The sequence below is a fragment of the Pseudomonadota bacterium genome (assembly GCA_026390555.1).
GTDB lineage: Bacteria > Bdellovibrionota_C > UBA2361 > UBA2361 > OMII01 > OMII01.
In genome coordinates this window covers 57,672-114,533 of record JAPLFS010000035.1, presented here as the reverse complement: position 1 = coordinate 114,533, position 56,862 = coordinate 57,672, and the positions used below count along the sequence as shown (strand labels likewise).

Below are 56,862 nucleotides of genomic sequence, written 5' to 3'. Positions count from 1 at the left end.
AATATTCCCGGCCCCTCCTTGCTGGGCGGAATAATTGATATAGTTTGCGTAAAGAGCACCCCAACATAGTGATCAGCGCAGAGAAAGATCGTTTCAGGACGCCCGATCTGTTCACGCAACTTCATGCCATAGGTAAAGGGCACGGTTCGATCAAAGATGCCGAGGATTAGCAGCGTATCCCTACTATCAAGATAGCGCGCCGTATTCTTTGGGTCGGTGCGGAGCTGCTTGCGTAGCGCCTCAAAGAACTGGTCCTCGCTAAATCCCTTACTTTTACTAACCTCTTGGACGTATTTAGCTATACGAGCCTGGTTAGAATCACGAAATAGGTCGACCAGATCCGTGCCTCCCATAACTAGCACATTATATTTAAGTCGATCATCAACCCCAGCCGTCAGCGCTACATTAATCGCGCCGCGACTGATACCGAACGTGCCAAATTTCTGCTTGCCGTACTCATTTTCAAAAAAATCAAGCGCCAATCGGTCACGAATGATACCGGAGCGCAGGAGATCTTCGAGTTGGTCAAATTTTTGTGGATCCTTGAATTCATTATTACGATGCACTATCGCCGCATCGAATCCTGATTCAGCAAAGTATTTCGCGATATGATTCTCAATAACGTTCTTTCCTCCAAGCACCGGAAAGACAAGTACGAGGGAGTCGCTCTTCTCCTGCGTCTGAAAATAGTCGACAACGATCGGACCCGCATACGATTCAATCGTGATATGCTTAATGGTGTACTGTTTAGTGCTCCCCTTTATCTCCTCTCTAAAAGACTCGTAAGAATGTTCAGGAGCGTAGTACTGCTCCATCGCTACCGGTCGTACTGGAGGCCCCTCGTATAAGGAGTTTCCCGAGATACGAAAGCAGGCCGAAAAGCAGAGGGATAAAGAGAGTACAAACGCTTGCAACAGATAGGGGCTGCGCCTACGCGCACCCTGACCCAGCCTAGCCATAGCTCCGAAAGCAGATAAGTTCATATGAGACGTGTAAACAGGCAGCCGGTCTATAGGCAGGGGCATCTTTGAAACAACCACCTCTATTAAGATGACTTAGAGGGCCTAGAGACTCTCGAATATTCCGTAGGCATCCATACACATATCCTCTTGATTCCGCTCTATATTCTCTAGCTAGGCTGTGCTGCTCTAGTGCTGTGCTGCTCCTAGTGTTAGTATCCCGCAGCGCAAAGATATTAAAGGTTTACTCGTGATGTATCGCCCCAGTCAGACCCTGCTCAACAGGTCTCTTCTCACCCTAGCAACCATCGTTTTAATCAGACTCATAACCCTCGGACTCCCAGACCTACTGGATTCTACCGAGGGGCGCTACGCCTCAATCGCCAAATTAATGTTGGACCGTGATGACTGGGTCACCCCATGGATTAATTTTCATGGTGAAGAGAAGCCGTACCTAGGCAAGCCCCCCCTGCACTTCTGGTTAATGGATATAAGTTACTTAACGTTCGGCTTAAATAACTTTAGCGCCAGACTTCCCAGTTTTATAAGTGCCGTCGGCATCGGAGTTTTACTTGCTACCCTTTCAGCCACCCTCTTTGGAGGCGCTGCCGCATACCTGGCAACCCTTATCTTTGCCTCCTCCACTATTATATTCTTCCTCTCCGGTGCAGCCGTACTCGATATAACCCTAACATTCGGCATCACGATGGCGCTGGTGAGTTTCCTGCTAGCCGATCGATCTCGCTACTGGGGCTACCTCTTTTTTATCGGCCTTGGACTTGGCGTGCTGGTTAAGGGGCCAATAGCGGTGATCCTGGCTGGATGCACGATTTCACCCTGGCTGCTGATTCGCCGTTGGGGCACCGGTCATTGGCCCCCCCAGTTACGTTCGCTGCCGTGGATTATCGGCCCCCTGCTTTTCTTAGCGACAACTCTTCCGTGGTATCTCTGGGCTGAACATAGAAACCCTGGGTTTTTAAAGTATTTTTTCTGGAACGAGAACTTTGGACGCTTCTTCTCTAAGGAGTACGGCGACGAATACGGCGTAGGACATCAGCAACCGGTCGGTGTCGCCTGGCTTATGATGCTTCCAGCCCTCTTCCCATGGTCGTTTATCCTGATTGCGTTGCTAGTCGCGCTCCGCAAGCAGCTCTTTACACGCGCCACGCTTACTGCCCTAAAGCATGACCCCATACTACTATATGCTCTAATCTGGGCTATAAGTTGCCCGGCGCTACTTACCGCGGCTCGTCAATATACGGCAACCTATGTAGTTCCATCGATACCGGGCTTTGCGCTGCTAGCAGTTGTATTGTGGCGACGTCAGGCTGAAGGATCTGAATTAACGGGTGCTGCAACTACAAAGATCCTTAAGTGGGCTTATCTACTCTTAGCAGTAACTCTTATGATCTTACCGATAGTTCTGATCTTAAAGTACGATTCCGATAGGAGCTCTGCTGTGGCCGGTTTTATAGCTGGAGCGTTGCTGCTTGCCTTAGGTATCAAAACCTCCGTGCTAGAAAAACCGATTGCAGCCTTAACCCGTATAACTATCTACAGCGCTATCCTCTACGGTTTTGCAACCTTGTGCTTAGATAACAATCTCTCGAACAATCGATCCTCTCTCAGTGTCCTAACATTAGCAAGCTCACTTGCAAAACCGGACAGTACCTTGAGCGTTGGATTCCCCTTTTATTTCCCCTTCTCAGCTACGTTCTACGGCCCACTGATGACCTCGCCCAATATTACTATCGTTCAGCTAGACGATGAGCAGGTACTTGTTCCCCCAACAGATCTGATCGCTGTACGAAAGAGAAATGAAGCCACGCTACTGGAGCTAGACCCAGCAAAGCAGAAGCTTGCTGAAGTTGGCCAGTGGCGAATATATCGGGGCTCTGGAAGTAATATTAAGAACTAGGTAACTAGTCAGAATAAACTAAGGACGATTGCACACGATTGAGTTGCTGCTATTCGCCGGCATCGCTGTGCTTGCTGTCGCCCTGGGCAGCGGGCTCTTCCCTGGGGGACTCCTCTCTGGGCGCACTTTCGGCGGGCTGCGCATCGTCGCTCCATAGAGAGAAGCGGGTCGAGTAGCGTGGATCATCAAAGATTACCTGCACACCACAGCGATTTCTCATGTTTACAAAGATCGGTGCCTTAAGATTTGCCGTTGTCATGCGGGGATCCGGGCGGACCGTAACGATTATCAGGATAGCGTACTCGTCGTCCTCACGGAAATCACCGTCCTTGTCATTGATCGGTGGCTTGACGTCGAACTGCTGTCCGAACTCAAAACCATCAACTACGACAAAAGCTAGGTTAGGATCATCTACGGCATGCAACCATGAAAAGGGGTGCTTATGCTCAAGCATGACGTAACGGGTGGCCTCGGGAAACCCGATCACTCCGGACGGAATCTCGATAATGCTGGCTGCGGGGACCTGCATCTCTCCAAAGCGCGAGCTCATGAAGATAATCATCTCTTTGTTTTTTTCCAACTCCTCGCTGTTCATCACTCTTTGCCCCCCTCATGCTGAGGACGACCTCTAAAGTTCTCTGTATTGTCCCCGGGTGTCTTTGTGTGTTTTTTGTGACTTTCCACAAAGGCATCCTTACTCTGATCTTTACCTCTGCTATCAGTCACCACCCTTTTGGTAGACTTCAGAGATCCTCCCTCATACGACTCTGCACCAGATCTCCCCTTCCAACCACCAGTCAACTGATCAAGGGCATTACCACTCATAACCCCCTCGGCAGCCGTGCGATTTTCTTCTAGGATCTGCATGTAGATCTCTTCGCGATAAATTCTCAGATCAGTAGGAGCATCAATTCCAACTCGTATCTGATTACCCTTAATCTCAACTATCGTGATCTTTACAGAATCACCGATATAGAGACTCTCTCCCGGTTTCCGTGTCAAAATTAACATATCGTATTCGCCTTCCTTGGCCTAACTACTCGGTTCTAACTACTTATGATGACTCTTGCTTATATTTAGCACTAACTGATTGATAGCTTAGCCGCAACATAAAAAATCTAAGGATCCTAAGTAATTAGCCCATCTTAAGCAACCAGTGTTTGATTATTGGCAGATTTAATACTCCCTGCTAGCCCTCGAGAAGGCGCTTAAGCAGCGCTTCCGTTGCACTCACATCGTCTTTGTGAACAGTCTCAATAACTGTGTGTAGATGTCTGGTTGGAACGGAGAGCGTGATCGTTTTCACCCCGCTACGGGATCGTTGAATGGCTCCCGCATCGGTGCCTCCACGGGGCAGAATCTCAAGTTGATATTTAATTCTATTTTTCTTTGAGAGCGCCACGCACCTGTCGACCAACTCACGGTGACAGATAACTGAACCATCGAGCACCTTAATCCCTACCCCCTTTCCAAGTGAGGTAACTCGCAGCTCCCCAGGAACCCCTGGTGTATCAGAGGCAACCGTTGTGTCGAGCGCTATACCGATATGGGGCTCAATTCCGTAGGTGCTGGTAAACGCCCCGCGTAGCCCGACCTCCTCCTGCACCGTAAACACACCATATATATCGTGCTTAGGGCTTTTCTTTAGGGCCTGCAACGCCCTAATACCGATATACACCTGCACCCGATTGTCGAGGCATTTGCCACTGGCATACTCGCCAAATTCAACAAAGGGCGCGTCCAGCGTAACCATATCGCCGATCTCAACCCGTTTCTTTACCGTCTTGGCGGGCAGTCCGAGGTCAACATAAAAATCCGAGATCTCTTTGTAAACGCGGCGCTCCTCAGGGGTTAAGATATGTAGCGCCTTGCCAGTTGCCGTTAGAACGCCCCGCAACGGCCCGTTCTTGGTATGCACGATAACGCGCCGCGCAAAGAGGTTCCTGGTATCGAAGCCCCCAACCTCCTGCAATCTAACGAAACCGAGATCATCTACGTAGCTGGCATAAAAGCCGATCTCATCCATATGTGCGGCGAACATAACGCGCCGCCTCCGAAAGTTCGCGTAAAAGCTGCATAATCGTTCCTTTGGGTTTGATAACTATATTAAAGATGCTTAGATGATAGGGTGTGGGTTCTTGACCCCCCTGTTATAAATAGCACAGGGAGGCCTCGACCTCATGCCCTATAACCCTGTTTCCTATAGCCCTGTTTAAACACAACGCACATCTGATTATGAAAAGAATAGTACTATTTCTACTCACAAACATCCTGATAGTTTTTACCTTAAATATCCTCATCTCTGTGCTCGGTATCGGTCACTATATGACCGCTCAGGGCATCAGTTATCCGGACCTCGCGGCGTTCTGCTTGGTATGGGGTATGACCGGCTCCTTTATATCGCTGGCGCTCTCAAAGGTGAGTGCCAAGTGGATGATGAAGATTCAGGTAGTCGAGAAGAGCTCCCCTGAGCTCGGATGGCTCGTCTCCATGATAGAGCAGCTCTCGCGCAAGGCTGGACTCCCCGTTACACCAGAGATCGGCATCTACGAGAGCCCAGAGGTCAACGCATTTGCAACCGGCCCATCTAAGCGGCGCTCACTCGTCGCCTTCTCAACTGGGCTGCTACAATCCATGGATCGTAACGAGATCGAGGGGGTTGCTGGCCACGAGATAGCGCACATCGCTAACGGCGATATGGTTACAATGACCCTGCTCCAGGGTGTGGTAAACGCCTTCGTTATGTTCTTTGCGCGCATTGCAGCGTGGGCCATCTCTCAGAATGTGCGTGAAGAGAGCCGCCACTCCGTTCAGTTTATGACAACTATGGTGCTTGAGATCCTGCTCGGAATACTTGGTATGTTGGTTATCTGCGCCTTCTCTCGTCATAGAGAGTTCCGTGCCGATAAGGGTGGTGCAGAGTATGCTGGCAAATACGATATGATCGCCGCCCTGAAACGGCTCTCCATGAACAAACAGAGATTTGATAAGGAGCCCGCCCTTGCAACCCTTAAGATAGCGGGTGGTGTTGGTCGATTCTTCGCCACGCATCCCCCACTTGAGGATCGTATTAAGGCGCTGCAGGCTGCTCAATAAGGAAGGCAAAAGCAGCAGTATCGCAACAGCAGTGGCGCATCGATAAATCCGGTGCGCCACTGCGTTAATGAGAAGGGTACCGTTACGAACCCTTCTTACTATCTAGTACTGAGTTCCAGGCAGCAACTTTATCCTTCACCTTTGTCTCGGCGAAGAGCGTTGTTGTATCGCCCTTAATCGTAATCTTTTCGATCTTGTCGCCCTGCTTAAGGGTATCGACAACCTTCTGCCCACTTATCACCTTGCCGAATACAGAGTGCTTGCCATCAAGCCACGGAGTTGGCACATGGGTGATAAAGAACTGACTACCGTTGGTTCCTGGACCAGAGTTAGCCATCGAGAGGACCCCGGGAGTATCGTGCTTGAGGGAGGAGTCAAACTCGTCCTCAAATTTGTACCCTGGTCCACCTGAACCGGTCGCCGTTGGATCACCCCCCTGAACCATAAAGTTCGGGATAATGCGATGAAACGTAACGCCGTTATAAAAACCTTTCTGCGCTAAGTTTACAAAGTTTGCGACGGTCACCGGAGTTTTGTCCGGTGTCAGTTCAATCTCGATCTTACCCCTGCTGGTCTCGATCTCAGCGCTCAGCTTCTCTGCTGATGCTGATGCCACTGACGCCAGGCCAATAAAGACCCCTGCGATTGAAAGTAAGGAAAAAAGCATGTTTCTCTCCATAAGCTACCCCATAGTATTTTGATGTTCCTCGCCTACCTCCCCGCTCTGTAACGAGCGTGGTTGGGCCTGCCAGGAAACCTATTCTGTGCCGGTCTAGATACCTGAACCGGCCCAAAAGCGCCATGCTTTTGCTGAGTACCCTCACTTTATCATTTGTCCTTCGTAGTCTTTTCTGTTATCTCCAAGATACGCATACGGGGGCCTACTGTTCTGATAGCAATGCGCCGTAAATCTATACTGATTGGGTCTAACTATTCGATAACCTCCCCACGATAATTAACCGTAAACTTAATGAGATTAGTTGACGCTATGAAAAATCTATTCCGCACACGACTTTCAACCCTTGCTATCACACTGGGTTGCCTTCTAGTTTCCCCGGCTCTTCCAGCCAATGCAGATATCTCCGAAAAGGACTTCTCAAGCTCAATTGAAAAATACCTTCAATCCGATGTTGGCCTTGAGAAGATCGGCACCGCTCTTGAGAAGTACTTTCAGAAGAAGCAGCTTGACGCTGCAAAGAAGCAGCAAGAGCAGGAGCAGGCAGCGTTAGAGGACCAGTACAAGAACCCTGTAAAGGTAGATATCGGAACAAGCCCGGTAAAGGGACCTGCTAACGCAAGGGTAACGATCATTGAATTCTCGGATTTCGAATGTCCGTACTGTAAGCGTGGATATGAGACCATGGAAGCTGTAATGAAGGCTTATCCAAAGGATGTTAAGATTGCGTTTAAGCACTATCCACTTCCATTCCACAAAGAGGCTACACCTGCAGCAAAAGCGACCTGGGCAGCTCAGCAGCAGGGTAAGTTTTGGGAGTTCCACGATGCGCTCTTTAACAATCAGGAGAGCCTTGGTTCAGAGTTCTACCTTGCTACAGCCAAGCAGTTAAACCTCGATCTGAAAAAGTTTGAGGCCGATATGAACTCAGAAGCAGCAACTAAGTACGTAGCTGCTGATACAGAGATCGGAGCAAAGAACGGAATTCAGGGAACACCTGGATTCTTCGTTAACGGAGTTGCAGTAAAGGGTGCATACCCTCCAGAGCACTTTAAGACCATTATTGATCGTTTGTTAAACGGTGCTGCTAAGTAGTTACCAGCACTACGCTCTGTAGAACGTAAAAAAAGGGGGGCCTAACACGCCCCCCTTTTTTATTGAGCATTTGTTCTATCGATTACTCCGCTCTATTTTGTACCTATTATTTAAATGTGCTAATATTCATGGACTGCTTAGATTTATATCGGTAAATCAGCCGGTTACAATCGCTGCGCCATCGCTGCATCATGGCAAACCATAGCAAACGCCTAGCCATTGCTGTTTTTTAAGAGCTTTCACATGTCTTCAGAGAGTAGTTCTACACGAAAATGCTTTGGAATAGTTGTAAGCGGTGGCCCCGCGCCGGGCATTAACTCCGTCATCAGCTCGAGCGTAATCGAAGCAAACAATAGGGGCTACGTCGTTAAGGGCCTCGTTAACGGATTCCGCGACATTACAATGGGGGAGCCGAATGCGGTGATCAATCTCTCATCGGATATGGTCAGTAATATCTACAACAAAGGTGGATCGATCTTAGGCACCTCACGTTTTAATCCTCTTAAGGACCGCGAACATCTCGATAAGTTCCTATCAGGGCTTAAGCAGAACAACATAGATAAGTTGATCGTAATCGGAGGAGAGGGCTCCGCCTATCTAAGCCTAAAGCTCTCACAGGCGGTCCCAGAGCTTTCAATCGTGCATGTACCAAAGACGATTGATAACGATCTTATCCTTCCTAACAAATATCCAAGTTTTGGCTTTGAAACCGCGCTGCACGCTGGAACTAAGATCGTAGAAACCCTACGTGAAGATGCAAAGACCTGTCGACGTTGGTTTCTTGCGACCACGATGGGGCGAAAAGCTGGCTTCCTGGCCCTCAGTATCGGTCTGGCCTCTGGCGCCACCTCCACCCTTATCCCTGAGGAGTTTACAGGATTCTCACCGACACCAGCCGATATCGCTGCGATCGTATTCTCAACGATCAGGAAACGTCTTTCAATGGGCAAGAACTACGGCGTTATCGTGCTGGCTGAGGGCATCCTGGATTGCCTTAACCCTGGCCAAAGCGAGCTGCTACAGAAAGCGGTGCGTGACGACATGGGGCGTATCAGATATTCGCAGGTAGAGCTTGGGGATGTGATTCTTCCGCACCTAAGGGATCTGCTCAAGGCAGCCAATCTGGATGTGCATATAATCACAAAGAACATCGGATATGAGCTGCGCTGCTGCGATCCGCTCTCATTTGATATCGAGTATACTAAGTTTCTCGGATACGGCGCCGTTCAACATATCCTGGGGGGCAACAGCGGAATCATGGTAACCAGAGACTTCGACAAGCTCGGATTTCTCCCACTTGAGGGTATGGCCGGCGCAGATGGTATCATTAAATCGCGTGGCGTTGACCTCTCATCAGACCTATATCGGGTCGCGCGCAGCTTTATGATTCGATAAGCTCTCTCGCTCTAGATGACACTCGCTGAATGGTGCACTTCGTGGCATATATGCTCATAGACCTTATTTGCTAGGAGAATAGGTGCTTCTTCGCGGTACAGCTATAGTTTCAGTACTTACTCTGCTCAGTCGCCTACTGGGATTCGTGCGCGATCTACTGATTGCACGACTGCTCGGCGCTTCGCTCTATGCCGATGCATTCTTTGTGGCCTTTCGCATACCTAATTTACTGCGCAGCTTTGTGGCAGAGGGCGCGCTCACCTCAGCCTTTGTTCCGGTATTCTCCTCAAGCCTTGCCAAAGATAAGCAGGAGGCCTTTAGTGCCTTTAGGCGCGTGCTTGGCTTCCTCCTTATGCTCACAATCCTACTGAGCATCTTTGGCATACTTTACGCCCCTGATGTTGTGCTCCTACTGGCCCCAGGCTTCTCTGAAGATCCTGGCAAGTATCAGCTCTGCATCACATTGACCAAGATAATGCTGCCCTACATCGCCTGCGTTAGTGTAATTGCGATGATTAATGCGGCCCTGAATTCTTTGCATATCTTTGGGGCCTCCGCCTGGGCACAGGTTACGATGAACGGTGTGCTAATTATCGGCGCATTGTGTGCCATGGTCTTTGAGCCTGAACGGGCCACTATCATCCTCGCCTACTCGGTGCTGGTTGGTGGAGTCGTTCAGATCATAGTGCAAATTCCAAGCTGCCTGCGCGCCGGTCTTTCGCTACGTCCCTCATTTAATATCATACGGCGAGATGTGGGCGAGGTGGTGCGCTTGATGATTCCAGCGACGATTGGTGCCTCGGTTTATCAGATCACTATCTTTATCGCTACGTTGTTGGCCTCGTTACTGCCATCGGGTAGCGTCTCGTGGCTCTTTTATGCCGATCGTATCGCGCAGTTTCCGATAGGGATCTTTTCGGTGGCGCTAGCATCCGTACTTCTACCAGCCCTTTCAACAGCCTCGGCCAACGCCGATTCAGATCGTTTTCGACGAAGCCTCGCTGATTCCCTTAGGTATACAAGCTTTATCATTATTCCGATGGCGAGCGGCATCTGGGTACTCGCTCTTCCTATAACAGAGCTCCTCTTTGAAAGGGGCGCTTTTTCGCACGAATCGAGCCTTATGACGAGTTACGCCCTTAAGGCCCTCGCTTTGGGGCTTTGGGCCACGAGTTGTTACTCCATGATAGTGCGCGCTTTTATTGCGCGCAAAGATACAATCACTCCGACCTTAATCGGACTTGCTTCGCTCATGGTAAGCGTTGTCGCCTCACTTTTACTAATGGGGCCAATTGCGAATCAGGGGGGTGCTATCGTTACTACCTTATCCCTCCTGCAGATGAAGCTCTATACCGTACTGCCGTGGCATACAGGGCTAGGACATCGTGGACTTGCGCTAGCATCTTCGATCGCAGCCTGCGCTTCACTACTGCTAGTGCTCAGTATGTTTACGTTACGAATCGGTAGGTTTCCTTGGAGAGTGTTTCTACTCTCGACCGTGCGCGCGCTGGTAGCATCAGTTATTATGATCATATTCCTTGAAATGCTCACTGCTCAGTGCGGCTCGGCCTTAATCGCCTGCGCTGTTGCAATTCCTGCTGGATGTATAACTTATGGCCTAGCGTGCCTAATATTACGATCACCTGAGCTCTCTGAGAGCTTGGCGCTTATACGGAGATTATCTTCGAGAGCGTAGCCGCTATTACTTCGTCCCATAGATGCGATCAAGCATACAAACTTTATCGAGAGCGGTGTTAGTTGCTTGACCCGCGAGATAGCCGCTGCAGCGGAGTTTCCCGTAGCCAGCATCGGATCAACCACCACCACATCGCGCTGTGAGATCTCTGGCGGCATTTTAAAGTAGTATTCAACGGGGGTTAGGGTTGCAGGATCGCGGTAGATTCCGATATGACCCACCCGTGCTGATGGAATAAGCTCAAGCATTGCATCCAGGATGCCGTTGCCTGCGCGTAGGATCGACACGAGCGTAATCTTTTTTCCATCTATAATCGGAGATTGCATCTCAGTAACGGGGGTCTTAATAGAGGTAGGGGGGCTAACTGGTTCTTTTAACCGAGTAAATTATCTTCTTTCTCCAGGCATATCTTGTGTTATAATTGATGTTATAACAAAAGGGCGTATGACTAAATTAAAGATTCGATCAGTTGGAAATTCCTTTGGAGTAATTCTTCCTGCAGAATTACTTGAGAAACTACGCTGCGGCGAGGGTGATGAACTTTTTGTAACAGACTCACCTAATGGCGTTGAGCTCTCTCCGTACAATCCGGAGCTTGAAAAGCAGCTTGATATCGCAGAAGAGATAATGCGAGAGAATCGAGACGTGCTGCGGAGACTCGCTAAATAGATGACGCCGAAAGAGCCAACGTGGGTGCGGCTTGATGCTGTCCTCGCTATTCACCGAAGGCAACTCTCAGAGCACGGCGGACTAGACGGTATTCGCGATCAAGGAATGCTTGAGTCGGCGCTAGGGAGGCCCACAAATAAATACAGTTACGAGTCACCGAAGCCATCTCTGGCACAACTCGCTGCTGCATATGCCTTCGGCATTGCAAAGAATCATCCCTTCATCGACGGAAATAAGCGCACCGCGTTTGTAGTGTGCGAGCTTTTTCTCCGCCTTAATAAACAAGGCCTCGAAGCGTCGGCAGAGGGAAAATATATCATATTCCTTAGCTTGGCAGATGGAACTCTTTCGGAAGAAGCGCTTGCTCAGTGGATAGCAGAACATTTAATTAGTCGAATTTGATCAGCTGGAGATATGATCCTATTCCTTAAAATGCTCGTTGCTCAGTGCGGCTCGGCCTTAATCGCCTGCGCTGTTGCAATTCCTGCTGGATGTATCACTTATGGCCTAGCGTGCCTGATATTACGATCACCTGAGCTCTCTGAGAGCTTGGCGCTTATACGGAGATTATCTTCGAGAGCGTAGCCCCTATTACTTCGTCCCATAGATGCGATCACCAGCATCCCCAAGACCTGGAACGATATAGCCGTGCTCGTTTAGTTTTTCATCTATAGCCGCTGTAAATATCGGCACATCTGGATGCTCATTCTGGAGCAGCTCCAACCCCTCAGGTGAGGCGATCAAACATACAAACTTTATCGAGAGCGGTGTTAGTTGCTTGACCCGCGAGATAGCCGCCGCAGCGGAGTTTCCCGTAGCCAGCATCGGATCCACCACCACCACATCACGCTGTGAGATCTCTGGCGGCATCTTAAAGTAGTATTCAACGGGGGTTAGGGTCGCAGGATCGCGGTAGATTCCAATATGACCCACCCGTGCTGATGGAATAAGCTCAAGCATTGCATCCAGGATGCCGTTGCCTGCGCGTAGGATTGAGACAAGTGTAATCTTTTTTCCATCTATAATAGGAGATTGCATCTCAGTAACGGGGGTCTTAATTGTAATATTTAAAAGAGGAAGATCGCGCGTTACCTCATACGCTAGAAGCATACTGACCTCGCGCAAAAGACGCCTAAAGTCTGCACAGCAGGTATCCTCCATACGCATCAGGGTCAGTTTATGTTGAACCAATGGGTGGCTAATAACTGTTACATTTTTTTGGATCATGGGTAATTCGCTCTCTTAAAATACAGTACCATCACTCTCTATCATTAGGGGTGCTGCTGCGTTAGGCCGCCTCTCCGCCGCGAACTTACGACCTACGCTCCATGTGCCCCCCTGTAGCACCTTTGCTAACGGCAGCCCCTCTGTACTCTCCCCTAGCTCTATTCTAAGGCGCGCTGCAACCTGATCAAGGAGCACCACCGTTAAGGCACGCCACTCAATAATAAGTTCAGAGCTAGGGCTATGTCTCTGCTCAGAAACATCAGGATTCTTTAGCTTAAGCACTCCACCGTCGATAAAGAGTCCCCCGTTACGATACTCTGCCAGTCCAGTCAGTTGATCAAGGTGCGTTACGCACACCCCCGCCTCCTGCAACGGCTCTAGAAGCGAATAGGTAAGCCACTGCGAGAGTTTATGCAGGGGTATTAGGTGATCGCTCTCTCCAGCACCCTGCACCTTACTATGTCGCCACACATCACCTAAATTATGACCAGAGAGGCTTATGCGACCGGGCCAGATTGAAGCAAAGGTATTAAGTATAAAAGTTAGCAGAGCTTCACCGTGAACGGTGCCATCGCTAGATACCTGCGCCGTGATGGCCTCAAGCATTCCCCCCACTCTCCCAGGAGCTCCACAGAATGCCGATGGTTGAGCGAGCACAACCTCCCCTAGCTTATTAAGCAGCGCGCAGCGCCCCGCTAACCCCAATAATGGATTGCTCTCCGATACCTGAAAAAGATCCGCCAGCCGTTCTGGTGTTAGCGCTATCAGAGCCTCGCCACTAACAGTACATGGGGTAGCGCCAAAGAGCCCTGCTACGAAGCCATCTAAGGACGCAACTGCTAGCCCCTCCGAACGTGCGAAATTTACGCCACTGGATGGCTCACGGTATGACCAACTATCCCCCGCTCCGGCATCAAGGAGCACACTCACTACCGCCAGTTCAAGCTTAGCGCGCGCCCGTTCAATCGTAGATAACGGAGCGAGTCTGAGATCGAGCAACACCTCACGATCGATACCTCCAACTGAGAAGTGCCTCCAACGGCTATGGTACGGCACATCGCCCTCTGGATAGTTTCTCTCTAATTCACTACGCACAGCAGTTACAATACCACCAAGCCGCTCCTCTCTGAGTTTGAAGTGCTCGAGTTTATCGGCTCTGGCTAGGTCGTAGATCTGCCCGCAGCGCTCGCGAATAGCTAGCGCACTTCTAAGATAGGCAACAACGTCTGGAATAGAGCTAGTTTCGATCATCCTATTCCTCTAGCTTTCGCCCCCGTGTTTTACTGAGCTCCTCTTGGCTTGGAGGGGCCTGTTCAGAGAAGTATCCAGCTGCTCGCTTAGCATCCATCTCAACTCGCGCGTCCTCTGGAATTCGATCATCTGGGATAGAGATGCGTTTAATGACCTCTATCCCTGAGCGAATAATGGCATTGTACTTTAGATCGCTCATCGATACGAGCCTATCGATCCGCTTGACCCCCATCCAGTGCAAAACATCGGGCATTAACTCCTGAAAGCGCATATCCTGAACCCCTGCAATGCACTCGGTACGTTGAAAGTACATCTCCGCTCGATCTCCCCCCTCCTGGCGTTTCCTAGCATTATAAACCAGAAACTTTGTGACCTCTCCCAGCGCTCGTCCCTCTTTGCGGTTATAAACGATTAAACCACAACCTCCTCGCTGCGCGGTTTTTATGCACTCTTCAATCCCGTGCACCAGGTACGGTCGGCAGGTGCAGATATCGGAACCAAATACATCAGATCCGTTACACTCATCGTGAATACGAACCGTAAGTTCCTTAGAGAGATCGGGGATAGTTGCCAGATCTCCGAAGATGTATACGGTTTGGCCCCCGATCGGTGGAAGTAAAACGTGCAGATCGGAGCGAGTTATAAGCTCTGGGAACATGCCACCTGTGTGCTCAAAGAGTCCGCGACGCAGATCGCTCTCGCTGATATCGAAGCGCGCTGCGATAGCAGGTAGGTACCAAACAGGCTCAATTGCGGCTTTTGTTACTCGACAATTACCACCCACACTCACTATCTCACCATCAATTGAGATCTCGCCTGCCAATACCGCATTAACAACCTCTGGCATAGCGATATGCGCGTGGGTGACCGCTATCGTTGGCTGAATATTATATCCCTGCTTAATATAGCTCTCAAAATAATCGCCTATATTAGCTCCCCACGGATCCATTGAGACGATACGAGCGGGATCGTACCAACTATCGAAGGGTCCAATCTTTACCGTTGGTGCTGTATTTGTAAGATCCGGAATATGAAGCGGATCAAGGGCACCCGATGCAACCGCAACGGCTCGATAAATGGAGTAGGCCCCAGAGTGCGTTCCGATACAGTTCCTATGTGTTGCATCGGTCAATGTGCCGACAACAGGCCCACGCTGAATAGAATTAGCCGCGCCCCATCTGATAGGCAAGCTATGCGTAGCATGCTTGGATGGATGCGAGGTTAAAACGATCGGCTTGACTGCTCTCTTTTTTGAATCCATTACCTTTCTCAGTTATGCCGTTATGACATCCAGTTTTTATCGGCCTGTAGTGCCCACTTCGCTGTTATCTTTTTTCTGTTAGACCACAGATCTACTCCACCCCAGCCGGTGATATCACCTGCCCCGAATTTTGATTCCTTTGTGCCCCCAAAGGAAAACGGCTCGCGGGGCACCGGTACACCAACATTAATTCCAATCATGCCGGAGCTAGCCCGATCGGCCACATATCTGGCTACCGCGCCGTTACTGGTAAAGATCGAAAGAGCGTTACCGTATGGGCTACGGTGCTCAAGCTCCAGGGCCTGATCAATGGTATCAACCCGCACTATTGTAAGTACTGGACCAAAGAGCTCAACACAGGCGCTCTCCATAGTAGACTTAGCGTTATCAAGGATCGTTGGCCCAAGCCAATTGCCCCCCTCATAGCCGAGTGGCGCAGAGAACGACCTGCCATCCACCCTAAGGGTTGCGCCCTCCTGCACGGCCCGCTCTATGGCAGCGCGCAATCTTTTATTAGCCGTCTGGTCGATCAGCGCCCCCATATCACGACCGAGTTGCATTGCAGCGACTCGCTCTATAACCTGTTCGATAATCTGATTAACCTTCCCTACGACAACCAGAACGCTGGCAGCCATACAGCGCTGTCCGGCGCAGCCGGTAAAGGATGCCACCACACCCTCTAGCGTAATGGCTGGGTCGGCATCAGGAGCAACTATAAGGTGGTTCTTTGCGCCGCCAAGACAGAGCGCTCGCTTGCCGTGCGCCGTTGCTAATCCATACACGGTGCGTGCAATATCAGAGGAGCCAACGAACCCAAGTGCGGCAACATCGGGGTGTTTCGCTAAAGCCTCTACTATCTCCGCTCCTCCATGTAGTACTGAGAAGATGCCCTTAGGAAATCCTGCCTCAATGATAAGCTCTCCTAATAAGCATGGAGTGAAGGGCACCTTATCCGAGGGCTTGAGGATAAAGGCGTTTCCGAGCGCTAGTGCGATCGTAATCATCCACATCGGGACCATTACGGGGAAATTAAAGGGAGTAATACCAACGGTTACTCCAATTGGCTCTCGACGATACTCGCACGTTACTCCACGGCTCACCTCAATTGCGCTACCTACGTCGCTATTCTGCAAGCTGAGTGCAAAATCGAGTACCTCTATCGCTTTAAGAACCTCTGCACGCCCCTCACTAACGAGCTTACCCGCTTCGCGCGCAGCACTGTGCGCTAGCTGCTCTAGATCTCGTTGGAGCAACTCCCTAAAGCGCAGCAAGGTAACACTCCTCTCCTTAATGGGCACACTGCGCCACTGCTGAGATGCGCTTGAGGCCCCCTGCACAGCGCTCTTAACATCCTTGCTGCTTGCGACATGAAGAGTGCCGAGTAGCTGCCCGTTATAGGGGCTGAAAAGTTGGCGAGGCGTAGCGCTGCCCTGCGACCACTCACCCACTATTAGGTTGCGAGCAACGAGGGGCTTTGTGGGCCATTCAACTAGTTTTGTGGTTGGAATCTCTGACATGTCTTCTCTATAGGTTAGATGCTCATAGTAGGTATTCAGTATGCTCGCTGGCGCAGACACTAGTCTCTATAATACGCTGTTTGTTTAGCTCGTAGTTAAGCTTCTACAAATTTCAATTCTATGCTTTATTTCATCCATAGTTTCCAGATGTTAGCATTTAAGCAACAACCTATACCGTGAGATCTACACTATGCAGCCCTCAAACAGACTAAGTCTGGACTATAACGCGCTAGCTGCAGGCTTTAAGCAGCACCGTGCTCCAATCATCGATCTGCACTCACACATTCATGGCGCAGCGGCAACGCGCATCTATTCTGAGGTTGCATTGCGCTATGGTATCGGAACAACCTACTCGATGACGATGTTAGAATCGATTCCAACCGTACGAGAGATCCTCGGTGATCGTATTAACTTTATCGCCGTGCCGGATTTTTCAAATAAAGATCGCCTTTCTGCAATGGGTGGTGACTATCCAGCTCGGATCAGGTCCTATAAAGATCATGGTGCCAAAATTGCGAAGTTCTGGAGCGCCCCGCGCATATATGAAGCATCGAGTGAGCCGTTTGCCTCTAATCCATTACGCTTAAACTCTCCACTCCGAATGGAGGGCATGCAGGCTGCGCAGGACCTAGGCATGGTGTGCATGGCACACGTAGGAGATCCAGATACATGGTTCAGTACGAAGTATCGGGATAGCTTGCGTTACGGTACCAAGCTGGAGCAATACGAACTTTTTGAGGAGGTGTTGGAGCGCTTTCAATCTCCCTGGATTGCGGCGCACATGGGGGGCTATCCTGAGGACCTTGAATTTCTTTCAAGACTTCTTGCGCGGCATAATAATCTATACCTCGATTGCAGCGCCACTAAATGGATAGTGCGGGAGCTTAGTAAACACGAACCAGAAACAATACGCGCATTTTTTATGCGCTGGAGGGGCAGGATCCTCTTTGGCTCCGATATAGTGACCTCGGATGCCCACGTTACAGCGGAACAGAGTGCGGGGGAGATGGACGCCAAAGCTTCTAGCTCTGTGGAGGCGTACGACCTCTATGCATCGCGCTACTGGGTGTTGCGCACCCTGCTAGAGACAAACTATTGCGGTGAATCTCCGATAGCCGATCCGGACCTACACCTAGTAGACCCAGTGCGCTATACCCCACTAGATGCGCCGACACTGCGGGGCTTTAATCTACCTGAGGAGGATCTAGAGATCCTCTACTGGGGTGCCGCACAACGGTTGCTGAAATAATTAAAGAGCGCTGTAACTAGTCAGCATAGATTAACGGCGATCGCACATGTAGATACTCTGTACTAACTCTTCAGGGGACGGCAGATCGAATTAATTGTAAACTTCGCCGTAATCTCAATAGCTTGAATCGCGACATTAAACTACGTGACCAGTTACCGTTCTTTTTAAGCGCCCTGCCTCGCAAGTGCCAGCATAACCTCTAAAAGCCCTCCGTTCGCCCCCTTGGCGTGTGGAGATACCACCTATATAGGTTTTTGAAATGTCCCCCTCTTCTCTTCGTCTCGCTGTGGCGCTAGCTAGAATCCCACACCTCGGGCGCTCACTTTTTCTTTTCCCCCTGATCCTGAGTTTGGGGATCGTAATCTCTCAACTTCTTTTGACCGGACTCCTCGTCAGAATGACGACGATTAGTTCATCCGTCCAGGCAAAAAATGTGGAGATTCAAACAGATCACAGCCCGGTACGGTGGCTTCTCTATGGATCCAATGCTCGACGACCAGAGCTGCGGGTATGTAGGTGGAGCGACAATAAGGATAGCTCTGACGAGGCACCCCCGGCTGGATGTAACCCAGACAGGCTCGATGTTGCTATACAGGTTTCAGATCCCAAAAACTTTGACGCAAGCACCTACCAGAGGATCTTTAATGGTCACATCGATCGGCTACATATTTGCAAAACGTGTCGCCCTGATGTCACTATTAAACCCGCAGGCGCAGGACTCACAAAATCTACCGCACACAGCGTATTTGGACTGGCTATTCTCTCGCTGCCCTATACAACCATGAGATCGGTTCTCGCAGGGTTGAGCTGCTGCGAGTAGTAGAGGATATCCGCTCTATCCTTGGAGAGATCTCGATGTCGATACCAGAGATATCAAACACTATCGGAATCAGCGCTCTAAAAAGCACCCTTCCAATTACGCTCAACGTTGCATTACTCGTTATGACAGCATTATGGCTTGCACTTCGAGCACATCGCAAAGTTCTAGATTACTTTTCTCGCAACGATGTGCTCCTCCCTCTCGCAGCAGCCTGTGGCAAGGAGCGCTTCTATTCTGCAATATGGATACTCACTATCTTTAGGGTGGGGGCATTTCTTGCGGCATCGATCCCCATCATGTATTACGGCTTATCTGATATCCTCACCACCTACGTTGATTCCCCTACTAATATAACCCCACTAGATTTTATTATTTGGCTCTTCGCCCTCTCCTCAACCCTCGCTGTTTCGACGATAATCGCCTCCATCTCTGAGTTGCAACACAGGCACGCACTACTTAGTGTGTGTTACCGTTTTGTTCCGATCGTTATAGCTCTGACAGGTGCAGTGGCCTGGAGCTTCTCATTCATACTCCCCTATCAATCCGCCGGAATACTACGCCTTATATTGTCAGCTATACCGGTTGTAGGTATGGCTCCGATTCTGGCCGCACCGGTCACAAATCTCCCCTATTTTCCGATGTTGCTGCACGGAGTGCTCGCCCTCCTTACCATGATACTGCTCCTTCGTCGCAATGCGCGTTGGTTTGCCGCTCACCTTGAGGAGGTTTAGCTATGTCACTCGTCTCACTTTCTGCCACCAATCTCTCTGTTCGGTATTCTGAGCTCCCAGCTCTAGAGATAAAAGAGCTTTCATTAAAAGGCAGCGTCATAGCGCTCCTGGGCCACAACGGGGCTGGAAAATCCACCCTAATTAAAACCCTGCTCGGGCTTCTTGAGCCCGCTACCGGAAAGATCTCAATCACAAACGGGCGCGGAGAGCTTCTACGCGCAGATCAACATATGGCGTTCTGCCCAGAAAACGGCGCTGTATTCGCAGATATAAAGGTCGAGCGTTACCTAGAGCTATGGTGTCGAATTAAGCACAATAACGGTAGCTATTATCGAAAAGAGGGCTCTCGTTACGTCGAAAGGCTGGGGTTACCTGAACTCCTTCTTAAGAAGGGGCGGGAGCTCTCAAAGGGGCAACGCAGACGGGTACAGACAGCTCTTGGATTCATGAGCGACCCAGAGATCTTTCTCTTCGATGAACCCTTTGATGGACTCGATGTGCAACGTACAAACGACCTTATGGAGATAGTAGAGGAGGAGAAAACTCAGCGTGCTTTTCTAATCTCCTCTCATCGCATGGATGTTATAGAACGTATCTCAGACGTAGTTATCGTACTTCAACACGGCAGGATTGCTTGCGCTGGCTCAGTCCTGCATGTCTGTCAAACATTAGCCGATCAGAACATACCTGACTCTCAGATCTCTCTAACCGACGCCATGCGCGCACATCTGCGCAAGATCCGCTTAGAAGAGGGCCTGAAAGAGAGCGTTCGATCGTAACTGCTCGATTAGGCGCTCTTAAAAGCTTTAACTTCCCCTAACGAATGAGGTATAATTTAGTTCTGGATTGCACGCTATGACGCTCTCAATAATAACCAACGCCTCCTCTTTTGATGACGCGATTCTACCGCCAGGGGAGCCCCGTCACCTCGGCACCCCCGATCTAAACGATCCTGCCGTATTTTATGACTATCCAGGCAAGGCTCGGGGCTGTCTACACGCTGCCCAGGAGCTGCAGGGGCTGATTGCCCCGCAAGATTTCATGCCGATTATTAGGTCGGAACGAACAGCTGAGATTGCAGCTCTATTAAAGGCTCACTCCGCAGAATATCTAGTGGCGCTAGAGAGCGCTTCGCAACAGGCTCAAGACAAGTCGTTACCGAATTCCCCAGCCTTCGTGCATCTCGGACTTGAGGCCGCTATAAGTGCGGGTACATTCTCGGCGGCGTTAAAAGCAGTCGGGGCAAGCTACAGCGCTATCGACGCCGCTATGTTACGCCCTGAAGACACCGCCTTTGCCCTAGTCTGGCCCCCCGGCCACCATGCAGAGCGGGGACAGGCGATGGGATTTTGCTACCTATCGAATGCCGCTCTTGCAGCTCTGTACGCAAGAGATCACTCGGTACAATTAAACTCTAATAGAAACAACCGGGTCGCTGTAATTGACATCGATCACCACCGTGGTAACGGAACAGCCTCAGTTTTAGCAGGTGAGCCCGATACCCTCTTTATCGATCTGCTCTACCGCTCGCCATATGATCATAACCGTAAGCGCTATACCGATGGGGTATATAACGAAGCTCTCGATCGTTTCTCTAAAGGAACAAAGGAGTATCCATATACCCACGAGGACGTTGAGCAACACCTTACTGCGCATCAGATAACGAGCGCGCCTAATATCGTTTCGCTTGAATTTGAGGGGGTTCAAAACCCAGAAACGATCCTTGAACGGTTCCTAACCGATGCACTACCAAAGCTACGGGAGTTTCAACCTGATGTTATACTATGGTCCGTTGGTCTCGACTCCGCTCTCGGAGATCCACTGGGTGGACTAGGTAATCTGCCGAGCTCATTCTATACAATGATTAGAGGAGTTCGGATTGCTTTTCCAGCAGCCCGACACGTCGGTGTGCTTGAGGGGGGATACGATAAAGACCGCTGGTCAAGCTGTCTAAAACCAACCCTACTCGGATTTCACGACGAGGCCAACGGTCCGGCAAATAGAAGCTCACTATTTAAGCGCTACCGAGCCCGCTTTATAGAGAATCCAACCTAGCTTGTTTTGGTAGATACGCTATTTCCAGATTATTACTTATTAATGCAGTGATTAAAGTAGCGTTTGTCTGCTATCGTAATCTTCATGGAACGTCGCAACTACCGCTACTACGATCTGATAATGGCCACATTTGTCACAGTGCTAGTCTGTTCCAGCGTGATAGGGGCTTCGAAAGTGACAACCATCTGGGGATTTACTTTCACTGGCGGCATTCTATTTTTCCCGATTAGCTATGTATTTGGAGACATTCTTACAGAGGTCTACGGGTATGCGAGGGCACGCAGAGTAGTTTGGGCGGGATTTGGCGGACTTGCCTTTGCCTCTCTCATGGCTTGGTTTATTGTCGCGCTTCCACCCGCAATTGGATACCAGAACCAGTCAGCCATTGAAGCTATATTTGGTGCTACTCCGCGAATTGCTGGAGCCTCATTGGTTGCATTCTGTTGTGGCGAATTCTGCAACTCATATGTGCTCGCGCGTATGAAAGTTTTTACCAAGGGAAGGTTCCTATGGCTTCGTACTATTGGTTCAACAATTATTGGAGAAATGATTGATTCGATGATCTTCTATCCAATCGCATTCTATGGAATTTGGGATAACTCGTTAATCCTCAAAGTTATGTTGACTAATTATACACTTAAGGTTCTCTGGGAGGTTGTTAATACACCAATTACTTATCAGATCGTTAAATTTCTCAAGAGGGTCGAGAAAGAGGACTATTACGATAGTGATACTAACTTTACACCCTTCTCGCTGGAAAGTTAATCGCTACTATCAGAGAACATAACTACTATCGATAGATACAGTCAGCGAGGTGGCATCCTATCTTGAAAAGTTTTGTTCTCTTACCGTAAATCGATATCTTTCCTGACTGATTCAAATGCCTCAATCCCGAACAGGATATCTTCGTGAGAGTGCGCAGCCGATAACTGGGTACGAATTCGCGCTTTGCCAAGAGGCACAACCGGAAATGAGAAGCCGATAACATAGACCCCTTTTTGGAGCATTGCATCGGCAAATCGAGTTGCTTGTCCAGCGTCTCCTATCATAAGTGGTGCGATTGGATGAGTACCTGGCAAAATACTAAACCCGCGTTTAGTCATCTCCTTTCGAAACAACGCTGTATTACTTTCGAGTTTGTCACGCAAAGCCGTCGATTCAGCCAACAATTCTAGTACGCGGATCGATGCTCCGGCAATCGATGGAGCTAGTGTATTTGAGAAAAGGTATGGCCGAGATCTCTGCCTTAGGAGTGAGATAATCTCTTTACGGCCACTGGTATATCCGCCGCTTGCTCCTCCTAATGCTTTTCCAAGGGTTCCGCTAATTATATCGATGCGCCCCATAACTCCATGGTGTTCATGCGTTCCACGCCCAGTTTTACCCATGAATCCTACCGCATGCGAATCGTCAACCATAACCAATGCACCGAACTTTTCCGCGAGGTCACAGATTGCCGGAAGATTAGCGATGTATCCATCCATCGAGAAAACTCCATCGGTAGCAATTAGTATAGTTCGAGAACCGGCAGCCCTAGCTTCTTCAAGCTTTGCCGACAGATCTTCCATATCATTATTGCGGTAACGATATCGATTTGCCTTGCACAAGCGGATACCGTCTATAATGCTGGCGTGATTAAGTTCATCAGAAATAACTGCGTCTTCAGCAGCAAGAATTGTTTCAAACAAACCGCTATTTGCGTCAAAACAAGAGCCGTAAAGAATAGTCTCTTCAGTCCCTAAAAATGCACTGAGCTTAGCCTCTAATTGCAGATGTAGTTCCTGCGTTCCACAAATGAAACGTACCGACGCTAATCCATATCCCCAGCGATCAAGCGCTTGATGGGCTGCTTTAATTACTTCGGGGTGTTCGGCAAGACCTAGATAATTATTTGCGCACATATTCAAAACTTCAGAGCCGTTGTGAAGTCTAATATGTGCCCGTTGTGGAGTGGCGATTGTTCTTTCTCTCTTGAATGTGCCCGCGGTCTCAATATCTTCAAGCTGCCGTAGATAATGTGCTCGAGTTTTTTCATTCATGACAAATCCTTAGAACAGCTTATTAATGGCTCCAATCCAGAATTACCTTACCTGATTTACCCGACTCCATAACTTCAAAGCCTTTTTCAAATTCAGTATAGTGATAGCGATGAGTAATAACTGGCTTAATTTCAAGTCCGCTCTCTAACATGACTGACATTTTATACCAGGTCTCATACATCTCGCGGCCATAAATTCCTTTAATGGTGAGCATATTGAAGACCACTAAATTCCAGTCGATTGCTATTTCTTCAGAGGGAATGCCGAGCAGTGCAATTTTTCCTCCATGACACATATTAGCAAGCATATTCTTAAATGCGGAGGGACTGCCTGACATTTCAAGTCCAACGTCAAACCCTTCCTTCATACGAAGTTGTTTTTGCACCTCTGCGATGGTCCCAGCGTTGACATTGAGCGCAACTGTCGCCCCCATTTTTCGGGCTAGATCCAGTCTATACTCGTTGATATCTGTAATCACAATAAAACGTGCGCCAGCATGTTTTGCAATTGCGACGGCCATAAGTCCAATCGGTCCTGCTCCAGTAATTAGTACATCTTCTCCTAACAGATCAAAACTGAGCGCTGTATGAACTGCATTTCCAAATGGATCAAATATAGAGGCCACATCTAGATCAATATCAGCTCTATGCTGCCATACGTTGCTAAATGGAATCGCTACATATTCAGCAAAGGCTCCCGGTCTATTTACACCGACGCCCGATGTGTCACTACAAAGATGGCGGCGGCCTGCTAGGCAGTTTCGGCAGCGACCACAGACCACATGACCTTCACCACTAACTATCTGCCCTTTTCGAAAATCATTTACGTTAGAGCCAACTTCAACAATCTCGCCAACAAATTCATGCCCAACAACCATTGGTACCGGAATAGTTCGCTGAGCCCAGGCATCCCACTTGTAGATATGAAGATCCGTTCCGCAAATACCTGTGCGATCTACCTTAATCAGTACGTCATTAATTCCATACTGAGGTTCCGGTACATCTTCTAACCAGAGACCGCGCTCTTGTTTTCGTTTGACTAATGCCTTCATTAATTTCACTCCCAAGAGAAGATAGTAAAATAGTTTATAAACGACTTTAAATCACAGCACACTACCCTAATTAAGGATAGGAAGCGGATAGTTAATTGCGAAGCTTTAATCCTCTTGCAGCAATTGTCCCCACAATTGTCATGGCTAAGTATAAATCCGGTGTTATGATTTCCTTGGGTCAAGGCAAAGAGTATCTTTGTATCAACGACAGAGCACTACGCATATGGTATGGAAAATAATAAGTTCGTTATCTTGGATTAGCTACGGCCTATCAATTTATTTTTATTACTCTGATAGCGAAAAAATATGGGCGCCTTCTGTAGTTTTTTTTTGCCCAGCTCTAAATTGGTAGAAACAAGCTCTGGGGCTAGAATACTACCTCTACTTCTTGCTCTATCTCCTGCGCTGTTAGCAATTCCAACGGCATACTTTATTTCGTTTTAAATCTACAGTAACTAACTACTCAGTCCGTTTTGTTCTGAGCTCCTCACTCGAGAGCTACGGGTCGGCTGCCAATCTCTGTACTTACGAGCAGCGGCGCGAGTTCCCCGGATGGTAGGGAATTTGGAACTTCGGCATCGCACAAGAGCCCGTGGCTCGACTCTTACTCTGCTTCGCTGTGGATGCTTACACGCTTCATAGCACGCCAAAAACGCTCAATTTAACTCTGCCGCTCCATATTCGTATGCCATACCGCAATCTCTCTAGTTCATATCTGTGGCATCATCCAGCCCCAAGGTAGCGCTAACAAATCATCTCCAAGAAGACGACCGTTATCTCCCCCATGCAATACCACTGAACGCTTAAGCACCTTTTTTTTCTTAAGCGCGTCTTTGAAGGCCGCTAGACCTTTAGCATCTGATGGCCTGACAGATTCAGCAGTTTTAAGCTCTAACGCTACGAGCTCCCCATCATGCTCTAAAATAAAATCTACTTCGTTGTTGTTTTTGTCTCGCCAAAAATAAAGACGTCTCTTATCTGGATTTGTTGCCCTCCAAACCTGGAGTGTTTGGAAAATCGCTTGCTCAAGCCAGAAGCCGACATCATCACGTCTTTTCAAAGATGCTCTGTCGGTAATTCCAGCCAGTGCGGCCGCTAACCCACAATCTGCCCATAGTAACTTAGGTGATTTAACCATCGTTGTAGTTAAATTTGATGCGTAAGGAAGAAGCCTTGAAAGCAGACAACCAGTCTCAAGAAGATTAAGGTAGCGATGGGCAGTTGGATGACTTAGAGCCGCGTCTCTGGCTAAATCTGCCTGATTGATAATTTTTCCTGTCCTTTGAGCGGCTATTCGCATAAGACGTTGAAAGTCTGAAAGGCTAGAAACTGCACTTAACTGACGCAAATCTCTTTCAAGATAAGTTTGTGTATAGGCAGAAAACCAAATCGCTCTTTCTTCATCAGAGTCGATTTCAATTGCAGATGGGAAGCCGCCTCTTAGCAACCATTTCGGAAAGTCCCCCTTCCCTTCCGGCCAATCTTTTCTATTATCAAAATCATCTTCAAAAAGTTTATCAAGCGGTGTTAGAGGCTCTTTTTTTTCTAGCCATTCAACTGGGCAAAATGGAGGAAGATCAAAGTAAACTGCTCTACCAGCTAACGACTCTGAAACACCTTTCATAAGAAGAAGATTAGCTGATCCAGTTAAGAGAAAGTCCCCTGACTTGCGTGATTTATCAACTGCCTTTTTGATGGCTGTTAGTAGTGCCGGAGCCCTTTGCACTTCATCAATCGTTACTGGCCTCTGTGTTAAAAGCGTTTCAGGTGACTTTTCTGCTTGTTCTAGAATCCCTAAATCATCTAGCGTAAAATATGGAATATTGGGATCGAGTGATTGTACAAGAGTTGTTTTCCCGGTTTGTCTGGCACCAGTAATTACAACTACTGGCATGACACGTCTTGCGAGTTTGAGTTTGGTAGTTAAAAGACGTGGCTTAAAGGATTTCATATAGTGAAATAAATCATTTCATGATATGAAATGCAAGTAAATTCTGATAATTAGAGCACTTTTTCGTACTCATTTCTGTCTACCGAGCCCGCTTTATTGAGAATCCAACCTAGTTCTAAGGCCTTTTATGGCAGGGCATAAGCGCCGGTACCCAACCGACCGTGAAAGGAATTGCCTACCCGAGTATTATACCTAAGCCGTTCTAGAGAACGGCGTTCCCAGCGCTTCGCCTACTGCAAAGCTCAACAGACGCCACAATTTGCTACTACCTGCCTTCTAACATTTCAAACCCTTAGCAAAGCTTTAAAATAGCCCTGCCCTTCGCACCTTTCCTACTGCCAGTATCTCATAATAGGGATATACTTAGAGGGGTTCCCCCTCTGTAGGCGTTATTAGGCACTTCTAGGGGGTGGCAACTTTAAGCGTGCGCCTATGACACCAACTAAGCATAACGTCACCTTTGTCACATTTTATCTTGATCCGCATAACACACAGCGACCGCTTGGCGGCGATCCGTTAGCAATTGACGGCTTCGATCATATCGAGATCTTTACGGAGTCTGCAAAGCAGAGCGCCTTCTTTCTATCGCACGCGTTCGGATTCCTGCCGGTCGCATATCGTGGGCCGGAAACAGGGTGGCGTGACTCCGTTAGCATCGTCCTTAAACAGGGAGAGACCTTACTGCAACTCACCTGCCCCCTGCAATCTACGAGCCCGATCGCCTCACACGTATACACGCACGGATTTTCTGCTAAGGATATCGCCTTTAAAGTTCCACACTGTGAAGCTATATATTATGAAGCCGTCAAGCGCGGCGCAGTATCTGAATCTCCACCCTCTGAATGGCGAGACGATCATGGCAGAATAATTCACGCTTCGATCCGTACCTATGGAGACACGATCCACTCCTTTGTCGAAAGAAAGACATACAACGGCCCGTATTGGCCCGGCTTCGCTCCGTATAGCCAGATATTCCCCCGTGATATCGCAATTGAAGAGAGCGGCATTAAGATACTCGACCATGTGGTGGGTAATGTAGAGTTGGGCAAGATGGATCATTGGATCAAGTTCTATGAGAATACCCTCGGGTTCTCTCAACTCCAACACTTCTCTGATAAAGATATTTCAACCGAATATTCCGCCCTGATGTCCAAGGTTCTTAACGGTGGAGGGGGCAAGATTAAGCTCCCCATTAATGAACCGGCGCAGGGAAAGCGCAAATCCCAGATAGATGAGTACCTTGAATTTAATAGCGGGCCTGGGGTGCAGCATATCGCTTTTGCAACCGATGATATCCTCTCTGTAGTAACGAAACTACGAGCTCGTGGAGTGCGTTTCCTCTTCGTGCCCAAAAACTACTATGAGGAGATTCCACAGCGTATTGGGACAATCAAGGAGGACCTTGCAAAGATCAAAGAGTTAGGGGTCCTTGTTGACCGTGATGAGGATGGATATCTCCTCCAGATCTTCACCAAAACTTTACAAGATCGACCAACAATGTTCTTTGAAATTATTCAACGCGAGGGCTCAAACGGTTTTGGTGCGGGAAACTTTAAAGCGCTCTTCGAAGCGATCGAACGGGATCAGGCCGAACGAGGGAATCTATGATCCTAGCCTCAATCCGCAGTAAGGTTCCCGGCCTAGAGCTGGATGGGCAGCTCGTAATCATTCATCCAAATCGCTTAACAGTAGCGATTCTGCCAGATGTCCAGTTCTCTTCCTTAAGACAAGCGCTTGAATCGTGGGGCTCCTCTAGCGCGAAGCTGCAAAATATAGATGCCCAACTGCGCGCCGGATATTGGTCACATACCGTATCAACTGAGCAGGTTGTATTTTGCGCACCGCTGCCCCGTAGCTGGACCCTCCTCGATGGTAGCGCCTATGTGCAACATATAAAGCTGGTGCGAAAGGCTCGCAATGCTGAGCTGCCAGAGGATCTCCTTACGATCCCCCTTATGTATCAAGGTGCCAGCGAGGGCCTACTGTCACCTTTTGACGACATACCGTTACTTGATCCAGCTTATGGAGTTGATTTTGAATCAGAGGTTGCAATCATTACCGATGCAGTTCCGCAAGGAACTACTGCCCCAGAGGCTTTGCAACACATTAAGCTTATCATGCTAATGAACGATATAAGCCTTCGTGAGCTTATCCCTAGGGAGTTGTCGACAGGATTCGGCTTCTTTCACGGCAAACCCCCCTCCTCTTTTTCGCCCTTCGTCGTTACACCGGAGGAGCTCAAAGATACTTGGCGCGATGGCAGGGTTCATCTGCCCCTTGAAACCTATCTAAATAACGAGCTCTTCGGCTCTCCTAATGCCGGTGAGATGCACTTCTCCTTTCTGCAATTGATTGAACACGCAACTAAGACTCGAGCTCTCGGCGCAGGCACTATTATCGGAAGCGGTACGGTCTCAAACACAGATGCCTCGTTAGGCTCAAGTTGCATAGTTGAGCGGCGCATGCTTGAGAAGATTAACTCTGGAACGATAACGACCCCCTACCTAAAAGATGGGGACCGTATCAAGATCTCAATGAGTCTCAGGGAGACCAATATCTTTGGCTCAATCGATCAAGTGGTACGGCAGATAAAGAGATGATAGCGATCGATAGAACACTCACACTAGATATAATGCTTGAGCGACTCTTCGACTATGCTGGTATGTTTCCACCCGCCTCGCGCTCCTTCGCAGAAGCCCTACGGGAAAGCGCAGATCTCTCCTCGACGCTAGAACGACCGTGGCTAGTGGCATGCGATCTAGTGTTAGATACTCAACATGCTCGTAACTTACTCGATATAAAGCTGAGTGACTGTGATTTTAAAAGCTATGGCTTTAAAAGCACGCTTACTATCTGCCTACTCGCAACCGAGGAGCACGCGGAGGTAATTAATGTGGCTCAGAGGCTCTCGGTACCCCCCCCCTCTGGAGATATAAATTGTCGAATCTCCTCGATTGAAGCGAAGGTAACCCCAGCCTCTTTAACAGGCACGCTCGCAGCATTCAAAGATTACACCAGCACTAATCAGATACTTCTTGCTCTTGAACCCGACCTTTCGACCGATTCGTGGCGCTCAACGTTAAAAGAAACCATACGCGAGATCTCTAAGCTAGGGAGTAATGTCGCTCTTAAATGTCGTTGTAGCGGGCCGGCCGGCATCGAAGCGCCAACCCTCGCTCAGGCGATTATCGAATCAGCCGATGCTAAGATCTCCCTCAAGGTAACCGGAGGACTTCATCATCCGATAGTAGATCAGGCGCGAAACCCCTATCCTATCGGGTTCCTGAACCTTGCGGCCGCAGTCATGTTTAGACGGACCCTTGGGGCAAAAGCCCCACTTGAAATACTGATTGAACTTTTACAAAATAGCTCAATGGAGGCTTTCTCCTTTGCATCTGGATTGCTCTTTAAAGATCTACAGATCTCCAAAGAGCAGTTGCTACAGGCACGCTCTCAGGCGCACCTCTCTATCGGTAGTTGTAGCCTCTCTGAACCGGACAACGATCTGATCCATTATCTCTACTAGCTCCAGAAAAAGTATGGGAACTCCCTATCGCTCCATAATTGCAGAGATCTTTCATCCAACCCATGACTTTGCACTCGCTGATATAGCGAGCTCTGCTCAAGGGTAGCTTTAACACCTTTATTCAGCTCGTTAAGCTGCTTTGCAGCCACACTCCTTTCAGCATCACAGGATGCTGCATGCAACAGCCCTAGCAACTCTCGGCGCTCGCTTATACGAAAAAGAAGCCCCTGCTCCTCTTCAGAGCTAAAGAGCCCTTGCCCTAGAAATTTTTCAGTATGTGAGACGATCTCCTTAAAGTGTTGCTTTAGTTCAATCGCTTGCGAGATCTCCTCTACTTTTTCTGGAAATAGATGTCGTGTGCGACTCGCCACAACAAAGCTCGGCAGTGAATGTCCAAGGTATCGCAGCGCAAATTCATCCACGAACCGATCGTACCTGGCTCCTCCAAGTCCATGAATAAAGAGCTCCGAGCAGTATCCCCGCAAAAGCAGGGTAACTATACCACCGCGTGGAGCGAGGGTCTCTCCATTCGCCAACTCGAACGGCTCGCCCCCTTTGAGTACGATAGGATATCGCCCAGCTCTATCAACTCTCCAGAGTGGGAGCTCTATCGTAGAGCCGTCAATCTTCATATTTGGAAAGGGATTAGCCCCATTTTTTATCTTATGGCTCAATCTATATGCATCAAGGGTCTGATTATATGTTGCAGCACACCTTGCCCCATCCTTAACTATCGCAAGAAGCCAGCGCTGCACCGCCGGTAGTGCGCTAATAACAGAGAGTGGTATCTCTAATGGCAGATATCCGGTGATAGATCGCCGCACGATTGAATTAGCAACGCTAATCGGCTCGCCAGCAAGCGCTAGGTAAAGTTTCTCTACCTGCCCAACACTGAGCGCTGCCTTATCTAACTTAGCCTCTCTTAAATCACCTTTAATGCGACCAAACAGCTCTATAAGTTGCGGCTTCGCTGCAACCTGCTGCTCTATAAACAACGCCCCCTCGCCTCTAACCAGGCTACCCTGCTGAATAGCTAGCTCTCCATTTCTAATTAGAGGCCACGTTACCTTTCCGGCATCTCCTGCGTCTGTATCTATAATTACATTAACGGGAGTAGCAGAGAGATTATCTGCGGCCTGTACAAGCAACTGCTCTTTAATCAATAAGCCTGAATGGTAGATAATGGGCTGATGCCCCGTCATTATAACGGCGCTATCAGGCCTATCGTCATTGGGTATAGGGGCGATCTGGATGCCGCTCTTTAAGGCACGTATTACAAGCTCCGCTGTATAGCGCTGCGCTTTCACAAACACCTCGCTACGGATCTCCTGCCTCGCTAGCTGGTTAAATCCCTCAAGCATGCTCAGGTTAGCCGACAATATCTCGCTCCACTCACCATACGGAGGTTCAATAGTGTCTTTAATATCCTGATAATCGCCGCTCATAAGTTAAAGATTGACCCGCTTTGATCAAGACGCAGCGCCTCGCGTGATACGAACGGCTCCCCTGCTGCAACACCGATCTGATCTCCCCAATAAAGTGCCTCTCTCCGGATTTCGCTTATCCGTCCTATGTTTTTAGTATTATCATAAAACTGCGATCTGTATGCGTTAAGTGCTGTAATCTTCTGTTCAATAAACGGCGAGATATCATAGATAAACGAGGGAGAAACACGCACCTTAAGATGAGTTGAAAAAAAGTAGAGCTGCTTTTTAGGATACCATGGCTCATGCGGTATCTCGCTCTTAACGAACTTTGAGTAAAAGCGGGCCGCATCAACCAGGGCGCTAGCCTGAACGTGATCTGGATGTGCATCCTCCCAGTAGGGTGCAAAGAGCAGCGTTGGTCGAACCTCTCGGATAACTGCGGCAATCGCATTCCTGTTGTCTACTGTATCGAAGATCTCCCTGTTTTTGATTCCGAGCGTGCGCCGCTCTACTACTCCAAGCACCTGCGAGGCCTCCCTTGTTTCACGCGCTCGAATTTCAGGGGAACCAAACGGAGTAGGCTCACCATCGGTAAGGTCTAGCACTACTATACGCACTCCCTGAGAGATAAGCGCCGCTATGGTTCCACCCATCGCAATCTCTGCATCATCTGGATGCGGCGCAATAACTAAGGCTATATGCTCCATATCTTTCGCTCCCTGCTGATCGTGTCCAGGTAAAATTGCATCCTAACATCAGGATTATCAAGCCCATTTCCAAATCTTCTATCCGGATCGTCGTAAATACGAGAGACAGGCCGCTCTGTAACACGGAGTCCGAAATGTTTTGCCTGCAACCAGAGCTGTAGCGGCATAGCGTAACCCATTTCAGATAATTGCAACTTTGCAAGCTCAGCTACCCTGTACGCTTTAAAGCCACAAAAAGCATCTGTCAGTGAAAATCCGGTTATTTCATTAACAAGTGCCGTGATCTTCGTGTTGATCTCACGCCGATCGGTCGGTGCCGATTCATTTCCCTCGATCTCGTGCAGATATCTACTACCTGAGACCACATCCCAGCCTATCGCCTCTTCAAAAAATTCAGGGATCCAGTCGGGTCGATGCTGCCCATCCGAGTCCATAGTAATTACGTAATCATATCCAGCTCTGATTACTTCAGAGAATCCACGTAGCAAGGTAGCTCCATATCCACGGTTTTCAGGCTGCATAATAATACGGGTATTGGAGCTCTCTAGCTCTCGTAAGAGTTGCGGCGAGCAATCTATCGAACCATCATCAACAAAAAGCACATCGCCCTCGTAGATCTCTCGCAGACGCCCCAAGAGACCCTGCAGGTGCTCCTCTTCATTATAAACAGGAATAAGAACTATCTGACGCATACTAGTCGTTATGACGCGTGCGCAGGAAAGGCGAAACTCTGAGCATAAGGTGCGCACGCTCGAAATATTCAACCCACTCATTTAGCTCTAAAGCTAGCTCATCCGCTGGAGGTAGTACAATGCCCGCATCACACGCAGCGCCAAGCTCATTCTGAGCCTTGCGGCGATATACAGAGAGGGTGCGATCTGATGCACGGCTCACCTCAAACATATCCTCCGAGAGTACAATGGTCGCCGGAACACGTGCAGCACCATGAATTCGCAGCTCATCTCTAAGCTCTACATTACTCTGATTATCAACGAACCTGAGATCGATCTTTGGGGTTACCGCACTTATAGCAGCCAGCATCGGGCACTGCCGAGCGCAATCACCACACCACGTGCCAGCCAAGACCAACACATTTAACGTGCGAGTAAAGTGTGATAATAGCTTATGTTGAGCCGCACTAAGCGCAACCTGCTCCCGGTACCTAGCCCAGCGCTCTCTATGGGCGGGCTCTGCCTGCGCTATAAATCGGTCAAACGAAAGAGCTTGCTCAAACGAGCGCCTCCAAAGTTCCATCCTCTGATCAAAAAGCTGTAATGCTGCCATATGTGCCTCCTATGAATGCTAGTTAGCATTCCCCTTCTCTTACAAGTTGTCAAAGGGGGTGGACAGAGGAGATCTAAATGCTAGATATAATCGAGAATAGTGAGCCTTAGCACCTTAGCAGTTACGGCATAAGAGGCCTGTAAGGCGGTCTGTGCCTGCGCCAGGTTAGCAGCGGACTCGGTCTCATCGGCATCCTGGATACGGGAGAGCACCTCAAGGGCGCTATTTTTAGTAAGACTAAGAAGCGATTCCCCGGTCTCAAGTCGTCGCAATCTTCCTCCAACACTAACACGCTCTGGCAGAATATCGTTGTCTCTCGACACGTTGAGCTGATTGATAGAGCTAAGAATAGCTGCCGTCTGGGTCTGATAGTCGGTCGGAAATGTGTAAGCTACCCCACCACCATCTGGCGTTCCGGAGCTAGGCGTAGTGCTGTATCCAGCAAGAGAACGACCCAACCGCTCTAGAGCCTCAATCGCACCTCCAAAAACCTTATTGGCCGGAGTGTTCATAGCTATCGAAAGGTCATCGGTAACATTCAAGGTGTTAATTGTAGCGGTACCTAACTCAGCATCAAAAACGTAGCGGGTCTGGGCTGGGCCACTGCTTGGCTCGGTATATGCGGCCACATCATAGGGCGGATCGTCGTCATCCGCTCCTCCATAAACAAAACGACTCTGATAGGTAGAATTGGCCAAACTCGCCATATGATCACGGATCTGATAGACCTCTTCCGCCAGATGTGCTCGGGCCGTATTATTGACCGATCCATTCGCTCCCTGCTGGGCGATCTCCTTGGCACGCACAAGCAGATCGCTAGCCTGACTTAATACATCGTCCTGAAAGGTAAGAAAACTCTTGGTGCGTTGAATCGTGGTCGTGTAAGAATCGATCTTATCAAGGGTATGCTTATAGCGGGCGATGGTACCAGCATCCACTGAATCACTAGGTAACGCAGCCTTAACTCCGCTTGCTACTTGATTGGCGAAGGTGTTCACCCGTTTTTTATTCTCAATTGTGCGTGAAACTAGTTGGCGCTGCGCCTGTGTTTCTGAGATTCGTGTCATATAAGGCTCACTATCTGATCTAGTAATTCACCCGCTGTCTTAATCATACGCGCAGAGGCCTGAAAGGCTTTCTGGTACTTAATAAGATTCGCAAACTCCTCATCTAAACTGACTGCAGAGAACTCATCACGCTTATTTGAAGCGCTCAACAGATTTGCATCAGAAACCTGCACCGCAAGTTGCGCGGCAGCCTTGGCATTTCCTACATAGCTGACAGAGGAGTTATAGAGCTCCTCCATGGTGCCGGAAAACGAAAAGTTTCCAAGTGCAAAGGCAGATGATGTGCTGCGTAACGCCGCAACCGCCGCCGCATTCTGCCCGTCCCCCGGCGGAAAGACCTTAGACCCACTAGCCGGATCGTTATCACGAGCCGCTGCGAACTCCGCTGGATTCGTAAAGCCTAGCTTTATTAGGCTCGAAAAATTGCTTATCAATGGGGTGGTGCTCGTCAGGTCACTCAACGATGGGATTCCATCACCATCAACATCCTTAACCCCTGAAAAATCAAAGTCAAAGAGCCCGAATACCCCGGGGGAGTTTCCATTTAGGTCGCCTGCGTTCGATTGGAATCCTGCCGTTACGGTATCTTCATCAACCCCAAGATAGGTCTGATTAGCCTTTGTAAGAAGACCGCGTGTTAACGCTTCAATGCGTGATGCCATTGAAACCAGGTCCCCTTCGGCCTCGAATGGGGAGGTGTTTAAAGGGTCGGTCGTTCCCCTCATTTGTAGGATACCTGCCAACGTACCGGAACCATTCTTAAGTAGTTGTGTGAGATCAAGATGCGAGGGAGCAGTTGCTGAGCCGAAATCATAGGTCACATAACCAAGCACCTCACCCGATAGCGAGCGTGGCAGTGTGCTTGCAGCGAAGCTAGGGGCGCTTGTTGCCGTAAGGTTGCGCGAGGTCTCCTGATTTACAAGGGGAAATCCGTTGTCCAGATAGCAATTGAGCATTCCATTGGCGGTTTCTAGGGTCGTAAAGGAAAGTTTTTCAGATAACTTAGTAAGTACTGTATCGCGCTGGTCGCGTTCGTCGATTGCTATTACACCAGCAGCCTCTCGTTGGGTGATTAAACCGTTAAGTTGTGCAATCTGTGTTGTAAAGGAGTTCACCGTATTAATCTCAAGTGGAACACGGTGATTAAGCTCAGATTGTGCTCCGGCGATCGTTGCATACGTAGAGTGAATATTGGCGATCAGGTCCTCTCCCCGTTGCATCAAGTTGATGCGCAGATCAACGTTGGATGGATTAATGCCAACCTGATTAACAGCAGAGTAGAAATTATTAAGTGCAGAACCTACTGTCGACTGCGGGCCATCAAGCGCAAAGGAGACCTCAACCCTTGAGAGATAATCGTTACGCACATCTGCTTGACCTTTTTTACTCGAAGCAGAACGTAGCTGGCTCTCTAGGAACTCATCGGTATAACGCTTAATATTACCAAGCTGTACTCCACTGCCTATCTGCAGGATATTGCCGATATTAGCGACATCCACCCGGCTTTCAATCTCAACCTGCCTGCGGGTATAGCCGGGGGTATTAACGTTAGCGATATTATTGGAGCTATTCGCAATAAGGGCTTGCTGCGCAGTCAGAGAGCTGATGGAACTGCCTAGTATCTTTGCTCCAAAATTCGTCATAGCGTCGATCAATCCTATAGCGGCAAAAGATGCCGCACACCGGGGCTTAACAGCATAATGAGCAAGGTACGTGCCCAACCTAGCTACGGGGGATTAGCTATTGCGACGGGAAAGATCTGCTGCGGAGACCCGTTTATCAGAGGAGCGACGCGGGGGCGTACTTCTGTACCTGATCTGGGATCTCAAGGGAGAAGGTAGCTAGCTTCTCTCGTAGGTAGTCTATATCGAGCTCCTTTACGTGCCCCAGGAGCTCTTTTAAGTCATCTAGATCCTTAAAACGGTCAGGAGAGTTTCGTACTGAGAAGCATTTTGCGACGATAAGATCCTCAGGTGTAATGACCGGGACGAATGCAAAACCAAGATCAATCAGGTTTGCTTGAGCTCTTTCAACAGCTACCTTCACCCAGGGCAGCTCAGGAAGCAGGACATCGATCATTCCCGTCACTTCGTTCGCTAGTGGAGTGGAGGTAATCATGCAAATTGACCTTCGCGCAGGCTCCTGTTTGCCCCTCGGAATGAAACCGACTATTGGCGTAAGCCCGACCGCCTTTATCGCCCGTTCTGCAACTGCGCGCGAGTTTTTTTCAAGGTCCGCTACAAGAGCGAAGTCCACATCCTTTGTGAACCGTTCTTGCACGCGATATAAACTGGCTGCGTGTCCGCCGACTAGACAGTAGGCGCAAGGCTCTTTGTTGAGCGCTTTCACCATTAGTTTGAGCGCTTTGAGGGGCGTTAGGCTCATTTTTCTTTGGCCTTTTTGTAGAACGAATACAATTCATCCATGCCTGCGAGTCTTGAAGCCGCATGTTTAGAGTAGCGCGGCGCACGTTGCCGAACGAGGTTTATCTCATGTATGGCAAAAAATACCTTTAGGCACTCAAATTCCTGCGCTGTTATTGAGAGGCGAAAGCATCGTCGATTTTTTTCGCGCACCTCCTTCAGCACGCCGGATTGCTGTAGGCGCCGAATAATATCCGATACTCCTGAAGGGGATAGCTCGTACTGAGCCGCTAGATCCCGCAGGTGCCGAGGGCGAGGGCTGGTCAGCAGTCCCCGCAGGATCTTCATAGTCGGTTGGTCCGACAGGTGAGAAATTACCGAGTTCAGCATCCCTCAAAGTGTACGATTTTTCGAACATATATTCAAGGACTATTCGAGTAATGTGTTGATATGGTGTAACTAAGCACTGCGATTATAAAGTTTCTGAGTCGTCTGATTATTTTGCATAGTCTGTCAGTTGTAGCTCCAGATTAGCTTTGTTAGCCTAGCAGAAGAGTGCAAGTGGGCGCGCGAAAAGAATCATATCAGCTAATTAGGGGGAGTGAATTGATCTTCCTTAACTAGCCTAATTTTCTTTGCACGTTCTGCATCTGCTCAATCTCAAGTTCCTGTTGCCGTGGGCAGTACATACCGACACCTTAAAGCTTTGGTGGCCAAACTCACCTGTTTCATGAGTTTGTTTTTAAGAAGGTTAGCGATTTCTGCTTTGCTTTTAGTGGTTTCCACTGCAGCGATCTCGAGTGCTCACGCCGATTCAAAAACTGCTGGTCGAGTAGCGTGCAACTCGTTTTTGGCGTTCGTACACACTTCGGGTGTTAAAAATGCTCTTTCTACATTAACAGGACTGGAGGCAGCGCAGAACGAGTACCAACTTGGTGATAATAAAAGTGATCTAGGCGCTGTATGCAAAAGTAGCCGGGATGTCTTTAAGATGAGCATAAAAGACTTAGTGCCCAGAAAATGCCCAGTAAGGGAGTCTCATGATAGTGTGTCAACAAGATATTTTCAAAAAGTTATTGCGAAATGTACTGTGCCGAATGGAGCGCAACTCTTCCGAAAATGTCTCAAGACTACAAGCTCGCTCATGAGCGCTCCAAACTTTAGCGCGCCAAACTTTCCTCTCACGTGTTCGGTTGCCTCGGATATAATCAAAAGCGGAATATCACTTGATTTGCAACTCGATACAGAGCCGGTTTGTAAAGAATTAAAAACAGCCTGTCCGTTGCTTTTTGAACAGATCAAGTATGCAGGACTGTCTTGGAGTTTATAGAGATGAACTTTGGGATAGCTGGCGAAGCTCTGAAGTCTGATAGCCCCTCTGCCCTCATGATGTCTTTGATTGTAAAGTGACCCCATGCCACTGGTCTTCGCTTTAATAATCTTCGCCTACTTACCAATTATCAATTGAGTAATTGCACTGCATGCCGCTGGGTGTTACTGATATTGTCATGAAAACTACCCTCATCGTTATCCTCTGTATTCTCTCTGGTTGTGCTGCCTCGACGACAGACGTGTCGCCGCCGACTTCTGGGCAGCCGTCTCCGGGTATCAGCCAGTCTGATGTGCGAGCCCTGCTCCTTGCCGGCAACAAACGGTTCGTAGATGGGGCAACTGAGTCTCACTCTTGGCAGCAGGAGAAGGTCGTCAAGACCGGCACCTACGGGCAGATCCCGTCGATCGGCGTACTCGGGTGCGCAGATTCTCGCATCCCGGTCGAGATCGTTTTCGACGTGGGTGTCGGCGACCTATTCGTAAATCGTGTTGCGGGCGGCTTTGAGACCAAGGAATCGAGCGCGACATTCGAGTACGGCGTGGAAGCTCTGGGCGTGCACACGATCCTCGTGCTCGGTCACACTAAGTGTGGGGCGGTTGCCGCGACCCTTAGCGGCAAGGATCTGCCCGGCAACATGAACCTCCTTGTGAAAGCGATTCGGCCTGGCCTCGCGCATTTGGAGAAGGGAGCACCAGGACACTCCTCAGAGGCCCTGCTCGACGCCGCCGTCGAGGCCAATACTCGCTTTCAGATGAAGCAGGTCCTCAACACCAGCGACCTTCTGCGTGCGGCGCACGCACAAGGCAGGCTACAGGTATTCGGTGCGATCTACGACGTCGATACCGGCAAGGTACGCTTACTCGACTGAGGGCAATTGAAAGATACGGGGCTCCCAGCAGCTTAAACAAATTAGAACAAATTGGTACGTGGGGATCCCTACGGCCACGAAAAAGATCGTCCGCCTAATTCCTTATATATTTCTAGGATAATCTGCTGCGGGAGCTACGCTTCGCCCAGAAGTGAGCCATTACGAGGAGGTGCGGGCTGAACTCCCTGTGTAATTGAGCCAAAGGCGTTGTAGACCCTGCTGACCGGCTGACTCGCCGACCACAGTAATGAAAGCTCTCCGTTCACCAATCCCAGTGAATAGCTCAGGATCTGGTTAAACTCCTTGCTCTTGGCCTCAACCTGTTTGATCTTTGCGCGAATCTTTTCGATTAGCGCCATCAAGCGCTTCTTGTCACCGGCGGAACACCCCTGCTCTATAACCTCAGAGGCACGGAAGGAATCATCGCCAATAGTTGTTGCTATAAACTTAGTTCGTTCCTCTTTGAGCTGCGCAATGCGATCTACGATCTCTCCCCGTGCTGCCCCAAGCAACACAACCTTGTCGGAATCAAGCTTAATAACAGCCTGTTGCTCATGTTCAAGGAGTTCTAGATATCGGTCGTACTCAAGTAACTCAGCAGAAAGAAGCTTTTCAATAGATCTTACCGCGTTAATATCAAGTTTCATCAGAATTATTCAGCGTCGTTTAGTGCCCCTGCACTTAGTAGAATTTCAAGGGAGAGCTCCTCACCAACAGCTTGCGCGATAACTTCAGATGGAGGGGCGTAGGTCCCGTTCTTAATCTGCTCCTTAAGAGTTTCGATCTTGGCGCGCCGCTCATCTGCCATCTTTGCCGGACTAAGCTCGGACTTAAGTAGCGCGCTGAGGGGTGAGAACTGCATCGTATCTTCTGCCTTCGTACGTTGCGACGCAGAGTTATTATCGGCCTGTGCCGCTGCTGCCTGACCCTTAGGAGTTGCCACCCTCTCGGTACTAGCACCCTGAATTCGATTAAACGTCGCGTCGCTAGCCTCTGATCCCGGTACCTTCATAATTCATCCTATTGCAGAAAAATGGTCCTTCCTGTGGACACTACCATAATAACCAGCCACCCCAGTTTGCTTCGCAAACTCGCCCCTTAATAGGGGCAAACGCATACGGGCCTGACATGGTTAATAGTTACTACCTACCATCTAAGATGCCAAATACTTCTAAAAGGTTACTTATTTTTACTTAACTTATTAATATCTTTAGATATTACATCCTTAATACCAATTCCAGTACCCTCTGAGACGGACTTCGCTATGGCCTCATTCAACATATCTCTGTACATCCCCTCCTCACTACTACCCGTCAGCAACTCGCCCTTTGGAACCGTACTCCACATCGACTTCAACATCTCTTGCAACAACAGCGCTTCAAACTGCTCCGCTGCTAACTTAGGATTCTGAGTATCAGGCAACGGCTTCTGTGCCCGACCTACATCAGTAACACCAAATGCCTTATTTGATAGCTTAACCGCATCCATATAATTACATCACCACAAGTTCAGCATTAAGGGCCCCAGCAGCCTTTAACGCGGTAAAGATAGCTATTAGATCTCTCGGCGTAGCTCCGATGGCGTTAAGCGCCTTAACTAGATCTCCCAAAGTAACCTCGCCCCCCACTATCCTAAGAGATTCCACCTCCTCTCCTACGTTTATATCAACGTTAGAAACCTGTGCCGTCTGACCTCCCGCCAGTGCGTTAGGTTGAACAACCTGATTCTCAGTTCTAATTGAGATATTCAGGTTACCATGCGCAAGGGCGACTTTATTAATAGTTACCTTCTCGCCCATGATAATAGTTCCGGTGCGCTCATTTACAATAATCCGCGCGCCGAGATCCTGCTCAATCTCAACCTGCTCCAGAGCTGCAATCAGTCCGACCGGATTTACTCTGGCCTCTACATCGATCGGAACCTCTACGGCCGCTGAATCTATAGCAACCGCTGCGGGCTTCCCAATACGACGATTAAGTGCTGCAACAACGCGCGTCATAGTTGTAAAATCTGGCGTGCGTAATACGATCCGAATCTTATTGGATTGAAAAAGATCAAACGGAATCGCTCTCTCTACCAAGGCCCCCTGCGGAATCGTACCTACAGTAGGATGGTTTTTCTGTGCCGAATCTCCCCCCCCTGACACGGCAAAGCCACCGAGATCGATCGGCCCCTGGGCGACAGCGTAGGTATTACCATCACCACCCTTTAACGGCGTAATTAGCAGGATGCCCCCCTGCAAGCTCTTGGCATCACCCATCGAGGAGACCGTTATGTTTACCTTCGAACCTGGTCGCGCAAAAGGTGGTAACTCAGAGGTCACCATAACGGATGCAACGTTCTTGACCTTAATAAGGATTGGATCAGTTCTTATCCCCATCTTCTCCAACATGTTGGACATACTCTTTAGGGTAAAATCAATCTTGCCATCACCGGTTCCGTTTAGACCAACCACTATACCGTAGCCGAGCAACTGGTTACCTCGCACCCCCTCGACATCAGCAATATCCTTAAGCCGCGCGCACTGCCCCAGCTCGGCTATACCCAGAGTGAGCAGCAGAGCTATAATCAAGACTAACTTTCTCATACCGTTATCCATAAATTACTCGCATAAATGCGCCACTTACCCAGAGACCCATTAAAAAGGCCATGCTAGTCGCATAAACCTCGCCATCCAGCCACCATACTGCGCCTCACCTACGGTGCCCTTACCGTAGTAATCAATTCTCATCTGCGCGATCTTCGAAGAGTTAACCTCGTTATCCGAGGTGATATCCCGTTGGCGCACCAATCCGGATATCACCATCACCTGCTCCTCGTTATTAACCGAGATAATCTTCTCTCCCTCAACCCGCAACAGCCCCGATGGCAGAACCTCAACGACAACTGCTGAGATACGTGCTGTTAATTCAGCCTGTCGATTAGTATTACCCTCTCCCTTAAAATCGTTCTTAGTTGAGGCCGAGATTAAACTGGAGAGGTCCGGTGGGTATGTCCAGTTTTGAGTCTTCGCCTCCAGTCCAAAAAAGTTCTGTATCGCTGCTAACACCTCACTCTTTGACTTAACCTCCGTATCAGCATCGTGACGCCCCATCGAACGCTCTGTCACGGCTATAGTGATTAGGTCCATCGACTGCCAGGCTCTAAAATCACGAAACATCTCGTTACCGACCCGACTCTCGCGCCATAGCGAGGCGGTCATCCCCGGATCCCCCGCTTCAAGTGGGCTCTTATAGAGCACTGGCATCTGTTCTGAACTGTGTATTACCCTAACACCATCTGGCAAAGTTGCAGCACCCGCCATCTGAACACCCTGCACCGTTGGAATAGTCTGCTCAGCTTTAATCTGCGGAACGCCGATTTGCGCACGTGGCAAGGGTGAATTTGCTAGTCGGAGCTGTGCGCGACCATCCGCTGTTTTCTCCTCATATACCGCCCCTTGCCACGCCAAGCCCCCACGCGATATTGCGCTGCTTGTATCTGAAGCATACTTCATAGCTGGCACGTATGGCTCCGCCTTTTGGTTAGCTGCACAGCCAAAGCTTCCTAGAAATAATCCTACTACCAGGATCGATCTTTTATCGGTTACGCGCATAATTAATAAGCTCCTACCACTACAAGCCCCGCTTGCTCTATCTTTCCAGTTATAATCTTCTTAGATGATTCGTTTCTAACCTTTATATCCTGGCCGATGATCCCAGACTCAAGTGCGACTCCGGTGGCCGTAACTTCCAGTCGCCCGGTGCGAACAAGTAACGTAATGCGCGCACCCGCCGTAATAGCGGGGGGCACCTGCAATGCGCTAGCGCGAAACATCTCTCCCTGACCGATATCACTACTAATACTATGCCCGATAACATCACCGATATTCTCAACAGAGTCGCGTCTAATGGCGATATCCCCTACCTTGCTTAACTGCACGTCACCGGCCTCAACAACTGCTCCACGCTTAAGTGGCTTCATCGCTACCGGCATAAGGCGCCACTCATCAGCTAATGCACGTAGCTGAAAACGGGCCTCCTCTAGCCCCTCAACGCTGCGATAATCCACGCCGATATGCCCAGGCTGTGTAGTCTTAAGCGCCACTACCTCTATCCCCATACTATCGGTGGGTATGCGCACCGGCTTTTCAATAACCAAGCGCTTTACCTCGATCTGTCTACCGCTCTTCCCAAGGAAGCTCGCTAGTGCTCCCTCTAGTTCCGTCAATCCAACCTCGCGAAAGGCTCTCGTTACTGTAATTTCGCGTGGAAGTGTATAACGCAACGTGTCGACTGAGATCCCAGCATTACGGATACGTTCAATAACCGTTGTTCCCTCAATGCGAGAGCTGTCTCCCGCTTTCGGGCTAGTTGCAACCTCGATCCTCTTTAAGCGCCCTATCTGCTCATCGTCTTCAATACGTACTGAGTCGATCTGAGCGATATCAGCGAGCCGTACCACTGGCTCTGCTACAACCACCTCAGAACGCCCCTGAATACTAATAGAGTAGGCGTGATTGCTGAGCGGCAGATCGGCCTGCACTATTGAGCACCATACCCCCGAGCAAAACAGTACCCCTACTATCCATAGGGCTGAACTTAGTAGTTTCATCTCATTACCTCTTTAAGTTAATCGCCTGTGAAAGCATCTCATCTGCGGTAGTGATACCCTTAGATGAAGCCTCATAAGCACGTTGCGCTGTAATCATATTTACAACCTGCTCAACTACGCTCACGTTACTGGTCTCTAAGAACCCCTGGCTAACACGACCGAATCCGTTTTCGCTGAAGATTCCTGTTACCGGTGCGCCGGAAGCTAGGGTCTCTTCATAGAAACTCTGTCCGACGGCGCGTAGCCCTGAATTATTCGCAAATCTCACCGCCGATAGCTGTCCGATCTGAACAGGGTTAGTATTATTGGGTTGCTTTACACTGACGGTACCGTCCTGCCCAAAGGTAATTCCAAGCGAATCAAGTGGAATCGTGAGTCCTGGCGCCACTGGAAATCCATCGGGAGTTACGATCTGCCCGTTCTGATTCAGTTGCAACGCACCGGCACGGCTATAGACGAGCGTTCCATCGGGACGGGTAACCTGGAAAAAGCCATCACCCTCTATTGCGATATCAAGTTGATTACCGGTCGAGGTTAGATCTCCCTGCGTAAAGATCTTCTGAACGGCTGCGGTTTTTACCCCTAATCCGACCTGAATTCCGGAGGGCTTTGTCGTCGTCTGAGAGCTGGGAGAGCCGGGTTCCTGAACATACTGATAGATCAGGTCCTGAAAGTCGGCCCTGCTCTTCTTAAACCCGGTCGTATTTACGTTCGCCAGGTTGTTGGAGATAACGTCGATATTCGTCTCCTGGGCGTTCATGCCTGTGGCAGCGGAATATAGTGCTCTAATCATAGTTTTTCCTCAGTTTCGTTACGATATCCGTTTACCTACCTGATTAATTGAGATCTGATTTAAACTATCAATCGTTTGCGCTGCCTTCGAATATGCATCGAAGGCCCGATTGGTCGTGATCAGATCGATCATCCCCGTAATTGCAGACACATTTGACATCTCGATCGTTTGCGGCTCAACGTACGGCTCAACTTGAACCGGCTGCGCCCCTCCAGCTATGCGAAATCGCGCAGCTGATACAGCTTCCAATCCTGTGGTATCATCGAAGTGCACTACCTGCAGCCGACCAACCGTATTAGCCCCGATCTGAATACCTCCATCCTGCGTAATACGAGCTCCAGGTGCCTGGATTAGGATTGCGCCACCATCCCCCTGTACCTGCAGTCCATCCTGTGTAATCAGCTCGCCGTTCTGCGATATAGCGAAATTACCAGCCCTCGTGTAGAGCGGCCCCTGAGGTGAATTGATAACGAAAAAATCGTTGGCGTTACGGAGTGCAGCATCAAAGGGATTACCTGTATTTCGAATCGGGCCCTGACTAAAATCAATTGCGGTGCCGACATCAGCGACATTCGGTACGCGCGCGTGATCTGCCGCCCCAAATGGATCATTATCAAGCGTGCTCGCCAAGGTTTGATCAAACGATTGTTGTATAGGTACGACGTACTGCCCCTTAAAACCGACCGTATCGATGTTAGCTAGATTGTGGTTCTGTACCTCCAGCTTTCTCATCTGAAGCACCCCCCCTGAGGCGGCAGCGTAGGTTCCGATATCCATCTCTTATGCTCCTAGCGCACGTTTGTTTGACGACGGGTTGTTCCGAGCGCACCGAGCCGCGGATCCCCTGCTATTACCTGACCTGCCTGCAGCTCCTGCGTTGACTCCTCATCACGCTCGATCTCGATCATCTGAGAGAGCATCTTTACCCCATCTAGTGGCAACTTCGTGCGTTGTGCGACCTGCTCGAACTCTGCACCCTGCTTCAACATCTGCTCAGCTAGCGCGTAGATCTGCTGTAGCTCACTACTACTTGGCTGCGCAGCTTTTTGATACGCCTGCGTAGTGTTCCCCGCGGCAGATGGTGGACGCGAGATAATCTTTGGTGCATTGCTATATGAACTATGCTGCACGGCAGCGCTACTCTGTACAGGAGCGCTGCGCCGAGGAGCTTGCTGAGTTGTAGCGGCTGGAGCTTCAGCTGCGCTACGCGTCGTACGTGCTTGCGGTGCACGTGCTTGCGGTGCTGGGGCTTCAGCATCATCGAGCTCTACTGCGTATGCTCTAGCTTTATAACTGTCGCCCCGTTCCTGTTGTGCAGTGTTGCTTTGCGTAGCGTTGCTTTGCGCAGCGTTGCGTTGCGTTGCATTACGTTGCGCAGCACTGGCCGCGACCTCAAGCCTTTTACTGACCTCCTCCCCCTCAATAACTGAGCGAGTAATGCGCCGCTCCGACTCCTCAAGCTCCGTCAGATACTTCTGTATATTGCTCTCACGACGCAGGAGCTGGTCGTTGAGCTGCCGCCCGGAGGCCTCAGCTTCGTCAATCAGGTTTCTAAGGCTCGCCTCAAGCTCTAGGGTTTGCGGCAGGAGCGCCTGTGCCCTGGAGCCCTTCATCCACCTAAGCGCCATAACCAAAATAGCGGTTATAAGTCCAAGATCGACCATCATCTGCCATAAAGAGAGCTGATTTAGCATGCTTCGTTCCCCTTCAAAAAACCAACAACTGTGTCAAAAAGCCATATATGTAGTGTACGCTGCCGTCATCCCATTGACTCACTGCCAACTCACTGCCAACTCACTACGATTCCTTGCTAGAGCTAACCAGTTGAATTAGCATCAGCATGTGGTCGCCCCACTAAACACCGGGGGCTTCTGCCTTAAGCGATCCATAAGCGATGCTTAAGCAATGGCAAGTCTCTTGCCACCCGCGGTGTTCTAACGAGCGAGTTCATTCAAAACGGTACTTTACTATGTATAAAGAGCGTCTATTAACTCCAGGCCCGACGATCATTCCACATAAGGTCCTACAGGCCATGGAGCAGCCGATGTTGCACCATCGTAGTGAGGTCTTTAAGGCAGAGCTCCTAAAGGCCTGTGCGGGGGTGCGGTGGCTGCTCAGCTGGGACAGTGATCCGATCTTCCTGGCCTGCACCGGCACCGGAGCTATGGAGGCGGCCCTACTTAACACCTGCCAGGCTGGTGATACCATCATCACCGTAAACGGAGGTCTATTTGGTGCTCGTTGGGCTAAAATTGCAGAGCGTCTACAACTACAGGTACACGAGATTGAGGTTGCTTGGGGTGCAGCCCTAACGCTTGAACAGGTACATGCTGCGGTATCTGCCAATCCACTCGCTAAAGCGTTCTGTATTCAACACGCCGAAACCTCAACAACGGTGCTCCATCCTGTCGAGAGCTCCATACGCGAGGTTAAGAAACTCGCGCCTAAAATGCTTACCATTGTAGACGGCATCTCATCCTGTGTAACGACACCACCCCCAGGTGACCCCTCGATCCTAGACATCTATATCGCTGGCTCACAGAAGGCGTTGATGCTACCGCCAGGATTATCGGTAATGGCGCTTTCGCCGCATGCCTGGCAGGTTGTTGAGGCTACCCCAAAGCGCACCCTATATTTTGATCTCTCAATAGAGAGAAAGGCGCTGGCCTCTGGTGAAACCGCCTGGACCCCAGCTTCAACCATTATCGTTGGGCTTAACGCTGCAATTGATCTCTTTAAAACTGAGGGGCTTGATCAGATCTATAAGCGCCACGCTCTGCTCTCACGCATGGCGCGGGCTGGCGTGCTGGCACTCGGGTGCGAACTACTCGCGCCAGATGCTCCCTGCCCTAGTGTAACGGGCTTCTTTCCACACCCATCTATAGATGCCGACACGCTCCGTTCATCGGTCAGAAGCGGCTACGGCATTAGACTAGCTGGGGGCCAGGGCAAATTTAAGGGCAAGATCGTGCGCATCGGGCATATGGGCTTCGTTGATCCATTCGATGTAATGGCGTCTATATCTGCGCTCGGTTTAACGATCTCGGCGCTCGGTGTTCCCGTTGATATTGCGCACGCCACTGCCGCATCTCTTGCGGAGTTGCAGTCGTGAGCCAAGAAACTCCCATGCGTGAAAGAGCCCAGCTACTTTTTCGTGATATCCAATCCCATATCTGCTCAAGCCTAGAAGCGCTAGATGGTAAAGCGACCTTTCAGAGCGATGAATGGACTAGAACAGATATTCATGGGGGAGATGGCGGCGGTGGATTAACGCGCATACTGGCAAATGGCGCTGTATTCGAAAAGGCGGGGGTAAGTTTTAGCTCCGTTCAGGGAACTATGCCCGCAAGCTTTGCATCGAAGCTTGGCGCCGGCGAGGTCGAGCTGCCGTTCTTTGCCACCGGAACCTCTCTTGTTATTCATCCGCACTCACCGATGGTGCCAACAACCCACGCAAATTTTCGTTACATCGAGCTAGGAGAGAAAAGCTGGTTCGGTGGTGGCTCGGATCTTACTCCGTACTATCTCTTTGAAGAGGACGCTCGGCACTTTCACCAGGTATTGAAACGTTCCTGCGATAGGCACGATCCTGCACACTACCCCCGCTTTAAAAAATGGTGTGATGAGTACTTCTACTTACCGCATCGCAAGGAAGCACGCGGCATCGGTGGAATCTTTTATGACTACCTCGGTCGAGATAGTGATGACAGAGCAGATCTTGAAAAACTCTTTGCGTTTAGCAAAGAGATCGGCTTTGCATTTACTGAGCAGTACCTGCCGATCGTCCTGCGCCGCAAGGAGCTACAATATTCAGAGCTGCAGAGGCAGTTTCAGTTGCAACGACGGGGACGCTACGTTGAATTTAATCTACTCTATGATCGCGGCACTCATTTCGGCTTGCAAACGGGTGGTAGGACCGAATCGATCCTGATGTCGCTGCCTGCCTTGGTGCGCTGGGACTACTGCCCAATTATTAATGAGGGGAGCCCTGAAGCCACACTCATGGCTGCACTACAGGAACCACGCGAGTGGGTGTAACACCCTACAAATAGGCAGTTACGGTAAAATTCCTATCTTTTTAGCCCTAAAGTATTAACTCCCTTTAAGAATAATCCGTAACACTAGGTAGCAAAGATAGTGAGCTCTCATAAGAGAGATCTCGCTACGACGCTATGTAATTAACTGTGTAATTAACAGTATCAAGGGGATTTGCCATGCAGGAAAACATTAGGAACGGTTCGTGTCCCATAAAGCTTTTCCTGGTAGATGAGCACCTGGTTTTGCGACAGGCGCTATCAAAAGCGTTCAACGCTAATCAAAAGTACGAGGTCATCGGTCATGCTGCCGATAGCGCTGAGCTACTCTCTCAGATTTCAGCCTGCTCCCCTGATGTGATAGTGCTTGATTTCGCCATTCCAAGCTCAAGCTGCCTTGAGACCATGCTATCGCTTAAGAAGCTTGGGTGTCAGGCGCCGGTACTGATCCTCTCTGCAACTGAGAACGGCAATAATATTCGCGCTGCTCTGCAGGCCGGTGCACGCGGGTTTGTACCTAAGCAATCTGGCCTCTCAGAGATGGAGTTCGCTATCGATGCCATAGTTGATGGGGGCACCTATCTGAGCCCCAGCGTGACGGATAAGTTCATGTCGGGCGATGATGAAGCTAATAATGGGCCAGCCTCACTACTGGCGAAGCTCTCGCACCGTGAACGGGAGATTATGGTGCACCTTGCAAATGGCCAGAAAAATAAGGATATCGGGCAGCAGCTCCATATCAGCACCCGTACCGTCGACACCCACCGTTCAAATATCCTTAGGAAACTTGGGATAAAGAGCAACGCAGAGCTTGCAAAGATTGCGATCTCTGCCGGGTTAATCTCGATCTAACGCAGCTTAATAGCGCTATTACGGCAACTCGTTACGCATACTGCTCGGGGGCACAACCTCTAAGAGGGCGCGGTCGATGCAGTCCCAAGCCAAGAGCGCGCACTTTATGCGGGCCGAGTGACGCTTAATGCCCTCAAGTGCGAGCGCATCCCCTAGCACCTCAAGGCAGTCTCCTGAAGCCTCGCTCCGTATCATCCGGCGAAAAAGCCCAGAGAGCCGCTGCGCCTCCTGCTTAGTTTTTCCAAGCATAAGTTCGGACATAATTGAAGCGGCGGCCTGACTAATAGAGCAGCCATGGCCAGTGAACGCGATCTGAGAGATCTTATTGTCCGCAAACTTTACCATCAACGAGATCTGATCTCCGCATAGCGGATTATACAGATCTACCTTACGGTCCGGATGGATCAGCACCCCCTGGTAGCGGGGCGCTTTATAGTGGTCCAGGATAACCTCCTGGTAAACTTCATCAAGCATATTGGGGAGTATACATTGGTTAGGGGTATCCTCGTCAAACTGGTGTGTAACTGGTCACCGTAGTTTAATGTAGCGATTCAAGCTACTTAGATTACGGCGAAGTTTCATAGGTAATTCGATTGGTCGTCCCCTGATCGGGGACGGCAGATTTTGTGACCAGTTAATATTATCACCCCCGATTTGCTCCGCAAATCGACCCCTGAGGGGCAATTGAGTGTCATTACCGTATACGAATATTTCTAGAATATACTGACTAGTTACTTATCTAGTAACTATTACAGCTGCTTATTTGTCCAGGGCCACTCGAGCACTACTGCCGATAACTCTGCGAACACGCCTCAAGCAAAGCTGTCACCCGAAGCAACACCTCCGGATCGCCCCGCATGCTTATCATATCACTAAGAAAGGCCTTTTGCGGGGTCAGCTCACCACTAATTATCGCCTCAAATGCCGCATCTTGTCCCTCAATCCAGCAGCTAGCCGCAACCCCATCGGTTAGGCGCACTGGAGAAACAGCGAATCCACAGCTCCTGCCAGAGGAGATAAAGGCGACCTCAAAGTAGGGTAGTTGCGCTGTTAAGGGCGAGGCCGCTGCTACTGCTAGAAGCTCTAATAGCCAGGGTGTTTGGGTTTGCATCACAGCATGATGCACCGATCTTAAAGAAAAGTCTCTCTACTACGTTTAAGCCTGCGTGCCCATCGAAAGGCTCTCAATTAGTCGCTCAAGATTGTTGGCTTCTGGATAGGTACCGAGCAGCCGTCTGCCAGTATCTTTCGCCTTGCTAGCTATAAGTAGCGCCGAGATCTTATCACCGCTAAGTGCGTAAGCCTTCGCCAACATGTGCATCTCATGCATCCCCTTCCAGCCGGTGGACTGACAGGCACGCGTTGCTATCTGAACCGCATACTCCGGTTCGAAGAAAATACCCGGCTCTGTGTAGGTACGGGCTAGTAATCTTAGGGTGCGTGGGTGCTCCGGAGAAACCGCAAGTGACCTATGAAGATGTTGCCGCGCAAAGGCTATTTTACCATCATCGAGCAAGATCTGCGCAAAGGCCACAACCGCCTCAAAGGGCCCCTTATCTGCCGATGCTAACGCTGCAAGATCCTCACGTGCTAGATCGGAACCGGTCATTAGAAAGTCCAGGCGAAGTCGCGCCACCTCGAGCCTTGGAAAAGCCTCCCGCTCATAATGCAAATCCCTCAATAGTTCGTGCGCCTCTTGAATCAGGTGTGCAGAGCCCCCGCCTTCAACAACGGCGGTGATAAAGATCGTTGCTAACTCCGGATCTACTGAGACCTTCTGTAAGCAGCTACGTATGGTCCATGCGGCCTCAGAGGAGTGTCCAAGCCATAGTTGCAGTCTTGCTAATCTTACGTAGATCTCGCGCTCATCTGGGGCTGCCACAGAGGCCTGTCGCAAAAACTGCTCAGCTTCATCGAATCGTCGCAGTCGAAAAAGGCAATGGGAGAGATCTAGTAGGGCATTAACCCGCGCTGGGCTAGAGGGGTGCGCGCTGAGCCCCTGCTTATAGAGCTCTACTGCCCGGCTAAAGTCACCCGACCGATAAGATGCCGCGGCCTTAATCCAGGCCCTGACAGGCAAGCAGCGCCAATCTACGATCCAGTCTTTATACTGTGTGAGGTTTGCTTTAAGATCCGAGAGGTACTTCATTGTTGTTACTCGCTCCAAAACTAAAGAGCCCAGTACCAGTTAAGGTATTTATGAGTTCTTACCTGGTATATCCTCTAATCTTCATAACTAAGCATACTGCTTCAGGATAATATACATGAGTAATTCCAATATGTTAGCGGATCAGATGCGGGCCTTTCTGGCCCCTGAGAGCGTTCTAGAGGACCAAGCCTCGCTTGAATTCTATGGTCGCGACTGGATTAAGGACTTCAAACCGGCGCCGTGCCTCGTAGTTCTGCCAAATAATAGTGAAGAGGTTCAACAGATAGTAAAGCTCTGTAACCGGGAGAGGGTCTCAATCGTTCCATCAGGGGGACGGACGGGCTTAAGTGGGGGAGCAACGGCCACTAATGGCGAGGTGATCGTATCGCTTGAACGTATGCGCAAGATCATACAGGTTGATTCAGTTGACCGAACGATCATCTGTGAGGCTGGGGTGGTGCTGGAGCGTATTCAAACGCAAGCGACTCAACATGGGCTCTACTTTCCGGTTGATTTCTCAAGCCGCGGGTCAGCTCAGATCGGAGGAGCGCTAGCAACCAACGCCGGCGGTATCCGTGTAATCCGTTACGGCAATATTCGTGACTGGGTGGTCGGGATAAAGGTTATTACCGGTAACGGCGAGCTGCTGGAGATAAACGGCTCACTTTTCAAAAACAATACTGGCTACGATCTGCGCCATCTCTTCGTAGGCTCTGAGGGCACGCTCGGTATTATAACTGAAGTAACGCTGAAACTAACTAGCCCCCCTAACGATATCACCCGTGTTCTGTGCGGACTACGCAGCACAGAGGGCATCCTGCCCCTACTAGCGTACTGTCGTAATAACCTACGAGATCTCTCCGCCTTTGAGTTTATGGAGCGGCGCGCTCTGCAGGAGGTCTTAACACACCGAGGATTACGCGATCCCCTCGCCCATCAGTTCCCCGCATATGTATTGGTCGAGTGCGAGATAAACGATCCCTCAGCTTCAGAGCGCCTTGTAGCGGCATTCGGAGAGGCTTACGAGCACGATCTGATACAGGACGTTGTAGTGAGCGAATCAAGCGCTCAGGCCCAGGAGCTGATGAACCTAAGGGATCTGATTAGCGAGACCCTATCGGACAATTACACCATCCATAAAAACGACATCTCCGTTCCGGTTAGTACGATTCCGGCCTTTCTGCATGAGCTGCATGCAATAATCAATACAGCCTATCCAGCTCTCCGTGTTGTTGTATTCGGCCACGTTGGAGATGGGAATCTGCATATTAACGTGCTCAAGACCGACGCCATCTCAGATCACGATTTCTGGAGCGGTTGCCACGAGGCAGACCATAAGATCTTTAGCTTGGTGCAGCGCTACCGTGGTAGTATCTCGGCAGAGCACGGTGTTGGCCTCCTTAAGAGGGAGTTTCTCCATTATTCACGCACAGAGGCCGAGATCGCTTTAATGCAGGGCATTAAGGGCGTTTTCGATCCTAATGGCGTTATGAATCCAGGTAAGATTTTTTGATGACAAATGTGCGTGCTGGATTCTTACTTGCGATAATACTTCTGTTTCTTGGCTGGCTTCCAAAATTAGAAGCCGATCGAGTGCCTTGGTATCTGGATAACGATTTTGCGCATTACTATTTAACGGCAAAACTGGCCGCAAATGGAATAAATCCGTATAGCGCTAATTTAAAGCCCCTTTACTCCCAAAATGGATTTTTGCCCTCCCGTGAGATCTCCTCTGCCGGGGCTACCCCTACCGTAGCAGTGCTAATGACGCCCCTGACCTTCTTTGATGCAAAAAATGCCTTTGTTATATGGACAATATTTCAGATCTCCGCACTTTGTATCGGCATCCTCCTGCTGCTTAGAGCTCTAGGGATCACTCACTCCTGGATATATTCATTAATACTTTTAGTGTCTGCGATTGCGCCACTTGGAACCTTTGCACACATCAGATACGGACAGACTCAGGCGCTAATATTTCTTTTAACCATGCTAGGTATGCTCTTGTTAAGCAAGAAAGATGGGATGCAATGGAAACTTGGAGCACTTTTGTGGGGCGTCTCTGTATCGTTAAAATTATTTACCGCGCCCTTAGCTTTTGTGGCGTTGCGTTATAGAGGCAAAGGCGGATTGCTCTGGTTTATGCTTGGCTTTGCCTTGTTATGGATCCCTTTTGCATTACTGTGCGGCGTTGAAAGTCTCGTAACCTTTATTACTAAGATATTACCGTATACTCAGGGTCTATCTCTCAGCTTCAACGGCAATATCAGCCTCTCTGCAGCCTTCGTATACACTCAGAGGATCCTGTTCGATCATACTTATGTGCAGGTTATCTTTGTACAGATAATATGCGCGCTACTTCTGTTTCCATTTTTGTGGATTGAGTTCCGAGAACGTAGAGATCTATTTGCTTCAACTATGCTTGTACTTGGGGTCTCGTGCCTACTCTCACCGACCGCCTGGACGCACTATCTGCCCCTACTTACGGGGGGATTTATTTATCTACTCAAAGGTGGATTAACAAGTAGAGATTCATCAAAGGCTCTTTTTGCCCTTCTGTTCCTTTATCTTTGCAGCGGAGGAACCCTTGGATATCTCTCGCATGGAGACATACTGACTCAATTGATCTCGGCGTGGTGGGGGCCGGGATGTATTATTATGTACATGGTTTTGCTATTTATAAGTAGGCGAAGAACAGGGTGGTTTCAGCCTTCAGATATGTAATCCTGTAATATCCTCCCGTACTGAACCTTAGCTGGACACTTAGCTCCTGCAAGATTAAAGAGCTTACGCTCCGAAACCACCACAACGCTTGAGCCCATCTTAAATGTGCCTAATTTGTCGCCGCGCGCCACCGCAATCGGCTGTGCGTGTTCAATGCTAGTTTGCTTCTGCGCTCGCCACGGGTACCTGTTTGTTTCAATTGCCGCGTAGGCCAGCTTTATACGCCCAACGTTAGTAGCGCCGATCATAACTACTGCTATTAATCCAAGATCGCTCTCGATAAATGTTATCACACGCTCATTTGTAACAAAGAGCCCCTCAATAGAATTAAGCGCCCAATCGTTTACCGGCCACAGCTTGCCGGGAATATGTACGGTTCTAACGATCTTTCCATCAACCGGCGAGTGAATGTGGTGGGCGTCCTGCGGGGAGAGATAAAAATTCCAGAGCTGCCCCTCTAAACACTGCGCTGCAAGCCGGTCCTCACCAAGCAGCCTCGATACCTTATAAAGCTTGCCCTTAACCTGGGTCACCTCAGCATTTGGCGAGATATCGCTACAGGAGCGCAACGTACCATCTACCGGACACACCAACCCCTCGCCTATCGGTCGCAACTCCGCCCGCAGATCGCGTGTAAAGAAAGCTCCGATTGAGTTAAAGCTCTCTAATGGTTTAGTTGCTAGCGTTGGATCGATGCAATAAGCCTGTGCAAATAGCGAGATCGAGAAACGTGCTAATGGTCTTGGCAGCGGGAGCCTCGCTAGATGGCCTAGCCCCCAACTAAGATACGATTTTGGAACATAGGTAAGAAATTTCATGCTGGCATCATAGCCTATTCCGTTAAACGGAAGCTACCTTACCCGCACCGGCCGCCTGCAGAGCTTCAATCAGATTATGAACAGCAGCTGAGCCCTGCCGTACCACGCTCTCATAGGTACGGCTTCCGACATGCGGAGTAAGGTGCACGTTGGCAAGTCCGAGCAGCGGATTATCGATTTGTACCGGCTCCGGATCTAATACATCAGCACCATAACCAGCCACCTGACCACTTCTAATAGCATCCGCCATGGCTCTCTGATCAATCAGCGCACCACGACTGACGTTTACCATATACACGCCCCGTCGACACATGGCGAGCCGTCGCCTATTGATAAAGAACTGGTTTTCTCGCGAGAGGCTCATATGAATAGAGAGCAGATCTACGTTAGGGAATAGGTCCTCATCGTGTGGAGCGCGTGATATCGTAGGGGGATACTCTGCAAAGAGCGAGTCGCTGAAAACCTTTGTCAGGTGCTCTAGATAAGCAGTGTGTTGCGACGACCACGAGGTGTTAAAAACCTTAACGTTCATTCCAAACGCCATGGCTCGTTTTGCCACCTCTTTTCCTACACGACCGAAGCCCAGAATGCCCAATGTTTTCCCAGCAAGCTCGCGACCGGTCTGACGACGCCACTCGCCCTTGTGCACCAGTGCGTTGTGCTCAGGGATGCAACGGGTCAGGCTAAGCAGGAGTCCAAACGTAAGTTCTGTGACGGTGGTGTGATTTACCCCCGGGGTATTTGTAACCTTTATTCCAAGTCGCTCGGCCTCGACCAGGTCGATCTTATCAAGCCCAACACCGTACTTACTAATTACCTTAATCTTTGGGCTTGCCGCTTGAAGCACCTTGGCGTTGAAGTCGTCCTCTCCGCATATAAAGGCATCGAAGCGGGTACCATCCCCTATATAAGAGAGGAGCTGCTCCTCGTTTAGCGGCCCTCGCGCCTTAACAACATCGAACCCCGTATCGAGCAGCTTCTTAACGTGCGCTCCAGGCGTATCGATAAAACTGGATGTTGAAACAAGTACTGAATATGTCATTGCTCCTTACCCTATAGAATATAAGCCGTACTTATAGTCAGACTGAACCCGCTCTCAGGACGCTAGCAGAGGGGCAATCTACGATCAAGCTATACAGTCATGCACCAAGCGGCTCTCAAGGGCCTCAAAAACTTCCTCTTCTGAGCCAAAGTCCTTAGTTCCAACCTCAAAGGTCATAGAAAACCTAAGAAAAGGCCCAGCCTCCTCCCACGGTACGGTTATTAGCCCGTAGCGACTGATAAGCAGGTCCGCCAGCTTTTGAGCGCTTCCGCACGGCGTGCCCCTAAAGCTCTCCGGCGCTCGAACGTATAGATAAAAGGTGCTCGGTGAGACCGTAGCCTCAATCCCGGCCCTATTTAGAATCTCGGTAACACGTGTTAGGCGCCTTAGGTACCTCTCACGATTAGAGGCGAGAAAGCCCTGGCAGTTGTCGAGCGCATGAATACCGGCCCTCTGTATCGCAATAAACTGCCCATTATCTGTGTTGTCCTTGACCAAGGAGAAGGCCTTTACCAGGGGGGCGCTACCAACGACGAACCCGAGGCGATAGCCCTGCATATTGTAGCTCTTTGAGAGCGAGTACATCTCTAACGTAACCTCCTTGCCCCCCTCGATATGGAGCGGCGATA

At 49.7% G+C, this 56,862-nt stretch carries 57 protein-coding genes and 1 pseudogene (2 of these 58 running past the window's edge); 22 read left to right on the top strand and 36 right to left on the bottom strand.

What is annotated here, in order from left to right:
- A protein-coding gene (locus NTV65_05345; protein MCX6114628.1) for a hypothetical protein crosses the window boundary here: on the bottom strand, positions 1–959 show its 5' portion. Its footprint begins 322 nt before the window's first position; only the first 959 of its 1,281 coding nucleotides appear in the window; the start codon lies at positions 957–959; its stop codon lies beyond the left edge, outside the window.
- Between the two features lie 253 nt (positions 960–1,212).
- Here NTV65_05345 and NTV65_05340 point away from each other — a divergent pair, with 253 nt between their 5' ends.
- Positions 1,213–2,877 carry a glycosyltransferase family 39 protein gene (locus NTV65_05340; protein ID MCX6114627.1) on the top strand — a complete coding sequence of 555 codons (1,665 nt, stop codon included), beginning with the start codon at positions 1,213–1,215 and terminating at the stop codon, positions 2,875–2,877.
- Between the two features lie 49 nt (positions 2,878–2,926).
- Here NTV65_05340 and fliW read toward each other — a convergent pair whose 3' ends face one another.
- The 3 genes from fliW to NTV65_05325 form a co-directional block, all read right to left on the bottom strand.
- Positions 2,927–3,472 carry a flagellar assembly protein FliW gene (fliW, locus tag NTV65_05335; GenBank protein MCX6114626.1) on the bottom strand — a complete coding sequence of 182 codons (546 nt, stop codon included), beginning with the start codon at positions 3,470–3,472 and terminating at the stop codon, positions 2,927–2,929.
- Positions 3,472–3,888 (bottom strand): carbon storage regulator CsrA, encoded by a 417-nt coding sequence (gene csrA, locus NTV65_05330; protein ID MCX6114625.1) that lies wholly within the window; start codon positions 3,886–3,888, stop codon positions 3,472–3,474. The genes fliW and csrA overlap by 1 nt, the downstream gene beginning before the upstream one ends.
- Positions 3,889–4,066: 178 nt before the next feature.
- Entirely contained in the window at positions 4,067–4,918 is an 852-nt protein-coding gene (locus tag NTV65_05325) for a M20/M25/M40 family metallo-hydrolase (GenBank protein MCX6114624.1), read from the bottom strand.
- A 188-nt stretch (positions 4,919–5,106) separates the two neighbouring features.
- Here NTV65_05325 and htpX point away from each other — a divergent pair, with 188 nt between their 5' ends.
- The gene (gene htpX / locus NTV65_05320) at positions 5,107–5,973 is read left to right on the top strand and encodes a protease HtpX (GenBank protein MCX6114623.1); all 867 of its coding nucleotides are present in this window, start codon (positions 5,107–5,109) and stop codon (positions 5,971–5,973) included.
- Positions 5,974–6,055: 82 nt separating this feature from the next.
- Here the strand turns inward: htpX and NTV65_05315 are convergent, their stop codons facing one another.
- Complete coding sequence (locus tag NTV65_05315; protein MCX6114622.1) at positions 6,056–6,652, bottom strand: peptidylprolyl isomerase; 597 nt, start codon at positions 6,650–6,652, stop codon at positions 6,056–6,058.
- Between the two features lie 309 nt (positions 6,653–6,961).
- Here NTV65_05315 and NTV65_05310 point away from each other — a divergent pair, with 309 nt between their 5' ends.
- The 3 genes from NTV65_05310 (at position 6,962) to murJ (ending at position 10,835) form a co-directional block, all read left to right on the top strand.
- Entirely contained in the window at positions 6,962–7,744 is a 783-nt protein-coding gene (locus NTV65_05310; GenBank protein MCX6114621.1) for a DsbA family protein, read from the top strand.
- 243 nt (positions 7,745–7,987) lie between these two features.
- Positions 7,988–9,139 carry a 6-phosphofructokinase gene (locus NTV65_05305; protein ID MCX6114620.1) on the top strand — a complete coding sequence of 384 codons (1,152 nt, stop codon included), beginning with the start codon at positions 7,988–7,990 and terminating at the stop codon, positions 9,137–9,139.
- Positions 9,140–9,221: 82 nt separating this feature from the next.
- The gene (gene murJ, locus NTV65_05300) at positions 9,222–10,835 is read left to right on the top strand and encodes a murein biosynthesis integral membrane protein MurJ (GenBank protein MCX6114619.1); all 1,614 of its coding nucleotides are present in this window, start codon (positions 9,222–9,224) and stop codon (positions 10,833–10,835) included.
- Positions 10,836–10,858: 23 nt separating this feature from the next.
- On the opposite strand, the pseudogene upp (NTV65_05295) reads toward murJ, so the two are convergent.
- Positions 10,859–11,182 (bottom strand): annotated as a pseudogene (gene upp / locus NTV65_05295) (uracil phosphoribosyltransferase).
- A 97-nt stretch (positions 11,183–11,279) separates the two neighbouring features.
- Between upp (NTV65_05295) and NTV65_05290 the strand changes: the two are divergent.
- Together NTV65_05290 and NTV65_05285 are read left to right on the top strand one after the other, a co-directional pair.
- Complete coding sequence (locus NTV65_05290) at positions 11,280–11,504, top strand: AbrB/MazE/SpoVT family DNA-binding domain-containing protein (GenBank protein MCX6114618.1); 225 nt, start codon at positions 11,280–11,282, stop codon at positions 11,502–11,504.
- On the top strand, positions 11,505–11,906 hold the full coding sequence (locus tag NTV65_05285) for a type II toxin-antitoxin system death-on-curing family toxin (protein ID MCX6114617.1): 402 nt from the start codon (positions 11,505–11,507) through the stop codon (positions 11,904–11,906).
- A 189-nt stretch (positions 11,907–12,095) separates the two neighbouring features.
- On the opposite strand, the gene upp (NTV65_05280) is transcribed toward NTV65_05285, so the two are convergent.
- Genes upp (NTV65_05280) through NTV65_05265 form a run of 4 tightly spaced genes read right to left on the bottom strand, consistent with a single transcriptional unit; the run spans position 12,096 to position 16,760 of the window.
- Complete coding sequence (gene upp, locus NTV65_05280) at positions 12,096–12,731, bottom strand: uracil phosphoribosyltransferase (protein ID MCX6114616.1); 636 nt, start codon at positions 12,729–12,731, stop codon at positions 12,096–12,098.
- A gap of 15 nt (positions 12,732–12,746) precedes the next feature.
- Positions 12,747–13,982: a URC4/urg3 family protein gene (locus NTV65_05275; GenBank protein MCX6114615.1), complete on the bottom strand. Its 1,236-nt coding sequence runs from the start codon at positions 13,980–13,982 to the stop codon at positions 12,747–12,749.
- A 1-nt stretch (position 13,983) separates the two neighbouring features.
- Positions 13,984–15,243: a GTP cyclohydrolase II gene (locus NTV65_05270; GenBank protein MCX6114614.1), complete on the bottom strand. Its 1,260-nt coding sequence runs from the start codon at positions 15,241–15,243 to the stop codon at positions 13,984–13,986.
- A gap of 20 nt (positions 15,244–15,263) precedes the next feature.
- Entirely contained in the window at positions 15,264–16,760 is a 1,497-nt protein-coding gene (locus NTV65_05265; GenBank protein ID MCX6114613.1) for an aldehyde dehydrogenase family protein, read from the bottom strand.
- Positions 16,761–16,950: 190 nt separating this feature from the next.
- Between NTV65_05265 and NTV65_05260 the strand changes: the two genes are divergently transcribed.
- The 6 genes from NTV65_05260 to NTV65_05235 all read left to right on the top strand — a co-directional run bounded on the left by NTV65_05260 (position 16,951) and on the right by NTV65_05235 (position 22,380).
- Positions 16,951–18,009 (top strand): amidohydrolase family protein, encoded by a 1,059-nt coding sequence (locus NTV65_05260; protein MCX6114612.1) that lies wholly within the window; start codon positions 16,951–16,953, stop codon positions 18,007–18,009.
- Positions 18,010–18,268: 259 nt separating this feature from the next.
- Positions 18,269–18,829 carry a hypothetical protein gene (locus tag NTV65_05255; GenBank protein ID MCX6114611.1) on the top strand — a complete coding sequence of 187 codons (561 nt, stop codon included), beginning with the start codon at positions 18,269–18,271 and terminating at the stop codon, positions 18,827–18,829.
- Positions 18,830–18,864: 35 nt separating this feature from the next.
- Positions 18,865–19,560: a hypothetical protein gene (locus NTV65_05250; protein ID MCX6114610.1), complete on the top strand. Its 696-nt coding sequence runs from the start codon at positions 18,865–18,867 to the stop codon at positions 19,558–19,560.
- A 2-nt stretch (positions 19,561–19,562) separates the two neighbouring features.
- A complete protein-coding gene (locus NTV65_05245; GenBank protein ID MCX6114609.1) occupies positions 19,563–20,339 on the top strand; it encodes an ABC transporter ATP-binding protein in 777 nt (258 codons plus the stop codon).
- Between the two features lie 76 nt (positions 20,340–20,415).
- Positions 20,416–21,615 (top strand): hypothetical protein, encoded by a 1,200-nt coding sequence (locus NTV65_05240; GenBank protein MCX6114608.1) that lies wholly within the window; start codon positions 20,416–20,418, stop codon positions 21,613–21,615.
- 84 nt (positions 21,616–21,699) lie between these two features.
- A complete protein-coding gene (locus NTV65_05235; protein MCX6114607.1) occupies positions 21,700–22,380 on the top strand; it encodes a queuosine precursor transporter in 681 nt (226 codons plus the stop codon).
- 80 nt (positions 22,381–22,460) lie between these two features.
- Here NTV65_05235 and NTV65_05230 read toward each other — a convergent pair whose 3' ends face one another.
- The 3 genes from NTV65_05230 to NTV65_05220 all read right to left on the bottom strand — a co-directional run bounded on the left by NTV65_05230 (position 22,461) and on the right by NTV65_05220 (position 26,599).
- Entirely contained in the window at positions 22,461–23,654 is a 1,194-nt protein-coding gene (locus tag NTV65_05230; GenBank protein MCX6114606.1) for a glycine C-acetyltransferase, read from the bottom strand.
- Between the two features lie 22 nt (positions 23,655–23,676).
- Positions 23,677–24,705: an L-threonine 3-dehydrogenase gene (gene tdh / locus NTV65_05225; protein MCX6114605.1), complete on the bottom strand. Its 1,029-nt coding sequence runs from the start codon at positions 24,703–24,705 to the stop codon at positions 23,677–23,679.
- A 709-nt stretch (positions 24,706–25,414) separates the two neighbouring features.
- Positions 25,415–26,599: an ATP-binding protein gene (locus NTV65_05220; protein ID MCX6114604.1), complete on the bottom strand. Its 1,185-nt coding sequence runs from the start codon at positions 26,597–26,599 to the stop codon at positions 25,415–25,417.
- 489 nt (positions 26,600–27,088) lie between these two features.
- Here NTV65_05220 and hppD point away from each other — a divergent pair, with 489 nt between their 5' ends.
- From hppD to NTV65_05205, 3 genes are read left to right on the top strand one after another with little or no spacing between them, the layout of a single operon-like run.
- On the top strand, positions 27,089–28,264 hold the full coding sequence (gene hppD, locus NTV65_05215) for a 4-hydroxyphenylpyruvate dioxygenase (protein MCX6114603.1): 1,176 nt from the start codon (positions 27,089–27,091) through the stop codon (positions 28,262–28,264).
- Entirely contained in the window at positions 28,261–29,256 is a 996-nt protein-coding gene (locus NTV65_05210) for a fumarylacetoacetate hydrolase family protein (GenBank protein ID MCX6114602.1), read from the top strand. Before hppD ends, NTV65_05210 begins: the two co-directional genes overlap by 4 nt.
- Positions 29,253–30,182, top strand: a complete 930-nt coding sequence (locus NTV65_05205) for a hypothetical protein (GenBank protein ID MCX6114601.1) — start codon at positions 29,253–29,255, stop codon at positions 30,180–30,182. Before NTV65_05210 ends, NTV65_05205 begins: the two co-directional genes overlap by 4 nt.
- Here NTV65_05205 and NTV65_05200 read toward each other — a convergent pair.
- The 8 genes from NTV65_05200 to NTV65_05165 all read right to left on the bottom strand — a co-directional run bounded on the left by NTV65_05200 (position 30,179) and on the right by NTV65_05165 (position 37,378).
- Entirely contained in the window at positions 30,179–31,627 is a 1,449-nt protein-coding gene (locus NTV65_05200) for a hypothetical protein (GenBank protein MCX6114600.1), read from the bottom strand. The genes NTV65_05205 and NTV65_05200 overlap by 4 nt on opposite strands.
- Entirely contained in the window at positions 31,624–32,316 is a 693-nt protein-coding gene (bshB1, locus tag NTV65_05195) for a bacillithiol biosynthesis deacetylase BshB1 (GenBank protein ID MCX6114599.1), read from the bottom strand. Before bshB1 ends, NTV65_05200 begins: the two co-directional genes overlap by 4 nt.
- Positions 32,304–33,008, bottom strand: coding sequence for a glycosyltransferase family 2 protein (locus tag NTV65_05190; GenBank protein ID MCX6114598.1), 705 nt, complete (start codon positions 33,006–33,008; stop codon positions 32,304–32,306). Before NTV65_05190 ends, bshB1 begins: the two co-directional genes overlap by 13 nt.
- Before the next feature lies 1 nt (position 33,009).
- The gene (locus tag NTV65_05185; GenBank protein ID MCX6114597.1) at positions 33,010–33,600 is read right to left on the bottom strand and encodes a thioredoxin family protein; all 591 of its coding nucleotides are present in this window, start codon (positions 33,598–33,600) and stop codon (positions 33,010–33,012) included.
- 80 nt (positions 33,601–33,680) lie between these two features.
- On the bottom strand, positions 33,681–34,667 hold the full coding sequence (locus NTV65_05180) for a flagellin (GenBank protein MCX6114596.1): 987 nt from the start codon (positions 34,665–34,667) through the stop codon (positions 33,681–33,683).
- Positions 34,664–36,310, bottom strand: coding sequence for a flagellar hook-associated protein FlgK (flgK, locus tag NTV65_05175; protein ID MCX6114595.1), 1,647 nt, complete (start codon positions 36,308–36,310; stop codon positions 34,664–34,666). Before flgK ends, NTV65_05180 begins: the two co-directional genes overlap by 4 nt.
- 136 nt (positions 36,311–36,446) lie before the next feature.
- The gene (locus NTV65_05170; protein ID MCX6114594.1) at positions 36,447–37,052 is read right to left on the bottom strand and encodes a nucleotidyl transferase AbiEii/AbiGii toxin family protein; all 606 of its coding nucleotides are present in this window, start codon (positions 37,050–37,052) and stop codon (positions 36,447–36,449) included.
- On the bottom strand, positions 37,049–37,378 hold the full coding sequence (locus tag NTV65_05165) for a winged helix-turn-helix domain-containing protein (GenBank protein ID MCX6114593.1): 330 nt from the start codon (positions 37,376–37,378) through the stop codon (positions 37,049–37,051). Before NTV65_05165 ends, NTV65_05170 begins: the two co-directional genes overlap by 4 nt.
- Positions 37,379–38,511: 1,133 nt before the next feature.
- On the opposite strand from NTV65_05165, the gene NTV65_05160 reads away from it, so the two are divergent.
- A complete protein-coding gene (locus NTV65_05160; GenBank protein MCX6114592.1) occupies positions 38,512–39,231 on the top strand; it encodes a carbonic anhydrase in 720 nt (239 codons plus the stop codon).
- 134 nt (positions 39,232–39,365) lie between these two features.
- Here NTV65_05160 and flgN read toward each other — a convergent pair whose 3' ends face one another.
- The 9 genes from flgN to NTV65_05115 all read right to left on the bottom strand — a co-directional run bounded on the left by flgN (position 39,366) and on the right by NTV65_05115 (position 46,311).
- Complete coding sequence (gene flgN, locus NTV65_05155) at positions 39,366–39,878, bottom strand: flagellar export chaperone FlgN (protein ID MCX6114591.1); 513 nt, start codon at positions 39,876–39,878, stop codon at positions 39,366–39,368.
- Positions 39,879–39,883: 5 nt separating this feature from the next.
- Positions 39,884–40,243, bottom strand: a complete 360-nt coding sequence (locus tag NTV65_05150) for a flagellar biosynthesis anti-sigma factor FlgM (GenBank protein MCX6114590.1) — start codon at positions 40,241–40,243, stop codon at positions 39,884–39,886.
- 167 nt (positions 40,244–40,410) lie between these two features.
- Positions 40,411–40,719, bottom strand: a complete 309-nt coding sequence (locus tag NTV65_05145) for a rod-binding protein (GenBank protein MCX6114589.1) — start codon at positions 40,717–40,719, stop codon at positions 40,411–40,413.
- Positions 40,720–40,723: 4 nt separating this feature from the next.
- On the bottom strand, positions 40,724–41,818 hold the full coding sequence (locus NTV65_05140; protein MCX6114588.1) for a flagellar basal body P-ring protein FlgI: 1,095 nt from the start codon (positions 41,816–41,818) through the stop codon (positions 40,724–40,726).
- Between the two features lie 51 nt (positions 41,819–41,869).
- Positions 41,870–42,826 carry a flagellar basal body L-ring protein FlgH gene (locus NTV65_05135; protein ID MCX6114587.1) on the bottom strand — a complete coding sequence of 319 codons (957 nt, stop codon included), beginning with the start codon at positions 42,824–42,826 and terminating at the stop codon, positions 41,870–41,872.
- 2 nt (positions 42,827–42,828) lie between these two features.
- Positions 42,829–43,824, bottom strand: coding sequence for a flagellar basal body P-ring formation chaperone FlgA (flgA, locus tag NTV65_05130; GenBank protein MCX6114586.1), 996 nt, complete (start codon positions 43,822–43,824; stop codon positions 42,829–42,831).
- 4 nt (positions 43,825–43,828) lie between these two features.
- Entirely contained in the window at positions 43,829–44,617 is a 789-nt protein-coding gene (gene flgG, locus NTV65_05125; GenBank protein MCX6114585.1) for a flagellar basal-body rod protein FlgG, read from the bottom strand.
- Between the two features lie 18 nt (positions 44,618–44,635).
- The gene (locus NTV65_05120) at positions 44,636–45,394 is read right to left on the bottom strand and encodes a flagellar hook-basal body protein (GenBank protein ID MCX6114584.1); all 759 of its coding nucleotides are present in this window, start codon (positions 45,392–45,394) and stop codon (positions 44,636–44,638) included.
- An 11-nt stretch (positions 45,395–45,405) separates the two neighbouring features.
- On the bottom strand, positions 45,406–46,311 hold the full coding sequence (locus NTV65_05115; protein MCX6114583.1) for a hypothetical protein: 906 nt from the start codon (positions 46,309–46,311) through the stop codon (positions 45,406–45,408).
- A 275-nt stretch (positions 46,312–46,586) separates the two neighbouring features.
- On the opposite strand from NTV65_05115, the gene NTV65_05110 reads away from it, so the two are divergent.
- From NTV65_05110 to NTV65_05100, 3 genes are all read left to right on the top strand, one after another.
- On the top strand, positions 46,587–47,729 hold the full coding sequence (locus NTV65_05110; GenBank protein MCX6114582.1) for an alanine--glyoxylate aminotransferase family protein: 1,143 nt from the start codon (positions 46,587–46,589) through the stop codon (positions 47,727–47,729).
- Positions 47,730–47,743: 14 nt separating this feature from the next.
- On the top strand, positions 47,744–48,655 hold the full coding sequence (gene hemF, locus NTV65_05105) for an oxygen-dependent coproporphyrinogen oxidase (GenBank protein ID MCX6114581.1): 912 nt from the start codon (positions 47,744–47,746) through the stop codon (positions 48,653–48,655).
- 176 nt (positions 48,656–48,831) lie between these two features.
- The gene (locus tag NTV65_05100; protein ID MCX6114580.1) at positions 48,832–49,503 is read left to right on the top strand and encodes a response regulator transcription factor; all 672 of its coding nucleotides are present in this window, start codon (positions 48,832–48,834) and stop codon (positions 49,501–49,503) included.
- Between the two features lie 18 nt (positions 49,504–49,521).
- Here the strand turns inward: NTV65_05100 and NTV65_05095 are convergent, their stop codons facing one another.
- The 3 genes from NTV65_05095 to NTV65_05085 form a co-directional block, all read right to left on the bottom strand.
- Positions 49,522–49,977, bottom strand: coding sequence for an SUF system NifU family Fe-S cluster assembly protein (locus NTV65_05095; GenBank protein MCX6114579.1), 456 nt, complete (start codon positions 49,975–49,977; stop codon positions 49,522–49,524).
- A gap of 310 nt (positions 49,978–50,287) precedes the next feature.
- Positions 50,288–50,614 carry an SCP2 sterol-binding domain-containing protein gene (locus NTV65_05090; protein ID MCX6114578.1) on the bottom strand — a complete coding sequence of 109 codons (327 nt, stop codon included), beginning with the start codon at positions 50,612–50,614 and terminating at the stop codon, positions 50,288–50,290.
- 45 nt (positions 50,615–50,659) lie between these two features.
- Complete coding sequence (locus tag NTV65_05085; protein ID MCX6114577.1) at positions 50,660–51,652, bottom strand: tetratricopeptide repeat protein; 993 nt, start codon at positions 51,650–51,652, stop codon at positions 50,660–50,662.
- 115 nt (positions 51,653–51,767) lie between these two features.
- Between NTV65_05085 and NTV65_05080 the strand changes: the two genes are divergently transcribed.
- Positions 51,768–53,165, top strand: coding sequence for an FAD-binding oxidoreductase (locus NTV65_05080; GenBank protein MCX6114576.1), 1,398 nt, complete (start codon positions 51,768–51,770; stop codon positions 53,163–53,165).
- On the top strand, positions 53,165–54,373 hold the full coding sequence (locus tag NTV65_05075; protein MCX6114575.1) for a glycosyltransferase family 87 protein: 1,209 nt from the start codon (positions 53,165–53,167) through the stop codon (positions 54,371–54,373). The genes NTV65_05080 and NTV65_05075 overlap by 1 nt, the downstream gene beginning before the upstream one ends.
- Here the strand turns inward: NTV65_05075 and asd are convergent.
- The 3 genes from asd to NTV65_05060 form a co-directional block, all read right to left on the bottom strand.
- Positions 54,355–55,191, bottom strand: coding sequence for an archaetidylserine decarboxylase (gene asd, locus NTV65_05070; protein ID MCX6114574.1), 837 nt, complete (start codon positions 55,189–55,191; stop codon positions 54,355–54,357). The genes NTV65_05075 and asd overlap by 19 nt on opposite strands.
- Positions 55,192–55,213: 22 nt before the next feature.
- Positions 55,214–56,233 carry a phosphoglycerate dehydrogenase gene (locus NTV65_05065; protein ID MCX6114573.1) on the bottom strand — a complete coding sequence of 340 codons (1,020 nt, stop codon included), beginning with the start codon at positions 56,231–56,233 and terminating at the stop codon, positions 55,214–55,216.
- 84 nt (positions 56,234–56,317) lie between these two features.
- Positions 56,318–56,862, bottom strand: the 3' end of a protein-coding gene (locus NTV65_05060; protein ID MCX6114572.1) for an aminotransferase class I/II-fold pyridoxal phosphate-dependent enzyme. Its footprint extends 685 nt past the window's final position; only the last 545 of its 1,230 coding nucleotides appear in the window; its start codon lies beyond the right edge, outside the window — the gene reads right to left on this strand; it ends in the stop codon at positions 56,318–56,320.

Excerpts from the sequence above, each read along its gene's own strand:
- NTV65_05340 (MCX6114627.1), top strand. The coding sequence starts at position 1,213 with ATGTATCGCCCCAGTCAGACCCTGCTCAACAGGTCTCTTCTCACCCTA.
- fliW (MCX6114626.1), bottom strand. The coding sequence starts at position 3,472 with ATGAACAGCGAGGAGTTGGAAAAAAACAAAGAGATGATTATCTTCATG.
- csrA (MCX6114625.1), bottom strand. The coding sequence starts at position 3,888 with ATGTTAATTTTGACACGGAAACCGGGAGAGAGTCTCTATATCGGTGAT.
- NTV65_05325 (MCX6114624.1), bottom strand. The coding sequence starts at position 4,918 with ATGTTCGCCGCACATATGGATGAGATCGGCTTTTATGCCAGCTACGTA.
- NTV65_05315 (MCX6114622.1), bottom strand. The coding sequence starts at position 6,652 with ATGGAGAGAAACATGCTTTTTTCCTTACTTTCAATCGCAGGGGTCTTT.
- NTV65_05310 (MCX6114621.1), top strand. The coding sequence starts at position 6,962 with ATGAAAAATCTATTCCGCACACGACTTTCAACCCTTGCTATCACACTG.
- NTV65_05305 (MCX6114620.1), top strand. The coding sequence starts at position 7,988 with ATGTCTTCAGAGAGTAGTTCTACACGAAAATGCTTTGGAATAGTTGTA.
- NTV65_05290 (MCX6114618.1), top strand. The coding sequence starts at position 11,280 with ATGACTAAATTAAAGATTCGATCAGTTGGAAATTCCTTTGGAGTAATT.
- NTV65_05285 (MCX6114617.1), top strand. The coding sequence starts at position 11,505 with ATGACGCCGAAAGAGCCAACGTGGGTGCGGCTTGATGCTGTCCTCGCT.
- upp (MCX6114616.1), bottom strand. The coding sequence starts at position 12,731 with ATGATCCAAAAAAATGTAACAGTTATTAGCCACCCATTGGTTCAACAT.
- NTV65_05275 (MCX6114615.1), bottom strand. The coding sequence starts at position 13,982 with ATGATCGAAACTAGCTCTATTCCAGACGTTGTTGCCTATCTTAGAAGT.
- NTV65_05270 (MCX6114614.1), bottom strand. The coding sequence starts at position 15,243 with ATGGATTCAAAAAAGAGAGCAGTCAAGCCGATCGTTTTAACCTCGCAT.
- NTV65_05265 (MCX6114613.1), bottom strand. The coding sequence starts at position 16,760 with ATGTCAGAGATTCCAACCACAAAACTAGTTGAATGGCCCACAAAGCCC.
- NTV65_05260 (MCX6114612.1), top strand. The coding sequence starts at position 16,951 with ATGCAGCCCTCAAACAGACTAAGTCTGGACTATAACGCGCTAGCTGCA.
- NTV65_05255 (MCX6114611.1), top strand. The coding sequence starts at position 18,269 with ATGTCCCCCTCTTCTCTTCGTCTCGCTGTGGCGCTAGCTAGAATCCCA.
- NTV65_05250 (MCX6114610.1), top strand. The coding sequence starts at position 18,865 with ATGTCGATACCAGAGATATCAAACACTATCGGAATCAGCGCTCTAAAA.
- NTV65_05245 (MCX6114609.1), top strand. The coding sequence starts at position 19,563 with ATGTCACTCGTCTCACTTTCTGCCACCAATCTCTCTGTTCGGTATTCT.
- NTV65_05240 (MCX6114608.1), top strand. The coding sequence starts at position 20,416 with ATGACGCTCTCAATAATAACCAACGCCTCCTCTTTTGATGACGCGATT.
- NTV65_05235 (MCX6114607.1), top strand. The coding sequence starts at position 21,700 with ATGGAACGTCGCAACTACCGCTACTACGATCTGATAATGGCCACATTT.
- NTV65_05230 (MCX6114606.1), bottom strand. The coding sequence starts at position 23,654 with ATGAATGAAAAAACTCGAGCACATTATCTACGGCAGCTTGAAGATATT.
- tdh (MCX6114605.1), bottom strand. The coding sequence starts at position 24,705 with ATGAAGGCATTAGTCAAACGAAAACAAGAGCGCGGTCTCTGGTTAGAA.
- NTV65_05220 (MCX6114604.1), bottom strand. The coding sequence starts at position 26,599 with ATGCCAGTAGTTGTAATTACTGGTGCCAGACAAACCGGGAAAACAACT.
- hppD (MCX6114603.1), top strand. The coding sequence starts at position 27,089 with ATGACACCAACTAAGCATAACGTCACCTTTGTCACATTTTATCTTGAT.
- NTV65_05210 (MCX6114602.1), top strand. The coding sequence starts at position 28,261 with ATGATCCTAGCCTCAATCCGCAGTAAGGTTCCCGGCCTAGAGCTGGAT.
- NTV65_05205 (MCX6114601.1), top strand. The coding sequence starts at position 29,253 with ATGATAGCGATCGATAGAACACTCACACTAGATATAATGCTTGAGCGA.
- NTV65_05200 (MCX6114600.1), bottom strand. The coding sequence starts at position 31,627 with ATGAGCGGCGATTATCAGGATATTAAAGACACTATTGAACCTCCGTAT.
- bshB1 (MCX6114599.1), bottom strand. The coding sequence starts at position 32,316 with ATGGAGCATATAGCCTTAGTTATTGCGCCGCATCCAGATGATGCAGAG.
- NTV65_05190 (MCX6114598.1), bottom strand. The coding sequence starts at position 33,008 with ATGCGTCAGATAGTTCTTATTCCTGTTTATAATGAAGAGGAGCACCTG.
- NTV65_05185 (MCX6114597.1), bottom strand. The coding sequence starts at position 33,600 with ATGGCAGCATTACAGCTTTTTGATCAGAGGATGGAACTTTGGAGGCGC.
- NTV65_05180 (MCX6114596.1), bottom strand. The coding sequence starts at position 34,667 with ATGACACGAATCTCAGAAACACAGGCGCAGCGCCAACTAGTTTCACGC.
- flgK (MCX6114595.1), bottom strand. The coding sequence starts at position 36,310 with ATGACGAATTTTGGAGCAAAGATACTAGGCAGTTCCATCAGCTCTCTG.
- NTV65_05170 (MCX6114594.1), bottom strand. The coding sequence starts at position 37,052 with ATGAGCCTAACGCCCCTCAAAGCGCTCAAACTAATGGTGAAAGCGCTC.
- NTV65_05165 (MCX6114593.1), bottom strand. The coding sequence starts at position 37,378 with ATGAAGATCCTGCGGGGACTGCTGACCAGCCCTCGCCCTCGGCACCTG.
- NTV65_05160 (MCX6114592.1), top strand. The coding sequence starts at position 38,512 with ATGCCGCTGGGTGTTACTGATATTGTCATGAAAACTACCCTCATCGTT.
- flgN (MCX6114591.1), bottom strand. The coding sequence starts at position 39,878 with ATGAAACTTGATATTAACGCGGTAAGATCTATTGAAAAGCTTCTTTCT.
- NTV65_05150 (MCX6114590.1), bottom strand. The coding sequence starts at position 40,243 with ATGAAGGTACCGGGATCAGAGGCTAGCGACGCGACGTTTAATCGAATT.
- NTV65_05145 (MCX6114589.1), bottom strand. The coding sequence starts at position 40,719 with ATGGATGCGGTTAAGCTATCAAATAAGGCATTTGGTGTTACTGATGTA.
- NTV65_05140 (MCX6114588.1), bottom strand. The coding sequence starts at position 41,818 with ATGAGAAAGTTAGTCTTGATTATAGCTCTGCTGCTCACTCTGGGTATA.
- NTV65_05135 (MCX6114587.1), bottom strand. The coding sequence starts at position 42,826 with ATGCGCGTAACCGATAAAAGATCGATCCTGGTAGTAGGATTATTTCTA.
- flgA (MCX6114586.1), bottom strand. The coding sequence starts at position 43,824 with ATGAAACTACTAAGTTCAGCCCTATGGATAGTAGGGGTACTGTTTTGC.
- flgG (MCX6114585.1), bottom strand. The coding sequence starts at position 44,617 with ATGATTAGAGCACTATATTCCGCTGCCACAGGCATGAACGCCCAGGAG.
- NTV65_05120 (MCX6114584.1), bottom strand. The coding sequence starts at position 45,394 with ATGGATATCGGAACCTACGCTGCCGCCTCAGGGGGGGTGCTTCAGATG.
- NTV65_05115 (MCX6114583.1), bottom strand. The coding sequence starts at position 46,311 with ATGCTAAATCAGCTCTCTTTATGGCAGATGATGGTCGATCTTGGACTT.
- NTV65_05110 (MCX6114582.1), top strand. The coding sequence starts at position 46,587 with ATGTATAAAGAGCGTCTATTAACTCCAGGCCCGACGATCATTCCACAT.
- hemF (MCX6114581.1), top strand. The coding sequence starts at position 47,744 with ATGCGTGAAAGAGCCCAGCTACTTTTTCGTGATATCCAATCCCATATC.
- NTV65_05100 (MCX6114580.1), top strand. The coding sequence starts at position 48,832 with ATGCAGGAAAACATTAGGAACGGTTCGTGTCCCATAAAGCTTTTCCTG.
- NTV65_05095 (MCX6114579.1), bottom strand. The coding sequence starts at position 49,977 with ATGCTTGATGAAGTTTACCAGGAGGTTATCCTGGACCACTATAAAGCG.
- NTV65_05090 (MCX6114578.1), bottom strand. The coding sequence starts at position 50,614 with ATGCAAACCCAAACACCCTGGCTATTAGAGCTTCTAGCAGTAGCAGCG.
- NTV65_05085 (MCX6114577.1), bottom strand. The coding sequence starts at position 51,652 with ATGAAGTACCTCTCGGATCTTAAAGCAAACCTCACACAGTATAAAGAC.
- NTV65_05080 (MCX6114576.1), top strand. The coding sequence starts at position 51,768 with ATGAGTAATTCCAATATGTTAGCGGATCAGATGCGGGCCTTTCTGGCC.
- NTV65_05075 (MCX6114575.1), top strand. The coding sequence starts at position 53,165 with ATGACAAATGTGCGTGCTGGATTCTTACTTGCGATAATACTTCTGTTT.
- asd (MCX6114574.1), bottom strand. The coding sequence starts at position 55,191 with ATGAAATTTCTTACCTATGTTCCAAAATCGTATCTTAGTTGGGGGCTA.
- NTV65_05065 (MCX6114573.1), bottom strand. The coding sequence starts at position 56,233 with ATGACATATTCAGTACTTGTTTCAACATCCAGTTTTATCGATACGCCT.